At 69.5% G+C, this 57,671-nt stretch carries 46 protein-coding genes and 1 pseudogene (1 of these 47 cut by a window edge); 27 read left to right on the top strand and 20 right to left on the bottom strand.

Features of this window, described 5'->3' with window-relative positions; all coding sequences use genetic code 11:
• Positions 1–101: 101 nt before the first annotated feature.
• A complete protein-coding gene (locus INT51_RS14095; protein ID WP_193105956.1) occupies positions 102–281 on the top strand; it encodes a hypothetical protein in 180 nt (59 codons plus the stop codon).
• Positions 282–352: 71 nt separating this feature from the next.
• Here INT51_RS14095 and INT51_RS14090 read toward each other — a convergent pair whose 3' ends face one another.
• Positions 353–1,192, bottom strand: a complete 840-nt coding sequence (locus INT51_RS14090) for a carbohydrate ABC transporter permease (protein WP_193105980.1) — start codon at positions 1,190–1,192, stop codon at positions 353–355.
• Between the two features lie 151 nt (positions 1,193–1,343).
• Complete coding sequence (locus INT51_RS14085) at positions 1,344–2,207, bottom strand: carbohydrate ABC transporter permease (RefSeq protein ID WP_193105955.1); 864 nt, start codon at positions 2,205–2,207, stop codon at positions 1,344–1,346.
• 160 nt (positions 2,208–2,367) lie between these two features.
• Here INT51_RS14085 and INT51_RS14080 point away from each other — a divergent pair, with 160 nt between their 5' ends.
• Positions 2,368–4,542 (top strand): NAD(+) synthase, encoded by a 2,175-nt coding sequence (locus INT51_RS14080; RefSeq protein ID WP_193105954.1) that lies wholly within the window; start codon positions 2,368–2,370, stop codon positions 4,540–4,542.
• Between the two features lie 224 nt (positions 4,543–4,766).
• On the opposite strand, the gene INT51_RS14075 is transcribed toward INT51_RS14080, so the two are convergent.
• From INT51_RS14075 to INT51_RS14065, 3 genes are read right to left on the bottom strand one after another with little or no spacing between them, the layout of a single operon-like run.
• The gene (locus tag INT51_RS14075; protein ID WP_193105953.1) at positions 4,767–5,663 is read right to left on the bottom strand and encodes a carbohydrate ABC transporter permease; all 897 of its coding nucleotides are present in this window, start codon (positions 5,661–5,663) and stop codon (positions 4,767–4,769) included.
• Entirely contained in the window at positions 5,660–6,640 is a 981-nt protein-coding gene (locus tag INT51_RS14070) for a carbohydrate ABC transporter permease (protein WP_193105952.1), read from the bottom strand. Before INT51_RS14070 ends, INT51_RS14075 begins: the two co-directional genes overlap by 4 nt.
• A 3-nt stretch (positions 6,641–6,643) precedes the next feature.
• Positions 6,644–8,047 (bottom strand): sugar ABC transporter substrate-binding protein, encoded by a 1,404-nt coding sequence (locus tag INT51_RS14065; RefSeq protein ID WP_226832435.1) that lies wholly within the window; start codon positions 8,045–8,047, stop codon positions 6,644–6,646.
• A gap of 361 nt (positions 8,048–8,408) precedes the next feature.
• Here INT51_RS14065 and INT51_RS14060 point away from each other — a divergent pair, with 361 nt between their 5' ends.
• Together INT51_RS14060 and INT51_RS14055 are read left to right on the top strand one after the other, a co-directional pair.
• Positions 8,409–9,587: a sugar-binding transcriptional regulator gene (locus INT51_RS14060; RefSeq protein ID WP_193105951.1), complete on the top strand. Its 1,179-nt coding sequence runs from the start codon at positions 8,409–8,411 to the stop codon at positions 9,585–9,587.
• A gap of 259 nt (positions 9,588–9,846) precedes the next feature.
• A complete protein-coding gene (locus INT51_RS14055) occupies positions 9,847–11,370 on the top strand; it encodes a mannitol dehydrogenase family protein (RefSeq protein ID WP_193105950.1) in 1,524 nt (507 codons plus the stop codon).
• Between the two features lie 430 nt (positions 11,371–11,800).
• Here the strand turns inward: INT51_RS14055 and INT51_RS14050 are convergent, their stop codons facing one another.
• On the bottom strand, positions 11,801–12,982 hold the full coding sequence (locus INT51_RS14050; protein WP_193105949.1) for a hypothetical protein: 1,182 nt from the start codon (positions 12,980–12,982) through the stop codon (positions 11,801–11,803).
• A 695-nt stretch (positions 12,983–13,677) separates the two neighbouring features.
• On the opposite strand from INT51_RS14050, the gene INT51_RS14045 reads away from it, so the two are divergent.
• The 10 genes from INT51_RS14045 (at position 13,678) to INT51_RS14000 (ending at position 24,977) form a co-directional block, all read left to right on the top strand.
• A complete protein-coding gene (locus tag INT51_RS14045; RefSeq protein WP_193105948.1) occupies positions 13,678–15,045 on the top strand; it encodes an aspartate kinase in 1,368 nt (455 codons plus the stop codon).
• Entirely contained in the window at positions 15,042–16,199 is a 1,158-nt protein-coding gene (locus INT51_RS14040; RefSeq protein ID WP_193105947.1) for an aspartate-semialdehyde dehydrogenase, read from the top strand. Before INT51_RS14045 ends, INT51_RS14040 begins: the two co-directional genes overlap by 4 nt.
• Positions 16,196–17,143, top strand: coding sequence for a TetR/AcrR family transcriptional regulator (locus INT51_RS14035; RefSeq protein ID WP_193105946.1), 948 nt, complete (start codon positions 16,196–16,198; stop codon positions 17,141–17,143). Before INT51_RS14040 ends, INT51_RS14035 begins: the two co-directional genes overlap by 4 nt.
• Before the next feature lie 16 nt (positions 17,144–17,159).
• Positions 17,160–17,729, top strand: coding sequence for a PRC-barrel domain-containing protein (locus INT51_RS14030; protein ID WP_193105945.1), 570 nt, complete (start codon positions 17,160–17,162; stop codon positions 17,727–17,729).
• The gene (locus INT51_RS14025; protein ID WP_193105944.1) at positions 17,726–19,012 is read left to right on the top strand and encodes a glycosyltransferase family 4 protein; all 1,287 of its coding nucleotides are present in this window, start codon (positions 17,726–17,728) and stop codon (positions 19,010–19,012) included. Before INT51_RS14030 ends, INT51_RS14025 begins: the two co-directional genes overlap by 4 nt.
• 131 nt (positions 19,013–19,143) lie before the next feature.
• Complete coding sequence (locus INT51_RS14020) at positions 19,144–20,076, top strand: ABC transporter ATP-binding protein (RefSeq protein WP_193105943.1); 933 nt, start codon at positions 19,144–19,146, stop codon at positions 20,074–20,076.
• Positions 20,077–20,079: 3 nt separating this feature from the next.
• Positions 20,080–20,844 (top strand): ABC transporter permease, encoded by a 765-nt coding sequence (locus tag INT51_RS14015; RefSeq protein WP_226832433.1) that lies wholly within the window; start codon positions 20,080–20,082, stop codon positions 20,842–20,844.
• Positions 20,845–20,853: 9 nt separating this feature from the next.
• A complete protein-coding gene (locus INT51_RS14010; RefSeq protein ID WP_226832431.1) occupies positions 20,854–22,197 on the top strand; it encodes a sensor histidine kinase in 1,344 nt (447 codons plus the stop codon).
• The gene (locus tag INT51_RS14005) at positions 22,194–22,814 is read left to right on the top strand and encodes a response regulator transcription factor (protein ID WP_193105942.1); all 621 of its coding nucleotides are present in this window, start codon (positions 22,194–22,196) and stop codon (positions 22,812–22,814) included. Before INT51_RS14010 ends, INT51_RS14005 begins: the two co-directional genes overlap by 4 nt.
• Positions 22,815–22,934: 120 nt before the next feature.
• Positions 22,935–24,977, top strand: a complete 2,043-nt coding sequence (locus INT51_RS14000) for an acyltransferase family protein (protein WP_193105941.1) — start codon at positions 22,935–22,937, stop codon at positions 24,975–24,977.
• Between the two features lie 44 nt (positions 24,978–25,021).
• On the opposite strand, the gene INT51_RS13995 is transcribed toward INT51_RS14000, so the two are convergent.
• The 4 genes from INT51_RS13995 to INT51_RS13980 are packed head-to-tail and all read right to left on the bottom strand — an operon-like array spanning position 25,022 to position 30,119.
• Positions 25,022–25,876: a carbohydrate ABC transporter permease gene (locus INT51_RS13995; protein WP_226832429.1), complete on the bottom strand. Its 855-nt coding sequence runs from the start codon at positions 25,874–25,876 to the stop codon at positions 25,022–25,024.
• A complete protein-coding gene (locus INT51_RS13990; RefSeq protein ID WP_193105940.1) occupies positions 25,876–26,838 on the bottom strand; it encodes a carbohydrate ABC transporter permease in 963 nt (320 codons plus the stop codon). Before INT51_RS13990 ends, INT51_RS13995 begins: the two co-directional genes overlap by 1 nt.
• A 9-nt stretch (positions 26,839–26,847) precedes the next feature.
• Positions 26,848–28,170 carry an extracellular solute-binding protein gene (locus tag INT51_RS13985; protein WP_193105939.1) on the bottom strand — a complete coding sequence of 441 codons (1,323 nt, stop codon included), beginning with the start codon at positions 28,168–28,170 and terminating at the stop codon, positions 26,848–26,850.
• Positions 28,170–30,119, bottom strand: coding sequence for a glycoside hydrolase family 127 protein (locus INT51_RS13980; protein ID WP_193105938.1), 1,950 nt, complete (start codon positions 30,117–30,119; stop codon positions 28,170–28,172). Before INT51_RS13980 ends, INT51_RS13985 begins: the two co-directional genes overlap by 1 nt.
• Before the next feature lie 146 nt (positions 30,120–30,265).
• Between INT51_RS13980 and INT51_RS13975 the strand changes: the two genes are divergently transcribed.
• Positions 30,266–31,261: a LacI family DNA-binding transcriptional regulator gene (locus INT51_RS13975; RefSeq protein ID WP_193105937.1), complete on the top strand. Its 996-nt coding sequence runs from the start codon at positions 30,266–30,268 to the stop codon at positions 31,259–31,261.
• 171 nt (positions 31,262–31,432) lie between these two features.
• Positions 31,433–33,739: a UvrD-helicase domain-containing protein gene (locus tag INT51_RS22555; protein WP_193105936.1), complete on the top strand. Its 2,307-nt coding sequence runs from the start codon at positions 31,433–31,435 to the stop codon at positions 33,737–33,739.
• Between the two features lie 178 nt (positions 33,740–33,917).
• Here INT51_RS22555 and INT51_RS13965 read toward each other — a convergent pair whose 3' ends face one another.
• Together INT51_RS13965 and INT51_RS13960 are read right to left on the bottom strand one after the other, a co-directional pair.
• Complete coding sequence (locus INT51_RS13965) at positions 33,918–35,075, bottom strand: low temperature requirement protein A (protein ID WP_193105935.1); 1,158 nt, start codon at positions 35,073–35,075, stop codon at positions 33,918–33,920.
• A 57-nt stretch (positions 35,076–35,132) separates the two neighbouring features.
• Complete coding sequence (locus tag INT51_RS13960) at positions 35,133–35,888, bottom strand: SDR family oxidoreductase (protein WP_193105934.1); 756 nt, start codon at positions 35,886–35,888, stop codon at positions 35,133–35,135.
• Positions 35,889–35,952: 64 nt separating this feature from the next.
• On the opposite strand from INT51_RS13960, the gene INT51_RS13955 reads away from it, so the two are divergent.
• A complete protein-coding gene (locus INT51_RS13955) occupies positions 35,953–36,639 on the top strand; it encodes a TetR/AcrR family transcriptional regulator (protein ID WP_193105933.1) in 687 nt (228 codons plus the stop codon).
• 16 nt (positions 36,640–36,655) lie between these two features.
• Here the strand turns inward: INT51_RS13955 and INT51_RS13950 are convergent, their stop codons facing one another.
• The gene (locus INT51_RS13950) at positions 36,656–37,870 is read right to left on the bottom strand and encodes an adenosine deaminase (RefSeq protein WP_193105932.1); all 1,215 of its coding nucleotides are present in this window, start codon (positions 37,868–37,870) and stop codon (positions 36,656–36,658) included.
• 170 nt (positions 37,871–38,040) lie between these two features.
• Here INT51_RS13950 and INT51_RS13945 point away from each other — a divergent pair, with 170 nt between their 5' ends.
• The 6 genes from INT51_RS13945 (at position 38,041) to INT51_RS13920 (ending at position 45,490) form a co-directional block, all read left to right on the top strand.
• Complete coding sequence (locus INT51_RS13945; protein WP_193105931.1) at positions 38,041–39,591, top strand: alkaline phosphatase; 1,551 nt, start codon at positions 38,041–38,043, stop codon at positions 39,589–39,591.
• Between the two features lie 22 nt (positions 39,592–39,613).
• Positions 39,614–40,462 (top strand): polysaccharide lyase family protein, encoded by an 849-nt coding sequence (locus tag INT51_RS13940; RefSeq protein WP_193105930.1) that lies wholly within the window; start codon positions 39,614–39,616, stop codon positions 40,460–40,462.
• Positions 40,463–40,588: 126 nt separating this feature from the next.
• A complete protein-coding gene (rfbA, locus tag INT51_RS13935; protein ID WP_193105929.1) occupies positions 40,589–41,473 on the top strand; it encodes a glucose-1-phosphate thymidylyltransferase RfbA in 885 nt (294 codons plus the stop codon).
• Positions 41,474–41,623: 150 nt separating this feature from the next.
• Positions 41,624–41,959, top strand: coding sequence for a hypothetical protein (locus tag INT51_RS13930; protein WP_193105928.1), 336 nt, complete (start codon positions 41,624–41,626; stop codon positions 41,957–41,959).
• Complete coding sequence (locus INT51_RS13925; RefSeq protein WP_193105927.1) at positions 41,956–43,704, top strand: ATP-binding protein; 1,749 nt, start codon at positions 41,956–41,958, stop codon at positions 43,702–43,704. Before INT51_RS13930 ends, INT51_RS13925 begins: the two co-directional genes overlap by 4 nt.
• Positions 43,705–43,984: 280 nt before the next feature.
• Positions 43,985–45,490, top strand: coding sequence for a sodium:solute symporter (locus INT51_RS13920; RefSeq protein WP_193105926.1), 1,506 nt, complete (start codon positions 43,985–43,987; stop codon positions 45,488–45,490).
• 43 nt (positions 45,491–45,533) lie between these two features.
• Here INT51_RS13920 and INT51_RS13915 read toward each other — a convergent pair whose 3' ends face one another.
• From INT51_RS13915 to INT51_RS13895, 5 genes are all read right to left on the bottom strand, one after another.
• Entirely contained in the window at positions 45,534–46,253 is a 720-nt protein-coding gene (locus INT51_RS13915; protein WP_193105925.1) for a hypothetical protein, read from the bottom strand.
• A 183-nt stretch (positions 46,254–46,436) separates the two neighbouring features.
• Positions 46,437–48,065 carry an amidohydrolase gene (locus INT51_RS13910; protein WP_193105924.1) on the bottom strand — a complete coding sequence of 543 codons (1,629 nt, stop codon included), beginning with the start codon at positions 48,063–48,065 and terminating at the stop codon, positions 46,437–46,439.
• Between the two features lie 91 nt (positions 48,066–48,156).
• On the bottom strand, positions 48,157–49,701 hold the full coding sequence (locus INT51_RS13905; protein WP_193105923.1) for an ABC transporter permease: 1,545 nt from the start codon (positions 49,699–49,701) through the stop codon (positions 48,157–48,159).
• Complete coding sequence (locus tag INT51_RS13900; protein WP_193105922.1) at positions 49,698–50,597, bottom strand: ABC transporter ATP-binding protein; 900 nt, start codon at positions 50,595–50,597, stop codon at positions 49,698–49,700. Before INT51_RS13900 ends, INT51_RS13905 begins: the two co-directional genes overlap by 4 nt.
• Positions 50,594–51,238: a TetR/AcrR family transcriptional regulator gene (locus tag INT51_RS13895; RefSeq protein WP_193105921.1), complete on the bottom strand. Its 645-nt coding sequence runs from the start codon at positions 51,236–51,238 to the stop codon at positions 50,594–50,596. Before INT51_RS13895 ends, INT51_RS13900 begins: the two co-directional genes overlap by 4 nt.
• A gap of 119 nt (positions 51,239–51,357) precedes the next feature.
• On the opposite strand from INT51_RS13895, the gene INT51_RS13890 reads away from it, so the two are divergent.
• From INT51_RS13890 to INT51_RS13870, 4 genes and pseudogenes are all read left to right on the top strand, one after another.
• A complete protein-coding gene (locus tag INT51_RS13890; RefSeq protein ID WP_193105920.1) occupies positions 51,358–51,966 on the top strand; it encodes a TetR/AcrR family transcriptional regulator in 609 nt (202 codons plus the stop codon).
• Complete coding sequence (locus INT51_RS13885; protein WP_193105919.1) at positions 51,963–53,156, top strand: FAD-dependent monooxygenase; 1,194 nt, start codon at positions 51,963–51,965, stop codon at positions 53,154–53,156. The genes INT51_RS13890 and INT51_RS13885 overlap by 4 nt, the downstream gene beginning before the upstream one ends.
• 292 nt (positions 53,157–53,448) lie before the next feature.
• Positions 53,449–53,637: pseudogene (locus INT51_RS13875) on the top strand (IS3 family transposase); the annotation flags it as partial.
• A gap of 560 nt (positions 53,638–54,197) precedes the next feature.
• Positions 54,198–55,958, top strand: coding sequence for an amidohydrolase (locus INT51_RS13870; protein ID WP_304502195.1), 1,761 nt, complete (start codon positions 54,198–54,200; stop codon positions 55,956–55,958).
• Between the two features lie 148 nt (positions 55,959–56,106).
• Here INT51_RS13870 and INT51_RS13865 read toward each other — a convergent pair whose 3' ends face one another.
• Entirely contained in the window at positions 56,107–56,859 is a 753-nt protein-coding gene (locus INT51_RS13865) for a MerR family transcriptional regulator (protein ID WP_193105918.1), read from the bottom strand.
• Positions 56,846–57,671: the 3' portion of an MFS transporter gene (locus INT51_RS13860; protein WP_193105917.1), read on the bottom strand. The gene runs 395 nt beyond the window's last position; the window shows 826 of its 1,221 coding nt (coding positions 396–1,221); its start codon lies beyond the right edge, outside the window; its stop codon occupies positions 56,846–56,848. Before INT51_RS13860 ends, INT51_RS13865 begins: the two co-directional genes overlap by 14 nt.

The following is a 57,671-nucleotide window of genomic DNA, read 5'->3' as shown; positions in this document are numbered from 1 at the left end:
GCAGTGGACGAACTCATCGCTCCGCCGAGCGTTCGGTTTCGGGTGACCCGGATCGACCGGGGGTCGATGCCGCTGCTGGTGGGCCGAGAAGGATCGGGAACATGCCGAGGAAGATCGATCCTCAGCGACGCGGGAGGTGCATGCGGGACGCGCCGGAGCACCAGCAGGAGGACCTCGCCCTGACCGCTGGGGCCACCGCGGTGGCCCGCTGGGAAGACGTGTCCCGCGAGTCCGTGCGGCGCGGGCTCGCCCCAGCGATCCGCGCCGACGGTGCGCCCTGATGCGTGCCGCCGCTGCTCCCCAGGGACGGACCCTTACCGGTGCGGCCGGCCCACGGCACGGTGCCGGGACGTCAGCGCAGGGTCGTGTTGCCGACGGAGCGGGTGATCTGCTTCTGGAACGCGATCATGAGGATCACCAGCGGCAGCATCGCGAGCGTGGTGCCGGCCATGACCAGCGTCCAGTTGTTGTTGTACTGCGATTGCAGCGCCGAGGTCGCCACGGTGATCGTGCGCCACTCGGGGCCCGAGGTGATCACCATCGGCCACATGAAGTTGTTCCAGTGGGTGACCACGGTGATGAGCACGAGAGTGACGATGATCGGTCGGTTCAGCGGCACCACCAGGTGCCACAGCAGGCGCAGGGTGCCGGCGCCGTCGATCCGCATCGCGTCCATCAGCTCGGTCGGGATCCCGCGGAAGTTCTCCCGCAGCAGGAAGATTGCATACGGCGAGCCCAGCACGAACGGCAGCACCAGCGCCCAGAACGTGTTGCGCAGCCCGACCTCGCTCATCATCAGGTACAGCGGCACCACCACGACCACCTGCGGCACCATCAGCGTCGCGATGTACACCCAGAACAGCAGGTCACGGCCGGGGAAGCGGAGCTGGGCGAAGGCATAGGCGGCGAGCACCGAGAACACCATCTGCCCGACCAGGATCACGGCGACCATCTGCACCGTGACCACCACCGGGGTCAGGAATCCGTCTGGTCCGGCGGACGGAGCGAACAGGGCCGCGAAACTCTCCAGCACCGGCGGCGCGGGGATCGCCAGCGGGCCCTGCTGGGCGAACTGCTGGGACGAGGTGAAGGCGGTCATCACCGAGAACAGGAAAGGGCCCAGGGTGAGCACGGCGGCGAGGGCGAGCACCAGGTAGGTGCCCGCGTAGCCCGCCAGCGCACGCGCCTGCATCGAGGCGGGGCCGGAACGGCGGGCCCGGGAACCGGACGACCGGCCGGCGGAGGAGCCCCGGCGCGCGGAACGCGGCACGCCGGTGGACTCGGGGCCGCCCTGCGAGGGCGGCATCGCGGTGTCAGGGGTGGTCGGCATCGTCGGTCTCCTCTCAGCTCATGTCGTAGGTGATACGGCGGGCGAAGTAGCGCTGCTGGATCAGCGTGATCACCACCAGCAGGACGAACAGGATCACCGCGACGGCGCTCGCCCGCCCCAGGTTCGAGGTGGTGAAGGCCTCGTGGTAGACGAGGGAGGCGATGACCTCGGTGCGGTGCTGGGGGCCGCCGCCGGTCAGTGCGAAGACCATGTCGAAGACCTGGAAGCTGGCCACCACCTGGGTGACGGCCAGGAAGAACGTCGTCGGTCGCAGCAGCGGGATGGTCATATGACGCATCGACTGCCAGGGACCGGCGCCGTCCAGCCGCGCCGCCTCGTAGATCGAGGTGGGGATCTTCGACAGGCCGGCCTGGAAGAACAGCGAGATGTAGCCGACGTTCTGCCAGATCGCGACGAAGGCCACCGCAGGCAGTGCGAGGGAGGGATCGGTGAGCCACTCGATCCGCACGCCGAGGATCTGGTTCAGGGCGCCGACGGACGGTTGGAGGATCCACTTCCACACCACGCCGAGGGCCAGCGGGGCGCACACCCAGGGGATCACCACGATCACTCGCACCACCGCCGACCCCGGCAGCGCCTGCACCAGCCGCGTCGCCAGGACCAGGCCCAGCGCCAGGGAGACCGGCACCGAGATCAGGGTGAACAGGGCGGTGACCACCAGCGAGTTCACGAGCGCGCCGCTGGAGAGCAGGGACGCGTAGTTGTCCAGCCCGATGAAGTCGCGCGTTCCCAGCAGGTCCCAGCGGAACAGGGAGACGACGAAGGCGAGGATCACCGGCAGGATCAGGAATGCGGTCACCCCGATCAGACTGGGAGCGATCAGCAGCCACCCCAGCAGGGGCCGACGAGAGTTCATGCCGCCCCTTTCACGCGCCGTGCCCTGCGGAGATCCACCGGGTCAACGTATAGCAGGTGGGAGGGGTCGTGTGCCGCCCGGCCGGCACCGGGCGGCGCGTCCGGCCGACGGCGACGGCGATGGCGGCGGCGCGGCCCCGTGCTCCATTACGCTCGGGCCCATGAGTGCCGCTACGCCGACCGCCGACCCGCACGCCTCGATCTACGACCACGGCTTCGTGCGCGTGGCGGCGGTGACCGTCCCGGTCGCGCTCGCCGACCCCGCCACCAACGCCGAGCGCCACCTCGAACAGCTGCGCGACCTGCACGACCAGCAGGTGGGCCTCGCCGTGTTCCCGGAGCTGTCCCTGACCGGGTACTCGCTGGACGACCTGGTCATGCAGGAGCCGCTGCTGGACGCCGCCGAGCAGGCCGTCGCCACCCTCGTCGAGGCGAGCCGCGAGCTGCAGCCGATCATCGTGGTCGGCGCCCCGCTGCGCGCCCGCGACCGCAGCCGACTCTTCAACTGCGCCGTGATCATCCATCGCGGGGAGATCCTCGGCATCGCCCCGAAGCAGAACCTGCCCACCTACCGCGAGTTCTATGAGCGCCGCTGGTATGCGCCGGGTGACGATGCGAGCGACGAGATCGTGCGGATCGGCGGCGAGGACCACCTGCTGACCCCGCACGGGATCATCACCGTCGCCGACGTCCCGGGGCTGCGCCTGTTCGTGGAGATCTGCGAGGACATGTGGGTGCCGATCCCGCCGTCGGCCGAGGCCGCGCTCGCCGGCGCGACCGTCGTCGCCAACCTGTCCGGCTCGCCGATCACCGTCGGCCGCGCGGAGGATCGCAAGCTGATGGCGCGCTCCGCCTCGGCCCGCTGCCAGGCCGCGTACGTCTACGCCGCCGCCGGGGAGGGAGAGTCGACGACGGATCTGGCCTGGGACGGGCAGACGTTCGTGTACGAGTGCGGTGACCTGCTGGGGGAGTCCGAGCGCTTCCCGCAGGGTCCGCGTGCCACGATCGTCGATGTCGACCTGGATCGCATCGTCGGCGAGCGCCGGCGGCAGAGCACCTTCGACGACAACCGCCGCACCCACGCCGAGGAGCTCGAGAAGTACAGCTCCTGGGCGGAGGTCCAGATGTTCGAGCCCGAGACCTACGTGGTGTTCGGCGACGAGGTCGAGGAGTTCGCGCGCGATGATGACGACGAGACCGTCGAGGCCGAGGCGGCGCGCCCGGCGACCGGGCCGCTGCGCAGGCCGCTGCACCGCTTCCCCTTCGTCCCCGAGGATCCCGCCCGCCTCGCGCAGGACAGCTACGAGGCGTTCTCCATCCAGGTCGCGGGGCTGGTGCGTCGGCTGAGCGCCATCGGCGGCGACAAGGCCGGCGGCACGCGCCCGGTGATCGGGGTCAGCGGTGGTCTCGACTCCACGCATGCGCTGATCGTGTGCGCACGGGCGATGGACCTGCTGGGCCGTGATCGCTCCGAGATCCTCGCCTACACGATGCCCGGCTTCGCGACCACGGAGCACACCCGCTCCAACGCCGAGCTGCTCTCGAGAGCGATCGGCGCCAGCTTCGAGACGATCGACATCCGCCCGGCGTCCACGCAGATGCTCTCGGACATGGGCCATCCCTACGGCGCCGGCGAGGAGGTCTACGACGTCACCTTCGAGAACGTCCAGGCCGGGATGCGCTACGACTACCTGTTCCGCCTGGCGAACCACCACGGCGGCATCGTCGTGGGCACCGGCGACCTCTCCGAGCTGGCGCTGGGCTGGTGCACCTACGGCGTGGGCGACCAGATGTCCCACTACGGTGTCAATGCGGGCGTGCCGAAGACGCTGATCCAGCATCTGATCCGCTGGGTGATCGCGGAGGGTCTGTTCGACGAGGCCACCGCAGGGCTCCTGCAGGCGGTGCTGGACACCGAGATCTCCCCGGAGCTGATCCCCACCAAGCCGGGGGAGAAGGCGCAGTCCACGGAGGATTCGATCGGCCCCTATGCGCTGCACGACTTCACGCTCTACCACCAGCTGCGCCGCGGCTACGGCCCCGCGAAGATCGCCTACCTCGCCCATCAGGCCTGGGCCGACGAAGCTCGCGGCCAGTGGCCCGCGGGATACTCCGACGACGACAAGCGCGCCTACACCCGGGCCGAGATCAAGCACTGGCTGACCGTGTTCACCCGACGCTTCTTCTCCAACCAGTTCAAGCGCTCCGCGGCCCCGAACGCCCCGAAGGTCCTCTCGGGCGGCTCCCTCTCCCCGCGCGGCGACTGGCGGATGCCCTCGGACGTCACCTCCAAGGCCTGGCTCGCCGAGATCGAGGCCGAGGTCCCCGGCGACTGACCCGTCGGCAGGTCACCGCACGGCTGCTCGGCTGCCCGCTCGGCCGCCCGGCCGCCCGCTCGGCCGCCCGCTCGGCTGCCCGCCCGGCCGGGGCTCGCCGGCTCGAGTTTTGTGGCCTGAGGACCGATGCGCGAACTGGCATCGGTCCTCAGGCCACAAAACTCGGGGTGCGGGTGCGGGTGCGGGTGCGGGTGCGGGTGCGTGCGGTGCGGGGGATCGTCGGCTTACTTGACGGCGCCCATGGAGAGGCCGCGCACCAGCTGCTTCTGGGCGATCCAACCGGCCAGGACCACCGGCAGGGAGGCCAGCACGGACGCTGCGGACAGCCTCGCCAGGAACAGGCCTTCCGAGGTCATGGTCGACATGAGGAAGATCGGCACCGTCGCGGCGTTCGCGGCGGTGAGGTTCAGGGCGAAGAAGAACTCGTTCCACGCGAAGATCACGCAGATCAGCGCGGTGGCCGCGACGCCCGGGGCCACCATCGGCAGCAGCACCGTGCGCATCGTGCGCATCAGCGAGGCGCCGTCGATCGATGCTGCCTCGAGCACCTCCCCGGGCACCTCGAGGAAGAACGAGCGCATCATCCACACCGCGATCGGCAGGTTCATCGCCGTGTACAGCACTATCAGGGTGAGGATGTTGTCGAGGATGCGCAGCTGTCCGGCGATCACGTAGATCGGCATGATCACGGCGACCACCGGCAGCATCTTCGTGGAGATGAAGAAGAACAGCACATCCTGGGTGCGCTTGATGGGCCGGATGCTCACGGCATAGGCGGCGGGCACTGCCAGGACCAGCACCAGCAGAGTCGACGCCACGGTGGCGATCACCGAGTTCAGCAGGTACGAGCCCGCCCCGGAGGTGCCGATGATGGAGGCGTACTGCTCGAGCGTCGGGGTGAAGAAGAACGTGGGCGGGTTCGACGCCGCCTGGCTCTCCTGCTTGAAGCTGGTCAGCACCATCCACGCCACGGGGGCGAAGAAGATCAGCCCGGCAGCCCAGGCCAGCACGGTCAGCAGGTGCCGGCTGAGTCGGCCCTTGGGCCGACGCCGCTGGGCGGGAGGTGCGGCGGGCCGGGCGCCGACGGGAGTCCGAGGGGCGTCGGCGGTGGTGGCGCTCATGACTGCTCCTTGCTGTTGATGCCGGTGAAGATCAGGCGCAGCGCGAACGTGGCGATGACGATGGTGGCGATCACGGTGATCACGCCCATCGCGGCGGACTGCCCGATGTCGAAGCCGAGGAACGCGCGCTGGTAGATGTAGAACGGCAGGTTGGCGCTGGCGGTGCCGGGGCCGCCCGCGGTCATCAGGTAGATCTGGTCGAAGGTGTTGACGACGTAGATCGCGCCCAGCAGCACGGACAGCTCGAGGTAGAACCGCAGGTGCGGCAACGTGATGTGCAGGAACGTCTTGCCCGGCCCGGCGCCGTCCATCGAAGCGGCCTCGAGCACGTCACCGGTCTGGGACTGCAGGCCCGCCAGGAGCAGCAGCATCATGAACGGCGTCCACTGCCACACCAGCGCGATGATGATCGAGACCATCGGGAACTGGCTGGTCCAGTCCACCGGCGAGATCCCCACGGTGCCGATCAGCCAGTTGACCAGGCCGTAGGTGGGGTCGAACATCGAGATCGACCAGAGCATCGCCCCGGCCACCGGCATGATGAGGAACGGCGTGATCAGCAGGGTGCGGATGAAGCCGCGCCCGAAGAACTTCCGGTCCAGCAGCAGCGCGAGCCCCAGTCCCAGCAGGAGCGAGACGACCACGCAGCCCAGGGTGAACAGGATCGAGTTCAGTGCCGCGGTGCGGAACGTGGAGTCGACGAAGATGTCGAGATAGTTGCGCAGGCCCACGAACTGCTCGCCCTCGGGGCGCAGCAGGTTTCGCGAGCGCAGGGAGTACCAGATCGTCAGCAGGAAGGGGATCTGGGTGCAGATCACCACGAACAGGAACGCGGGCATCAGCGGGAGCCGACGGCGCCAGGCCTCGGCCTTGGAGTGCTCGCCGAGGTGCGGGGTGCGATCGCGGGGTCCGTCGGCCGACGGAGTGCGCGGCGCGTCCGCCCCCCGGCCGGCGGGTGTGTCGGTGGCGGTCGACATGTCTCAGCCCTCCCATCCGTAGGTGCGGGCGACCGATTCGGCGAAGCCCTGGGATTGCTCCAGCGCCTCGTCGACGCTCTTCTGACCGGCGATCGCAGCGGAGAACTGCTGGCCCACACGGGTGCCGAGGTCCTGGAACTCCGGGATGACGACGTTCTGGAGCCCGTCATAAGGCACCTCGACGGTCATCGAGTTCTCCTGGGTCGAGTTCTCCATCGAGTCCAGAGTGGGTCCCGCGTAGTGCTCGGAGAGCTCGGCGTACTCGGGGATCTCGTAGGTCGACAGTCGCGAGCCGGGCGGCAATGCCTCCCAACTGATCTCGTTGCCGACCAGCTGGAAGTAGTCGGGGTGGGTCATCCAGGCGATGAACTCCCAGGCCGCGTCCTTCTTCTGGCTGGTCTGGGGGATCGCCAGCGCCCAGGAGTACAGCCAGCCGGCGTACTCGGTCAGATTCGTGGGTCCCAAGGCGTACCCCGTCTTGCCGACCACGGTGGAGGAGGCCGGGTTCTCGACGCCGGAGACCATCGAGGAGGCGTCGAACCACATGGCGGCATTGCCCTGGCTGAAGTGAGTCAGGCACTCGCCGAAGCCGGAGGTCGCGGCACCGGGCTGGCCGTAGGTGCGCAGAGTGTCGACGTACATGGCCACCGCATCGTGCACCTCCTCCGAGTCCAGGCGGGGTGCCCAGTCCGTATCGAACCAGCTGCCTCCGAAGGTGTTGATGGCCGTGCACATCGGGGCGAGGTTCTCGCCCCAGCCGGCCAATCCCCGCAGGGCGATCCCGGACATCCCGGCGTCGGGGTCATGCAGGGTGGAGGCGAAGCCCCGCAGGTCGTCCCAGCTCGGGTGAGGGGGCATCTCCAGGCCGGCCGAATCGAACAGATCCTGCCGGTACACCAGGAACGCGCTCTCGCCGTAGAAGGGCACCGAGTACATGGAGCCGTCGACTGTCAGGGCGTCCTTGATCGTGGGCACGAAGTCGTCGGGCTGGTAGCCGTCGGTCTGCGCGATGTACGGCTCGAGGTCGGTCAGCCAGCCGTTGGGCGCCCACAGCGGGGTCTCGTAGTTGGAGATCATGACGACGTCGAACTCGCCGCCGCCGGAGGCGACCGACGCGGTGATCTTCGCGCGCGCCTCGTTCTCCGGCAGGGACACGAAGCGCACGTCGATATCGGGGTGATCGGCCGTGAAGTGGTCGATGAGGCTGATCGCGTCCTGCATCTGCGGGTTCGAGACGATCGCGACGACGATGGATTCCTTGCCGCCGGAGCCGGCACCGCAGCCGGCGAGCCCCGCGGCACCGAGCCCGGCGGTGAGGCCGGCGCCCAGGACCGTGCGACGGCGCGGACGCAACGGTGTCCCGGCTCGGTGTGACGGGTGGGGGCGGTGTGGAAGAGGGTGTTCCATGCGCTGTTCTCCTTTGAACGGCTCGTGGCTGGACGGTTCCCGCAGAAGGGTCCGCGAGGTATCCGGTGCGGGTCCGCCCGCTCGGGGTCGAGCGAGGCCCTGGCCGGGGCGCTCGGTACGGATCCTGGGGTCTCGAGGAACGGGTCCGGTGTCGTGGCCGCTGTAGAACGGGTGCCCGGCGAGCCCGTCGCGACTGGCCGACGGCGGTCCCGCTGGAGTGGGGTGCACGCGGCGACGTCGCCGGTGCTCTCATATGATCAATCTTCGTGCTCAGCTGAGAGTGAGCGTAGTCATATACTCTCAGTTGAGCAAGAGGCAGGGCGCAAGTGTGCGCGCCGGGAAGACATCGGAAGGAGCTGCGATGGCGCAGAAACGCACCACTGTGCACAACGACGCGCCGGTCAGCAGGCAGATCGGGCGGGCTTCGGCCGACGGGGACGGCACTCCCGCGACAGGCAGTCGCACCGAAGAGCCGGTCGGTGCCGCACGGGACTCGGGGGGAGCGGAGGCCACGGGATCTGCGAGGTCCGTGGAGGGTGCGGGGTCGGCGGAGGCCGCGAGCACTGCGGGGACTGCGATCGCCGCACTGCTCTCCTCCGAGGCTGACGAGGCACCTCCCGCGGCCGGGTCGCTCAAGGCCGTTCTGGCGACCGAATACTTCCTCGACGGGCTCTCCAAGGTCGAGATCGGTCGTCGGCACGCGCTGTCCCGGTTCCAGGTCGCGCGCTTGTTGGACGAGGCGCGCGACGAAGGCATCGTGCGCATCCAGATCGTCGACCCCAGCGCCGCCGGCCGCGACGCCGCACCGCTGGCCCAGAAGCTCGGCATCTCCTCGGTCACCGTCGCCACCGCGCGCCCGGGCGAGTCGATGCGCGCCGCGATCGCCCGGCAGGTCGCCCGCCTGCTGCCGACGAGACTTCGCGAGGGCGGGCGCCTCGGCGTCGCCTGGTCCCGCACCCTCATGCACCTGCCGGATTTCCTCGACGACCTGCCGGCGGCCGACATCGTCCAGCTCGTCGGCCCGCTCAGCGCTCCCGGCTACTCGACCGCGCAGTCCTCCGCCCTGGTCCACACCCTCGGAGCCCACACCGGCGGTCAGCTCTGGGCCCTCCCCACTCCGTTGATCGTGGATTCAGCTCAGGTCGCCGCGTCGCTGCGCTCGATGGAGGAAGTGCGCACAGCATTGGATGCGGCCGACACCCTCGACGTCGCCGTGGTCTCCATCGGGGCCTGGTCCGCCGGCGCCTCGACCCTGTGGGCCCGGCTCGGGGCCGACGAGCAGCGTCGCGCACAGGACGCCGGCATCGTCGCCGAGATCTGCGGCATCATGCTGGGCGGCACCGGCGCTGTATGGCACTCCTCGATGGAGGATCGCGTCATCGGTGTGCGCCCCGACCAGCTGCGCCGTGCCCGGGTGATCGCGGCGGCACCCGCCGTCGGCCGGCCCGAGGCGGTCATCGCTGCGGCCCGCTCCGGGATGGTGGACGACATCGTCCTGGCTCCCGAGCTCGCCGATCAGGTCGCCGCTCTGCTGGACTGAGGGGGCAGATGGGTCGCGCGTCGGCGGGTCGCGCTCGTCTCCGCGCGTTCGAGCGCCCCATCGCCGCCGGCTCGTCGGCTCGTCGGTCCACCGAACCGTCGACTCGTCGGCTCACCGGCTCACCGGCTCACCGATCCACTGGCCCGCCGGCCCACCAGCCCGTCGAGCTGCATTGATCAAGTGAGCGCCCACCCCTGCTCATCTGGCGGCTCAGTGTGTATCGTCTGAACCCACATCACTCGCCGACGAAGGATGAGCCATGACCGCCCTGAATTCTTCCGCCCTGTCCGACATCGCTGCGAATGGCCAGGTCGCCGTGCCCGAGTATCCGCTCGATGAGCGGAAGATCGGCATCGTCCACTTCGGCGTCGGCGGCTTCCACCGCGCCCATCAGGCCATGTTCCTGGATCGGCTCTTCAACGCCGGCCGCGACCGCGACTGGGCGATCTGCGGCGTCGGCCTCCTGCCGGGCGACTCCCGCATGCGCGACGCGCTCACCAGTCAGGACGGCCTGTACACGCTGGTCACCAAGGCGCCCGACGGGGAGCGCGACCCGCGCGTCATCGGCTCCATCGCCACCTACCTCTTCGCGCCCGACGACCCCGAGGCCGTGCTCGCGCAGATGACGGACCCGGCGGTGCGCATCGTCTCGCTGACGGTGACCGAGGGCGGCTACAACTACAACCCATCCACGGGCGAGTTCCAGTACGGGACCGAGGCTGTCGCCGCGGACCTCGCCACGGGCTTCGGCGAGGGCGAGGGAGCGCCGCGCACGATGTTCGGCTACGTGGTCGAGGCGCTGCGTCGTCGGCGAGCGGCCGGCACCGAGCCCTTCACCGTGATGTCCTGCGACAACGTTCGCGGCAACGGTGATCTGGCCAAGCGCATGATCCTCGCCTACGCGCGGCGCCGCGACGAGAGCGGTCTGCACGGCGATACGCCGATGGGCGATTGGATCGAGCAGCACGTCGCTTTCCCCAACTGCATGGTCGACCGCATCACGCCGGTGACGGCACCCGAGGACATCGAGATGATCGCTGCCGACTATGGCATCGAGGATGCCTGGCCCGTGGTCAGCGAGGACTTCGTGCAGTGGGTCCTGGAGGACGAGTTCCCCGCCGGTCGCCCCGCCTACGAGGAGGTCGGGGTGCAGATGGTCGAGGACGTCGAACCGTACGAGCTGATGAAGCTGCGCCTTCTGAACTGCTCCCACCAGGCCATCGCCTACTTCGGACTGCTGCTCGGGCAGACCTACGCCGACGAGGCCGCCGTTGACGAGCACCTCGCTCCGTTCACTCGCACCCTGTACATGGATCACGAGGGCACGCCAGCAGTCCCCGAGGTGCCGGGCATCGACCTGACGGCCTACAAGGACGAGCTCATGGCCCGCTTCGCCAATCAGAGCATCAAGGACACCCTGGCCCGGCTCGCCGCGGAATCCTCCGACCGCATCCCCACCTGGCTGGTCCCCGTGATCAGGGAGAACCTCGAGGCCGGCCGCGACGTCACCGCGAGCGCCGCGATCGTCGCCTCCTGGGCCCGCTACGCGGAGGGCACCGGGGAGAACGGCGAAGAGTGGCCGGTCGTGGATCGCCTCCACGACCGCGTCATGGCGGCGGCGGCAAAGCACGACTCGGATCCGCTCGCCTTCCTGCGCGACGAGGAGCTGTTCGGCGACCTGGTCGAGCACGACGCCTTCACCACGCCGTACCTCCACGCCCTCGAGGTCCTGCGCGCCGACGGGGCCCGCGCCCTGCTCCAGGAGCTCGTCACCCCCGCCTGACCTCCCCCTCCCGCCCCGTCGTCTCCCCGCCCCGGCCTCCCGCCCCGTCGTCTCCCCGCGCGGCTTCCCGGCCGGGCTTCCCCGCCAGTTCCGGCCCTCCACACCGAGCGATCCGGCGCCGACGGATGGCGAACGGCGGGTGGCGGGTGGCGGACCTAGTTTTGTGGTGCGAGGACCGATGTGGACGCCAGCACCGGTCCTGACGGTGCAAAACTGCACCGCGGGGCAGTGAGTACCGCACCGCGGGGAAGTGAGTACCGCACCGCGGGGCAGTGAGTACTGCACCGCGGGGAAGTGAGTACCGCACCGTGGGGCGGCAGGCGCGGCACATGCGGCCCGCCAGTCGGGCGACGACGGCCCGTGGACCGCGCGCTGGCGGCAGGGCGAGGGGCCAGTTGGGTGATTGGCGGGAGCGGGAGTGTTGATCGGTTCAGCCTGTCGCCGGTGGACGGAAGGAACGCCCCAGCAGTTCCTCGGCACGGCCGGACCAGTTGCTGCTCGAGGGCGCACGGGCTCCGGCGCGAGTGAACGTGCGCTGCAGGGCGTCCAGTGCTCGGAGTGGCTGCGTGATGTCCTGGCCCGTGAAGGTGCGGAGATCCCACCCCAGGGAGGCGAGCGAATCTTTTCGGGCCTGGTCGGCGCGCCATTGCGCTTTGGTGAGGCGGTGGTAGTCGCCGTCGTACTCCACGCCGATCTTGAATTCCGGGTACGCGAGATCGAGGTACCGCGTCTTCGTGGTGTCAGGATCGACCACGGGGTGGTTGATGACGGGCTCCGGGAAACCGGCGCGCATCAGCAGCAAACGGGTCCGGGTCTCGCCGGGGGAGTCGGTGTTCGGTCGCGCGTCGCGGAGAGCCTTCCTCAAGGCGGGGGCACCCCAATGCGCTGTGTACGAGCCGACCGCGCGCCAGATCGCCTCCAGGCTCGCGCCGAGCAGTGGGGGATCGCGGGAGATCAGTGAGTCCACGGCGATGACGAGATCGTCGTGCTCGAGGACGCTCGCGAGCTCAAGCAGCACGACGTACGGGTGCGACAGCTCGAGCTCCTGATACGTGAAGCTGGCACGCCGTGAGGTGCGGTGCACCAACACGTGCGGACCGGCAGAGCGTTGGGTACCCGGATCCAGACGGCAGTGCAGCAGCGGGGGCGTGGTCAGGGGGCGGACCGCGGTCGGCGGACCAGGGTGGAGCCCCGACGGGTCGACGGGGAGGCCGGACTCGACCCGGGCGTTCCCCACCTCGGAGAGGATGCTCGCCCCTGGTCCTCCAGCCTTGTCGCCCGGCGGGACAGGAAGGGTGCTCGGCACGATGCGCTTCTCGCCGAGCAGAAAGGAGGCGCTGGAGAGCACTCCCATTCCACGGTCCGACCACCACGGGATTGCGATGCCGAGGATCGCCGCAGCAGTCGTGTGGCTGATGATTGCGCCGGGGAGCACGTTTCTCTGCAGGACCCGGCACATGGTGTTGACGCTCGCAGGAGCAGCCGCGGGCGTCGCGAATCCTCGGAACACGGTGACCAGCCCCGGCCCGGCAAGACGCTGCGCAGAGACGCCGAGGGCGCGCCATTCGGTACGGGGGAGGAGTGCTCCGGGCGGGAGCGGGGTGGCTCGCATGTGGGCCGACGGTAGTTTCTCGGCGTCGCCGTCGAGGGCCCGTGGCGAGTGGTGGGGATGCAGGCGCGTTGTGGAGGAAAGATCCCACCCGTCGCGCCGGCTGTCGCATCGCCCACCCGCCTTCCCGCCTTCCCGCCTTCCCGCCGCTGGGTGCCGGGTGCCGGCCGCCGGGCATGGGTGGGGGCGCCGAGTTTTGTCCCGGCACGACCGATGTGCTCACCGACACCGGTCGTGCCGGGACAAAACTGGCTGGTGCCTGGTGCCTGGTGCCTGGTGCCTGGTGCCTGGTGCCTGGTGCCTGGTGGCGCCGAGCCGCCGGGCTGCCGGGCCGGCGGGCCGGCGGGGCGGGGCGTGGTGGCTGGCGGGCTGCGCGCGCCGCCGGGGGTGGGGGTGTCTGGGCGGCGGGGGCGCGGGGGCTGGGCTGGTGGGGGAAGGGCCGGGCCGGAGGCGGCGCGCCCCGGGCAGTGTTGGGTGGGCCACGTCTCGAAAGGGCTGTGACCTGGGGGTGCGTCTCGGTGTGTGAGGTCATGAGCGTCTGAGCGGGCGCCCTCGTAGACTGGCCCGTGGTTCTGTATGCCCGGCACCGGCAGGTACTGCTGCCCCGGGCACGGACCGTGGGGCTGCACACCAGCAGTCCCATCGCAGGAATGCCCGAAGCTGAAGCCGAAGCCCGCAACCGTGAAGGAACTCGTTCTATGAGCCTGGTCGTCCAGAAGTTCGGAGGATCCTCCGTCGCCGACGCCGACTCGATCAAGCGTGTCGCGCAGAGGATCTCCCTGTACTCGAAGGCGGGCCACAAGGTGGTCGTCGTCGTCTCCGCGATGGGGGACACCACCGACGAGCTCATCGACCTCGCCGAGCAGGTCACGCCCAATCCGCCGCCGCGCGAGCTGGACATGCTGGTCACTGCCGGTGAGCGGATCTCGATGGCGGTGCTGTCGATGGCGCTGAACGATGCCGGTGTCGAAGCGCGCGCCTACACCGGCTCGCAGGCCGGCCTGATCACCGACGAGGTGCACGGCAAGGCCCACATCCTGCGCGTCACCCCGGGACGCATCCAGGAGGCGCTCGACGAGGGCTCGGTCGCGATCGTGGCCGGCTTCCAGGGCGTCTCGCAGTCCACCAAGGACATCACCACCCTGGGTCGCGGCGGCTCGGACACCACTGCCGTGGCGCTCGCCGCAGCGCTGGGCGCCGACGTCTGCGAGATCTATTCCGACGTGGACGGCGTGTTCAGCGCGGATCCCCGGGTCGCCCCCGCCGCCCGTCGCGTCCCCTTCATCTCCTGCGAGGAGATGCTCGACCTGGCCGCCAACGGCGCCAAGATCCTGATGGTGCGCAGCGTGGAGTACGCCCGCCGCTACGGGGTGCCGCTGCACGTGCGCTCCTCGTACTCCGGGCTCCTGGGGACCATCGTCTCCGACGACCCCGACCGCGTCATCCCCGTCGACCCCGACGTCACCATCCGCACCGCGGACGTCGCCCGTCGCGACGCCGCCGACCCGACCAAGGAGCTCCCCATGGACGACCACTCGGACCCCGGCCTCGAGGCGCCGATCATCGCGGGCGTCGCGCATGACCGCAGCGAAGGCAAGATCACCGTTGTCGAGGTCCCGGACGTCCCGGGCCGTGCGGCACTCCTGTTCGACGTCGTCGCCGGCTCCGGCGCGAACATCGACATGATCGTGCAGAACTCCTCGACCGTCGACGACACGGTCGCGATCTCCCTGACCCTGCCCGAGGACGACGTCCCGGCGGCCCTGAAGGCCATCGAGCAGGCGCAGGAGGCGATCGGCTACTCCGAGGTGCGCTACAACGACCAGATCGGGAAGGTCAGCATCGTCGGCGCGGGCATGCGCTCCCACCCCGGCGTCTCGGCGCTGCTGTTCCGCTCGCTGGGCGAGGCCGGCATCAACATCGACATGATCTCCACCTCGGAGATCCGCATCTCGGTGGTCACGGAGCAGTCCCGGCTCGACGACGCGGTGCGCGTGATCCACAGCGCCTTCGGCCTGGATGCCGAGCAGACCGAGGCCGTCGTGTACGGAGGGACCGGACGATGAGCACCCAGAACCCCGAGAACAGCACCATCAGCGACAACAGCACCACCGGCGACCTCACCGCGACGGACTTCGACGTCACCACCACCCCCGGGTACTCGGCCGACGGGCCGGTCATCGCCGTGGTGGGCGCGACCGGTCAGGTGGGCCGGGTCCTGCTCGCCCTGCTCGCGGACCGCGCCGTGCCCCACCGCGAGGTGCGCGCCTTCGCATCGGCCCGCAGCGCCGGCTCGGCCGTGCAGTACGCCGGTCAGGCCCTGACCGTCGAGGACGCCACCACGGCGGACATCACGTCGGAGGGCAAGCGGGTCGACATCGCGATCTTCTCCGCAGGCGGGTCGACGTCGAAGGCCCTGGCCCCGCGGTTCACCGAGGCCGGCGCGACCGTCGTGGACAACTCCTCGGCGTACCGCCGCGACGGCGAGGTGCCGCTCGTGGTCTCCGAGGTGAACCCGCAGGCCATCAACGATCTGCCGCGCGGCATCATCGCGAACCCGAACTGCACGACGATGGCCGCGATGCCCGCGCTGAAGGCGCTGCACGACGAAGCGGGGCTGGCGCGGCTGAAGGTCGCCACCTATCAGGCCGTCTCCGGCTCCGGCGTGGCCGGGGTGGCGGAGCTCGCCGAGCAGGTCCGTGCGGGTGTCGACGAGGTGGAGAAGCTCGCGCTGGACGGGTCGGCCGTGGATCTCGGTGAGCCGTCCACCTACGTGAAGCCGATCGCGTTCAATGTGCTCGCGATGGCCGGGAGCCTGGTCGACGACGGCTCCGGCGAGACCGATGAGGAGCAGAAGCTCCGTCACGAGTCCCGCAAGATCCTCGGCCTGCCCGATCTGCCGGTCGCCGGCACCTGTGTGCGCGTGCCGGTGATGAGTGGTCACGCGGTCGCGATCCATGCCGAGTTCGATAGCGCGCTGAGCGCGGATCGTGCCCGTGAACTGCTGGAGGCTGCGCCGGGCGTCACCGTCGTCGACCTTCCCAACCCGCTGGAGGCGGCAGGCAAGGACGGCACGTTCGTGGGTCGCATCCGTCAGGATCAGTCTGTTCCGGACGGGAAGGGTCTCGTATTGTTCGCGGTAGCGGATAATCTGCGGAAGGGCGCTGCCCTGAATGCCATCCAGATCGCCGAACTGATCGCGAAGGAGAGCCGGATATGACGCTTGCCGCCTCGAGTGGTCCTCCGGGTGCGGGGACCGGGCCAGCCCCGTTGTCCTCGGTGTTCTCCGATCGGGCCGGAGACGAGTCCTTCGACGGAAACTCGGTGAACATGAGTGTGGATCCTTTGACGAGCGTCCTGCGTACGCTCGATTCGATTGCGGCCGCTGAGCTGGAGGTCGCCGACGATCTGCGCACCATCTTCGATGCCCCGGCCACCGCTGCGGCCCCGGCGTCGGCCGCCGCTGCGCTGGACCCGGAGGCTCCCGGGGTGCCGTCCGGGAGTGCTCCGGCGCCCGGCGTCACGGCCCCCGACGGTGCTCAGAACTCCGAGACCGCGACGATCGGGACCCGGGAGTCGACCACGCCGGGCCAGGCTCGCCGCGAAGCGATCCTCGACGGCGCCTCGGCCCTGTTCGCCGAGCGCGGTTACCACGGGGCGAGCCTGCGGGACATCTCGCGCCGCGTGGGTATCTCGCATCCGGGGATGCTCCACCATTTCGCCTCGAAGAACGTGCTGCTGGGCGCGGTCGTCGACCGGCTCGAGATGCATGCTCAAGGTCTGCTGGACTCGGTCGAGTCGCTGCAGGCGTCTCCGAAGGCGCTGCTCGCGGCGCTGGCCGGGCCGTGGAATCCCGCGCAGCACCCGATGGCGCTGATGGCCACCCTGTCGGCGGAGATCGTCAATCCCGACCATCCGGGGCGTTACCGCATCTCGCGGCTGCGTCTGGTGCACGAGCACGTGCTGGAGCAGGTCCTCACGGGCCTGGACGAGAAGGGCAAGCTGGTCGAGGGCGCGGATCCCGCGTTCATCTCCCGCACCATGTTCTCTCTCCTGCTGAGCCTGTCGGTGCGGGAGCATTCGGTGCGTGAGCTGCAGCAGAACGGCACGGCCGATCCCATCCGCGACGTGCGGGACTTCGTGCGCCTATGCGTCATCGACTGAGGTAGGGCGAGAGTGCGTGGCTGAGGCGATCGGGGGCGGTGCCTCCACTGACGCTCCCGACCCGGCCGATGCGGCCGACGCGAACGCGGGTGGTGCCGAGCCTGCGGAGTCGGCCGACCGATCTCGCTCCGCAGCTTCGGCCGACGCCGCACCCGGTATGCGCCGGGAGCGACTGCAGGCGCTGGCGGGTGCGAGTGTGCGCGGCAGCGATGACGAGTCCGTGGGCCGGGTGCGTGACATCTATCTGCACGACGCCTCCGGTGAACTCGCGGCGATCACGGTGGTGCGCCGTCAACTCAGCTCCCGCACGGTGCTGATACCGGCCGCGGCGATCGCTGTGCTGCCCGCAGAGCATCCGGCGGACGAGGCGGCGCGCGACGCGGTGCGCGAGACATCGGACCAGGCAGCGGACGAGGGCGAGGGTGATCTGACCTCCGAGCCCGGCCACCCGCAGGCCCTGTGGCTGCTGGTCGATGCCGAGACCGCTCTCGCCGGTATCCGCCCGCCCGGCACCAGCCACGCCACCCCGGAGATGCTGCGCGAGGCGGAGCTGGCCCTGGGGCTCCAGGAGGCATCCGCCGGATGAGGATCCTGCTGCTGACGCACTACTACGCCCCCGAGTTCGGCGCCCCTCAGCGGCGCTGGTCGGCACTGGTGGCCCGGTTCCTGGCGGCCGGGCACCGCGTCACCGTCGCTGCTCCCGTGCCGCACTACCCGATCGGGCGCCCCACCCGAGAGCAGCGTCGCGCCCACCGCGTGGGCAGCGTCGAGACCGGCCAGCACGGCGAGACCGTGCTGCGCACCGCGTATCTCCCGCACCGATCGGACATCGGCTCCCGCTCCGCGGATCATCTGGTGACGGCCGCGGATTCGCTGCGTCGTCTGCGCTGTCGCTTCTCGCGCCCCGGCACTCGCCCCGACGTGATCATCGCGACCGCGCCGGCGATCCCCACGCTCATGGTGGGCCGCACGCTCGCGACCTTCTGGGGCGTGCCCCTGGTGGTCGAGATGCGCGATGCCTGGCCGGATCTGGTCACCCACGTGGGCCCGGTCGGTGCGCTGCCCGCCGAGGCCGCCCACGCTCCGCAGCCCGGCCTCGCGCGTCGCAGTCTGCGCTGGGCGGTCGCCCTGGCCAAGGGACAGGTGCACGAGCAGGTCACCGCCTGGCAGAGCGGTGCCCACGCCGTGGTCACCACCACCGATCGCTTCGCGGACGTGCTGGAGGAGCGCGGGGTCACCGAGGTCGACGTGGTCCGCAACGGCACCGATCTGGCGACGGTCACCCCGCAGCGCGATCACCTCCCCGACGATCATCCCGAGCTGCGCTGCCTGTACCTGGGGAACATGGGGCGCTCGCAGGGTCTGGACACCGTGGTGCGCGCCGCCGCGCAGCTGCATCGAGAAGGCGTGGACCTGCGTGTCCGGCTCGTCGGCCACGGGGTCGAGGCGCCGGCCCTGGCGGCGCTGGCCCGTGAGCTCGACGCCCCGGTGGAGGTGCTGCCGCGCATCCCGCACATCGAGGTCGGTGCGCAGTACCGCTGGGCGGACACGGTCGTGGTGTCCCTGCGCGATTGGGCGCCGTTCAAGTGGACCGTCCCCTCGAAGCTCTACGAGATGCTCGCGACAGGTCGCCACATCACCGCTCTGCTGGACGGGGAAGCGGCCGACGTGGTGCGCGCGGCGGACGCCGGCCACGTACTGCCCCCGCAGGACGTCGCTGCGCTCACGGATCTGTGGCGCGAACTCGCCGCGCACCGCTCCCGGGCAGGCGTGCGGGCCAGCGGCCGCGCCTGGGTCGCCGACAACGCCGACGACGACGTCCTGGCGCGCCGTTACCTGGAGATCCTCGGCGGGGTGCTCCGGCGCTGACCTCGCCATCACGGGACTCCGGGCCCTCCGCGCGGTGCAGTGGATCCACCGAACGGTGGACATGCGAGTCAACCCCGGCGCAGTCGCTGCGGTCGATGTGGCGGGCCGCGATGCGTCCGTAGCGTCGAGGTATGACCGCCTTGGAAGTACGACATCTGCACAAGCGCTACGGGCGCCACGTCGCCGTCGACGACGTCTCCTTCACGGTGGAGGAAGGGGAGATCTTCGGCATCATCGGGCCCAACGGCGCGGGCAAGACGACGACCGTCGAGAGCATCGCCGGCTTGCGGACGCCTGACTCGGGATCCATTTCCGTGCTGGGTCTGGACCCGAGGAAGAATCGCGCGGAGGTGCGTGAGCGACTCGGCGTGCAGCTGCAGGAGAGCAGCTTCCAGGACGCGATCAAGGTCGCCGAGGCCCTCGAGCTCTACAGCTCCTTCTATCGGAACCCCGCCGACTGGCGCGAGCTCATGGAGCTCCTGGGTCTCACCGAGAAGCGCGACGTGCAGTACAGGGCTCTCTCCGGCGGGCAGAAGCAGCGGCTCTCGATCGCGCTCGCCCTGGTCGGAAATCCGCAGATCGCGATTCTGGACGAGCTCACGACGGGACTTGACCCACAGGCGAGGCGCGACACCTGGAGGCTCATCGAACGGGTTCGCGACACGGGCGTCACGATCCTCCTCGTCACGCATTTCATGGACGAGGCGGAGCGCCTCTGCGACCGGATCGCTGTCATCGACAGTGGCCGAGTTGCCGCAGTGGACTCGCCTGCAGGGCTGATCGCGCAGGCGAGCGAGGTGCAGCAGGTCCGGTTCCGCGTGAGCCGGCCGCTGGACAGGACCGCCCTGACGGAGCTTCCCGGGGTGACCGATGTCGAGGTCACCGAGGACCAGTGGCGGGTCACCGGCGGCGGACAGCTTCTGAGCAGCGTTGCGGGGGCTCTTGCCCGGGCCGAGGTCGTGGCGGAGGAACTCCGCGTCGACCACCGCACCCTCGACGACGCTTTCGTGGCCTTCACCGGCCGCGCCCCGGAGACCACCGAGCCCCTCCACGAGGAAGGCTGACTCATGCGTGCGCTGATGAACATGATCAAGGTCGAGGCGAAGCTCTTCCTCCGAGACCCTGCCACCGTCGGCTTCGGGGTGCTGTTCCCGACAGGTCTCCTGCTCGGTCTGGGCGCCATCCCCTCGCTCAGGGAGTCGTCGCCGGAGACCGGCGGGCTCCGGTCCATCGACGTCTGGGCACCCACCGCACTGGTGTTCGGGATGGTGATGATCGCCGTGCAGCACGTGCCGTCGGTGATCGCGACGTATCGGGAGCGCGGCATCCTGCGCAGGATGTCGACCACTCCTGTGCATCCGGGAAACGTCCTGCTCGCGCAGATGATCGTCGCGTTCGCCTCCGTGCTGGTCTCCGCGGCGCTGATGATCTTCGTGGCGTGGGCGGTGCTGGACATCGCGCCGCCCGAGCGGCCGGTGGCGTTCGCCGTCGCCTTCCTCGTCGGCTATGCGGCGGTGCTCGGGGTCAGCATGATCTCCGCGGCAGTGGTCCCCACGAGTGGCGCCGCGACACAGATCGGCACCCTGCTGTTCGTGGCGCTGATGTTCTTCGGCGGCGCCTTCCTGCCCCGCCTCCTCATGCCTGAGGTGCTCCAGCGGGTCGGAGAATTCGTGCCGCCCGGGCTGCAGGCTCTCACCGAGGCGTGGTCTGCGGAAGCGGGCGAGCTCACCGCTGGCGCCGAAGGGCAGCCCTTCTGGTTGCAGATCGCCATAATGGCAGGTATCGCGGTGACCACGAGTGCGATCGCCGCGAGACTCTTCCGCTGGGAGTAGGTGACGATGATGCGAGACGTCGGCACTGGTGCGCGCCAGATCTCCGGGTCGCGCGGCGCCGCCGTCGCCGAGGAGGCGGAGGACGCGAGTCGTTCCCGTTTGGCCTGGAAGGAGGACCAGCTGCGGGTCTGGGACCTTCTGCAGCTGTTCACCCCCTGGCTGCTGCTGGCGATCTCGACGACGATCTACTTCTCGTGGGTGCTTCCGGCTTCCGGAGAACGCTTCTGGCCCGAGGGCGCCTCCGTCCTCGGACTGGTCTCGGTCGCGGTGCTCTGGGTGCTGGGCGGCCATACCCTGCCTCTGAGGAGGAGATCGCTCCGGCCCGCGCCGTCGGTCATCTATGTCATCGGCCTGCTGGGGCTGTGCCTCACCCTCATGTCGTACTCCGACGTCTTCATCGTCTTCACCGTCTCCGGCTTCTTCCACGCGTACCTGCTCAGGCCGTGGCCGTTGGGGGTCCTCGGGGTCCTGGCCACCTCCGTGGCCCTCAACGGCTCGGCGATGCGCTGGTGGTCGGACCCGACCTCGGAGCTGCTCGTGGAGTTCCTCCTGATCGTCGTCGTGCAGACCGCGGCGATCGGGGTGGGCATCGTGCTCACGGCGCGCAGCGAGCCGGAGGAGCGCAAGCGGGAACAGCTCGTCGAGCGGCTGGAGGGGGCCCTGCACGAGAATGCCGGGCTGCACGCGCAGCTGGTCGCTCAGGCCCGGGAGTCCGGGGTCCAGGACGAGCGACAGCGACTGGCCGGCGACATCCACGACACCTTGGCCCAGGGGCTCGCCGGCATCATCACGCAGCTCCAGGCCGCGGAGAGTTCCGCAGGGCTGCAGGGCGAGCCGGACGAGCACGTCGCGCGGGCCCTTCGACTCGCGCGCAGCAGTCTGACCGAGGCCCGACGATCGGTGCGGGCGCTCGCGCCTCAGGAACTCGGCAGAGCCCACCTCCCCGACGCGCTCGGCACGCTGACCGAGCAATGGTCACAGGACGAGGGGAAGAGAGTGCAGCTCGACGTCACAGGCCCTCGGATGCCTCTGAGCCCGGCGATCGAGGTGTCGCTCTTCCGGGTCGCGCAGGAATCGCTGACCAACGTGGCCAAGCACGCGGAGGCCTCGCGCGTCGGGGTCACGCTGTCGTACACAGGCACCGAGGTGCTGCTGGACGTACGGGATGATGGACGCGGGTTCGCGAAGGGGGTCGGCACCGGCTTCGGCCTGACGAGCATGCGCCAGCGCATCCGAGGCGTCGGCGGGCACGTCGACGTGCAGAGCGCACGGGGTGACGGGACATCCGTCAGTGTGCGCGTGCCGGCGATCGCCCCCGGGGACGCGAGAGTGAAGGAGGAGACCGACCGATGATTCGACTGGTGATCGTCGACGACCATCCGATCGTGAGGGGCGGCCTTCGTGACACCTTCGCCGCCGTGGAGGACATCGTCGTGGTCGGCGAGGCGGGTGACGGCGCCGAGGGCATCGACCGTGTCATGGCGCGGACGGCGGATGTCGTGCTCATGGACCTTCGGATGCCCGGAATGGACGGCGTCTCCGCGACCGCGGCCCTGCGCGAGCTGGTCCCGGATGTCCGCGTGCTGATCCTGACCACTTTCGACAGTGAGAGAGACGTGCTGCCGGCAATCGAGGCGGGTGCGATCGGGTATCTGCTGAAGGATGCGCTGCCCGATGAGCTGATGCGAGCCGTCCGTGCCGCCGCGCGGGGGGAGTCGGTGCTCGCGCCGTCGGTGACGCAGCACCTCATGGGGCAGGTGCGCGGGCCCAGCGCCGGCTCGCTGACCGGTCGGGAGAAGGAGGTGCTGCAGCTGGTCGCGAATGGCAGCTCGAATCGAGAGGCCGCGACGGCGTTGTTCATCGGTGAAGCGAGCATCAAGACCCATCTGCAGCACATCTACGACAAGCTCGGCGTCCGAGATCGGGCCTCTGCCGTGGCCGAGGGCTACCGCCGCCGCCTGCTCACGTGAGGCCGGCTGCCTCCGCGGGCCCGCGGGAGATTCGTCGGCCTGTCGGCCCTCCTGGTCCCCGTCGGCCACTCGCCGCCCGCTAGAATCCACGGCCCGAGGACATCGACGGGAAGGAGACAGGTGACTGCCGTCGCCGAGGCCCCCTCCGGGGCCGCCACCGCGAAGAAGTCCGGTTTCCGACCTGACGTCCAGGGGCTCCGGGCGATCGCCGTCCTGTTCGTCGTGGTCTACCACGTCGGCGTGCCCTGGCTCTCCGGCGGTTTCGTCGGTGTCGACGTCTTCTTCGTCATCTCCGGATTCCTCATCACCACCCATCTCCTGGAGTCGCTGGCGACCCACGGGAGGATCTCCTTCGGGAGTTTCTACGCCAAGCGCGCCCGACGCATCCTGCCGGCATCCCTGCTGGTCGGCGTGCTGACCGTGCTGGCGTCCTGGATCTGGATGCCGCCGCTGCTGATGAGCGAGGTCGTCAAGGGCGCGGTGGCGGCCGCGACGTACGTGCCCAACCTGCTGTTCGCCGTGCAGGGGACGAACTATCTGGCAGAGACCAGCCCGTCCGTGTTCCAGCACTACTGGTCCCTGGGCATCGAGGAGCAGTTCTACCTGTTCTGGCCCGCGATCCTCGCCCTCGGCTTCTGGCTGTGCCGGCGCAGCGAGCGGCGGCTGCTGGTCCTCGTCGCGACGCTGACGGCCGCCTCGTTCCTGCTGTGCGTGGTCGGGATGGGCATCTCCCAGCCGTGGACGTTCTTCTCGCTGCCCACCAGGGCCTGGGAGCTCGGCGCGGGCGCTCTGGTCGCGTTCCTGATGCGCACCGACGCCCGCTGGCTGCGCGCCGCCGGCACCGGCGTGCTGGCCTGGATCGGCCTGGCGCTGCTGGTCGCGGTCGGGCTGCTGTACCAGGCGGAGACCCCGTTCCCCGGGTACACCGCGGCGCTGCCGGTGCTCGCGACGGCGCTGCTGATCATCGGCGGGGCTGCCCCGGGCCGGGCGCACGCCAACCGGCTGCTCTCCCTGGCGCCGTTCCAGCTGATCGGTGCGATCTCCTATTCGCTGTACCTGGTGCACTGGCCCTTGCTGGTCATCCCGCAGACCGCTGCCGGTGAGAATTCCCCGCTGCCGTTGTGGATCCGGCTCCTCCTGGGCCTGGCGGCGATTCCGCTGGCATGGCTGCTGTACCGCTTCGTGGAGCGTCCGGTCATCGCCTGGCCCGTGCTGCGCCAGCGCACCCCGATCTGGACCGGCGCAGCCGCCCTGCTCGCCTCGCTGGCGCTGATCGCGACCGCCGGCGGCACCTACTTCACGACCACGCAGGCGGACACGGCCACCGACCAGAAGGCCTCGCAGGAAGCGCCGACGAAGGGTCCGGCCGGCACCGACTTCGTGCCGGAGAATCTCACGCCCTCGCTCGAGGATGCCGAGTCGGACAACCCCGCCATCTACGACAACGATTGCCACCGGTCGGAGGCGAGCACCGACGCCAGCGGATGCCAGATCGGGGACAACCCGGACGCGCCCCTGGTGTTCCTGTTCGGTGACTCCCATGCGGCCAGTTGGTACCCGGCCCTGGCGCAGCTCGCCGAGGACGGCAAGATCCGTCTGGATACGAACACCAAGAGCTCCTGCTATTCCGCCGATCTGCCCGAACTGCTCGAGGGCGTGCCGTACACCGAGTGCAGCCAGTGGCGCCAGGGAGTGCTGGAGCGGATCAACAGCGAACAGCCCGATCTGGTGCTCCTGGCGAACTATGTCGACGCGCCCATCGAACTCGAGGGCGGCATGGACGACTTCGCGAACCGTTGGCAGGAGGGGATGGAGTCCACCATCGGCTCGATCTCCGACTCCGAGGTCGCGGTCCTGGCGGACGTTCCCAATCAGGGCAGCGCCCCGGCGATCTGCCTCTCGGAGAACCTCGAACAGGCCCAGGAGTGCGCGATCCCGAGATCCGAGGCGTTCGCGCCCGATCTGGTCGCGGCGAACCAGGCCGCGGCGGAGGCCGACGGTGCGACGTACATCGATCTGTCGGCCTACTTCTGCAATGAGACGTTCTGCCCGACGATCATCGGGGACACCCTGGTCTACCGCGACGGCCACCACCTCACCGCGCATTTCAGCCGGCAGATGGCAACGCCCCTGTGGGATGAGCTGAGCACCTCGGTGGAATGATCCGCACCGCCTCGCCGGCGGCCTGATCGTCACCGCGAGCTTCCTCAGCCTTTGACCGCTCCGGACGCCAGTCCCTGCACGTAGAACCGCTGCAGGCACACGTAGAGGATCACGCACGGGATCATCGCGATCACGGAGCCGGCGACCAGCTGGCCGAAGTCGACCTCGCCGTAGGTGCCGACCTGGATGTTCAGGAGGGCGATGGGCAGCGTGAAGTACTTCTCGGTGGTCAGGAACGTCAGAGCTCCCAGGAACTCGGTCCACGAGGTCAGGAAGGCGTACAGGGCGGCGCTGGCGATGCCGGGCACGATCATCGGCCGCAGCACGTTGACCAGCATCCGCACGGTGCCGGCGCCGTCGATGACCGCGGAGTCCTCGAGCGCCTGCGGGACGGTGTCGAAGGTGTTCTTCATGAGGAAGATGCCGAAGGGCAGGGCGAAGTTGGTGTAGAAGAGGATCAGCCCGATCAGGGAGTCCGTCAGGCCCACGGAGTTCATCAGCAGATACAGGGGTGTGAGGATCGCCTGGAACGGCACCATCATCGACAGCAGGATGAGGCTGAAGGCGAGGCGCGAGCCGCGGAAGCGGAACTTCGAGAACCCGTATCCGGCCACCGTCGCCACCAGCGCCGTCAGCGCCGCGGTGGAGAGCGAGACGATGATGCTGTTGAGGACCGGCCGCAGCATCGTCCCGTCCGAGGACAGGAAGAACGAGAAGTTCTTCCAGGTCAGATCGAACATCTCGGGGAAGCTCGGGGTTCCGAGGATCACCTCGTGCGGCTGGAAGGCCCGCAGGATCGACCAGAGCAGGGGAATCGTGAAGATCAGCGCGAAGAGCACGCCGAGGATCACGTAGGGGACCGCGCGGCGGTCCTTGGTCATCGACCGGGATCGGGTCATCACTGGTCACTCCCTCGGAGCAGAACGAACTGGGCCACGGTGATCAGGGCCGTGAAGACGACGAGGATCAGGGAGATCGCCGTCGCCGAGCCGAGCTGGAGCTCGACGAACGCCCGGTTGTAGATGTAGCCGACGATGGTCGTCGTGTCCGTGCCCGGGCCGCCCTTGGTGAGGATGAAGAACTGGTTGAATGCCAGGAACGATCCGATCACCGAGATGATCAGGGACATCCCGATCGCCGGGCGGATGATCGGGACGGTGATCGACAGCTCGCGGCGCAGCCAGCTCGCGCCGTCGATGTCCGCGGCCTCGTACACCTCTGCGGGGACTCCCTGCATCGCGGACAGCAGCAGGATCATGGTCAGGCCCGGCACCGCCCAGATCACCAGGGCCGAGAGCAGCGCCGTTCCCAGCACTCCGTCCAGCAGCCAGGCGGTGCTGCCGTCGCTCAGCCCGAGTGCTCTCAGGATCCGGTTGATCGCCCCGGAGTCGGGCTGGGCCTCGAGCACCAGCATGTAGCTCAAGGTCGTCAGGCCCACCACGAAGGGGATGAAGAAGATCGTGCGCAGCAGAGTGGATCCGGGGCGGTTGGCCCGGACGAGGACGGCCAGTCCGTAGCCGAGCAGCAGGATCGGGACCGTGACGATCGCGGTGTAGATCAGGGTGTAGCGCAGCGCCTTCCACATGCCGGGGTCGTTCAGCGCCTGCTGGTAGTTCTCCAGGCCGACGAAGCGGTACTCGCCGATCAGCGGCCAGTTGGTGACGGAGATGTACGCGGCGAACACGAGCGGGATCAGGGCGAAGAAGCTGACCAGCGCGACGGCGGGCGCGACCAGGAGCACGCCGGTCAGCGGGCGGTGGGTGAGGGACCGGGGGCGCCGGGAGCGAGGCGCCCGGGTCGGCCCTGTGCGGGGGCCGGATCCGGCGGGCCCCGGTCGCGCCTCGGCATCGAGTGCGGTCATGGCGGGCTCCTAGAGCTGGGTCTGCGTGAGGATGCGGTCGTACTCGGACTGCGCCTCGGCCATGGCGCCGGGAACGTCACCGTCGAACACAGCGCGGCGGATCATGGCGAGCCAGGGGCTGGAGGACTGGTTGTAGAGCAGGTTGTAGGCGAGGGTGGACGGCACATACCCCTCGTCGAGGTGCGTGACGGGCACGACCGCCTGTTCGTAGTCCTCGGCGAACTCGGCGTCGGCGCTGTCGGATCTGACGGGCATGTACCCGGTGGTCGGCAGGGACCGCTGGACGTCGAGCTCGAGGGCGTATCTCATGAACATCCAGGCACCGGAGGCGTTCGGAGCGCCGTTGAGGATGCACATGGTGTCCCCGCCGGAGAAGGTGGCGGTGCCCCCGTCAGGACCCGGCAGCAGGACGTTCTGCGAGATCGGACGGAAGCCCTCCTCGGCCTCCGCGACGGCGGGGCCGTACGCGCTGGGGAGGAAGACGACGTCGCCGGAGCGGTAATCGTGGCCCCACTGCGCGCCGTCCTCGACGAAGGAGCGTTGAGGGACCAGTTCGTCGACCCACAGCTGCCGGTGGAACTCGAGGACAGCTTCGACCACGTCGTTGCCGACGATGTTGCCTGACTGGTCCCCGAGATCCCCGGTGATCAGATCGGTGCCCGCCGCCCAGATCATGGGCTGGATCGTGAAGCCCATGGCGCCGGAGGCGTTGCCGGGGAACGCCCAGGCATGCACGTCCGGCAGCGCGGAGGCGAGTGACTGGCAGGTCGTCATCAGGGACTCGAGGCTTCCGGAGACCTCGGCCAGATCGAATCCGGCCGCGCCCAGCAGATCCGTGTTCGCGAACAGGGTCGAGTAGTCACCGATGAAGGGGATGCCGTAGAGCCGGTCCTCGTGCGTGACCAGCCCGATGTGCCCGGCGGAGAGGGAGTCTCGGAAGGGCAGGGCCTGCACCAGTTCGGTGACGTCGGCGAAGGCGTCGCGCACGGAGAACAGCGGGCAGTTGATGAGGTCGAAGTCGACGAGGTCGGGCACGGAGCCGCCGCGGATCGAGGTGGCGAGCTTGGTGACGTACTGCGCGTCGGGGATGGGGAGGACCGCCACCTGGAGGTCCTCGTGCAGCTCGTTGAACGAGGTGGCGATCGCGTGGATCGCCGTCTGCGTCGCGGCGCGGCACCAGACGGTCACCGTCCCCGTCGCCTCCTGACCGAACCCCTCCGCGGCGGTGTCGGTCGGGGGAAGGGTTCCCGCGCACGCCGCCAGGGCGGCGATCCCCGCGCCGGAGGCCCCGAGGGCGAGGCCTCCGTGCAGGAGCCGGCGTCGGCTGAGCATCAGTGCGCCTCCAGAGGCAGCCAGACGCGCATGGGCGCGACGGTGCGGTTGCCCCACGCGTAGTAGGGGATCGCCGTCCAGGTCGCGGCGGTTCGGGTGATCTCGGCGTCGGGGGTCCCGTGCACCGGGTACGGCCAGGCGGCCGCCGCGGCGGAGACCGCGACCGCGCTGCCGCTGAGCACCAGCGGGATCGCCCCGTCCAGCGCCGCGAGAGGGGATCCGGGAACCGGGGTGATGCTCGGGTCCACCGCCGCATCGTCGACCGACGCCGCGGCGACCTGGTCCTCCTGCTCGATCGCGTAGACCAGGGGGCCGCGCTCCAGGGCGACGCTGCCGCGGGAGGCGTCGAGCCGGTGATGGGCGCCGACGAAGCGCGCCGAGAGATCGAGTCGCAGCTCGATCACGTCTCCGACCTGGAACGTCACCTCGATCGTCGCGTAGTCGTCGCCCGGGGAGAGGGGAACGTCCGTGCCGCCGACGGTGAGCGTCGCGGCGCCGCGCGACCAGCCCGGGATCCGCAGGGACAGGCGCTGGGGTGCGTTCGGCGCGGCGTCCACGGTGAGGCGCACCAGGCCGTCGACGGGGAAGTCGGTGACGGTCGAGACCGTCAGGCGGCCGTCGCCCTCCCCGGTGGACCAGGTGCCGGTGGCGTACTGGTGGAGCTGGAGGCCGTCGGGCGTCGAGGTCGCCACGAGGTGGTCGAGGCTGGCGAAGGTCCGCATGATGTTCGGGGGGCAGCAGGCGCAGTCGAACCATCCGCGGCGGCCGTGCGCGATCGAGCGGCCCTCATCGGCCTTCGTGCCCTCGCGCAGCTGCAGCGAGTTCACGTAGAAGTACTCCGTGCCGGCCAGGGAGACGCCGGCGAGGAAGGCGTTGTAGAGCAGCCGTTCGACGGCGTCGGCGTAGATGCCCTTGCCGGTGGCCAGCAGCAGTCGCCATGCCCACTGGATCGCCCCGATGGCGGCGCAGGTCTCGGCGTAGCCGCGATCGGTGGTCATCTCGTAGGGGTCGCCGAAGGCTTCCCAGTCCCAGCGGGCTCCCATGCCGCCGGTGACGTAGGTCTTGGTGGCCATGAGGTCGGCGAACACGGACTCCGTGCGCGCCAGGAGCTCCGCGTCGTCGTCCTCGATGGCCTGGTCGGTGGCCCCGGCGAAGAGGTAGAGAGCACGTACTGCGTGCCCTTCGACCGAGTCGGTCTCGCGCACGGGGACGCCGGCGGAGAAGTACCCGGGCCCGGGGTGGAAGCCCGGGAAGGTCTCCTCGCGGCCGCGGACGTCGAGGAAGAACCTCGCGAGGTCCTTGATGTCCGAGCGCCCGGTGAGGCGATACAGCTCGAGCAGCGCCATCTCGATGACCGGATGGCCGCCGGTCGAGTGCCGGCCCTCCGGGCCGAAGAGGGTGCGCAGGTGATCGACGATGCGCAGCGCGACCTCCAGCAGCTGATCCTCGCCGGCGCTGCGGGACAGGGCCACCGCTGCCTGGATCAGGTGCCCGTAGCAGTACAGCTCGTGGTTCCAGGCCAGGTTCGAGTAGCGCTCGGTCGGGGAGTGGCGCAGCGTGTGCACGCTGTTGAGGTAGCCGTCCTCCTGCTGCGCGGAGGCGACCCACGCGGTGACCTCCCGGGCCATGTCGCGCAGTGCGCGGTCGTCCTCGCGGCCGAGTTCGAAGGCGACGGCCTCCAGCCACTTGTAGACGTCGGAGTCCTGGAAGATCATGCCGGAGGCCTCGCCCTGCTCCGCGCCGCCGACGAGGCGGAGATTGCGGAAGGTGCCGGAGGACTCGAGCTGCTCGTACCCGGAGCGCAGACCGGCGTCGCGATTGCGCTGCTGACGCGTGTGCCAGAAGCCCCCGGTGATCTGTGCGGATCCTGGGGTGAGCGGGCGCAGGGCGACCGCGGCGCCGGCGGTGGGGATCGCGGGGGAGGCGAGAGCGTTCGGGGCAGTGGTCATGGAGGAACCTCACAGGCGGCGTCGTTGCGGAAAGTGCGGAAACAGAGTTTCTGTGGCGATAATGGCATGGTCGCCGCCGCGCGACAACCCCCGCACCCGCCCGACTCGACGGCAATGCGGACCCTCGGGAGACCTCAGGAGGTCATGTGAACAACGGGCACAATGCGGCGCCCCGCATCGTCGATGTCGCCGCGCTCGCCGGGGTGTCTGTCAGCACCGCGTCCAAGGCGCTGAACGACACCGGCCAGCTGCGCGCCGACACCCGAGCCCGGGTCAAGGACGCCGCGGCGACGCTCGGTTTCGTGCTGGGGGCGAGCGGGCGGGGTCCGGCCGATACCCGGACCTACACCGTCGGCCTGCTGACCACGGACAGCTTCGGTCGCTTCACCATCCCGCTGCTGATGGGGGTCGAGGATGCCCTGGCCGCAGGGCGGATGGCGATCATCCTGTGCGATACCCGCGATGACGTCCTGCGTGAGCGCCACTACCTGCAGTCCCTGCAGGACCGGCGGGTCGACGGCCTGATCATCACCGGCCGCACCACGGATCCGCGCCCGTCGATCGGGGTGGACGTCCCCACGGTCTACGCGTTCTCTCCCTCGGATGATCCCGCGGACTTCACCGTCGTCGCGGACGAGGGGGAGGGGGCCCGGGTGGCTGCCTCGCATCTTGCCGCCCTGGGTTCTCGCCGCATCGCGCATGTGACCGGTCCGCAGCGGCACCACTCCGCCGCTGCCCGCGCGGAAGCGGTGGCCGACGAGCTGGGCGAGACGCTGGTGGGGCCCGCCCTGTTCGGTCACTGGTCCGAGGAGTGGGGGCGCTACGCCGTGGACATCGTGCTGGCCTCCCATCCCGACGTGGACGGGTTCTCCTGCGGTTCCGATCAGATCGCCCGGGGCGTCACCGATCGGCTGCGCGAGAAGGGCATCGACGTCCCCACGCAGGTCCGGGTGACCGGTTTCGACAACTGGGAGGTCATGGCGCTCGCCTCACGGCCCCCGCTGACCACGGTGGACATGGGCCTGGCCGACCTGGGCCGACTCGCCGGTCGCACGCTGCTCGCCCTGGTCGAGGGCGAGGAGCAGCCGCCGCGCCGTCAGGTGCTCACGCCGCGGCTCGAGGTGCGCGGCTCCACCCTGTGACCCGTCGCCGCTGACACGGTGCCGGGGTGCGGCGCAAGCAGGACGTCGCAGAACCCACAGAGCCCGCACTATTCATTGTGCGAACGGACGATTCCGGCATACGCTCCTCGCTCTCCTCCTTCGATACCGGGTGTTCCCGCGTGCCTCGGCGCGCAGAAACGGAGCTTCGTCGTGTCCGCATCAGAACAGATCGCCGCAGAACAGCACCACATCGACCGCGCCTACCGGAGCCTGGATGCCGAGATCGCTCAGCTCGACAGGCGCAGGACGGCTGCCCTGGCGCAGTCCGCCGGTGACTCGACAGCGCTGAACGAACGGGACGCGGAGGTGCGCCGGCTGGGGTCGCGGCTGACGGCCCTGATGCGCGCCGAGCCCAATCTCAGTTTCGGACGCATCGACCGCACCGATGGCCTGCGCGTGCATATCGGGCCCGCCGGCGTCCGCGACGGCGATGACCGCCTGGTGATCGACTGGCGCGCACCGGCGGCAGCGCCGTTCTACGCGGCCACCGCGCGCGAACCGCTCGGCCTGGCCCGCCGCCGGCACCTCACGCTCGACCAGCGGACCGTGGTGCGCGTCGACGACGACCTCTTCGGCGACGCCGACACCGCCGGCGCGGAAGGCACCGAGGATGCGGTCGGCGAGGGTGCGCTGCTGCGGGCCCTGAGTGCCTCGCGCGACGGCCGCATGCATGACGCGGTCGCGACCCTGCAGGCCGAGCAGGACGCGATCGTGCGCGCTCCGAAGGCCGGAGTGCTGGTGGTCCAGGGCGCCCCCGGCACCGGCAAGACCGTCGTCGCCCTGCACCGGGCCGCCTACCTGCTCTACAGCGCACCGGAGGTGCTGCGTCGCGGCGTGCTGATCATCGGCCCGAACACCCGCTTCCTGAACTACATCGGGGATGTGCTGCCGGCGCTCGGCGAGACCAACGTCGTCACCAGCACCATCGAAGGGCTCCTCCCGGGCCTGGAGGCGACCGCCCCGGCCGAACCGGAGACCGCACGGCTGCTGGGGGACGTCGCGATGGCCACGGCGATCAGCAGCTTCGTGACCGCGCTGCAAGGGGCGAGCGAGGAGGACGGGCACGTCATCAGCTGGGACGGCGACCAGATCTTCCTGCCGCGCGGGACCCTCGAGCTCTGCACGGATCGGGCCCGCAAGCACACCCAGCAGCACAACGTGGCCCGCGAGGTGTTCCGGGAGCTGATCCTGGATGAGCTGACCTCCCGCGTGGAACAGGCCGATTCCGACCTGCTCGCGGAGGTCGACACCGGATTCGAGGACCTGGTCGGCAAGCTCGATGCGGCGCTGGCCAAGAACTCCGATGCCCTGATGCCGATGAGCGAGGGCCACGACCCCGACGGCGAGCAGGCTCTCGAGCGGCGCCGCCTGCGCGCCGAGCTCGCGGCCGACGTCACGGTCCAGCGCGATCTCGAGGAGCTCTGGCCGCATCTCACGCCCGACGGGGCCGTCACCCGCCTGCTGCGGGACGGCTTGGATGCGCAGACCGCCCCGCACCTGGACGAGGAAGAGCGTCGGCTGCTCGCGCAGAGCGCCGAGGAACCGTGGACCGATGCCCACGTGGCCCTGCTGGACGAGGCCGCCGAGATCCTGGGCGAGGACGACAGCGACCAGGTCGCCACCGCGGAGCGCGCCCACCAGCAGCAGGTCGCCCATGCCCAGCGGGTGATCGCTTCGACCCCGGGCCTGGCCGGTCTGGTCTCGGCCCAGGACCTGGCCGAACGCAACACCGAATCTGACACTCGCGACCTCGCGACCCGCGCGCTGGCCGATCGCAGCTGGACCTACGGCCACGTGATCGTCGACGAGGCGCAGGAGCTCACGCCGATGCAGTGGCGGATGCTCGCCCGCCGCTGCCCGGTGCGCTCGATGACCGTGGTCGGCGACATCGCGCAGACCTCCGCCGAGCTCGCCAGCAGGACGTGGAGCGACCGCCTCGCGGCCCTGCGCACCACGCCGCGCCTGGAGGAGCTGACCATCTGCTACCGGTCCCCGCGCGAGCTGGTCGAGGCGGTCGAACCGCTGCTGCGCACGCTGCGCCCCGATGCGCGGGAGATCGATGCCGTGCGCTCCGCGGGGACGCGGCCGGTGATCGTCGACGGAGACCTCGACGACGCCGAGCAGGTGCTTCAGTGGGCGCGCGGCGAGCACGGTCCCGGCCAGCGCGTGATCATCACGCCCGCTCCGCAGCGACTGCTCGCGATGCTCGCCGATCAGGGCATCGAGGCGTCAGCGGAGGACCTGCGCGAGCCTCTCGTGGTGCTGCCGCCGGTCGCGGTCAAGGGCCTCGAGTTCGACCACGTCCTGGTCCACGACCCCGACCGGGTGGCCGACGAGGACGGGCTCGCGACCCTCTACGTCGCGCTCACCCGGGCCACGGGGACCCTCACCCTCATCCAGAGCGGGCCCCTCACCCTCGAACTCGGCGCCGCCTGGGAGCGACGCACGCTCGGCTGAGAAGGACGCTCATCGGTGGTGTGCGCCTGCCCGGTGGTGTCGATCCAGTCCAGCTGCGTGCTCCGGTGCAGACCGTGGACCAGCAGCACCGGACGGTCGCCGACCACACGGTGGAGAGCCGACTCTGGCAGGGTCGCCTGCTGACCACCCCAGTCGGCCGGATGTGCTGACGACGGAGTCAATCGTGCTGGCCCGCGCGGGTTCGAGTCACGGCGGTGAGTGCGGCGAGCGTCGCGGTCACGGCGAGCACGGAGACGCTCAGGACGATCACCGGAAGGCTGTCGCGGAGCAGCAGTGCGGAGGCGGTGATGAGCACGAGCACCACCGCGGCGATGAACCGCGAGCGTGCCGCACTCCCGAATCGCGAGCGGAGGAACATCAGGTTCCCCGCCAGGTAGACGAGAGGGCCGGCGGTGGTGACCAGGACGGTGGCGACCGTCAGATGGTCGTGGGTGAGCCGCAGTTCGATGGAGACGGCGACGAGGATCGCGCCGAGGACCATCAGGGCGTGCGCGTACGCATAGGCGGACCGTAGCGCGCCGGTCGAGGAGTCGCCGCCGTGAGTGTCGGGACCGGCGAGGGCGAAGTAGTTCCACCAGAGCACGAACAGGGATGCGAAGCCGACGATCAAGCTGAGGGCCAGGGACGGTGAGAGCTGCCCGTGAGAGACGATGCTTCCGCCCATGAGCAGGATGGACTCACCGAGGGCGATGATGAACACCAGGCGATTCCGCTCGGCCAGATGCTCGGCGTCGGGGTTCCAGAGATGCATGGGGGCTGCGCCGACACCGGGGATCCGATAGTGGGCGAGCGGGGCGGCGTAATCGACGAGCACTGCGATCAGCCAGAGCCACAGTCGCCATTCGACCGGCAGCGCCGCACCGAGGATCCAGAAGACGCCCGCCAGCAGGGTCCACAGCAGCAGCATGCGGTAGTTGGCCGCCACCTGATGGCCGCGGTAGGCGAGCATCATGAACACCGGGCGCAGGATGCCCATGAACAGGTAGCACCCGACGAACAGCCAAGCCCCGTCACCGAACGCAGTGGGGATGGCGATCGACATTCCGAGCGCGGCGAGCATGAGTACGCCGCTGAGCAGCTGTACCGGGGTCCGGCTCGGATCGAGCCAGTTCATCGCCCAGGCCGTGTAGTTCCATCCCCACCAGACCGCGGCGAACACCACGAGGGTCTGCGCAGCGCCCTCCCAGGAGAGGTGGTCGATGAGCAGGTGCGAGAGCTGGATGATGGCAAAGACGTAGACGAGATCGAAGAAGAGCTCGACGGGCCCGACTTCGGAACGGCGGTGCCCGGAACGGGCCAGGGGGATGGCGGTCATGCGGTGAACCTCGTGTCTGCCTGTCGTGCGGTCGTCCTGCTTGCGGTCCCGATGGGATCAGCGGGTGGTGTATCCGCCGTTGGCGAAGATCGTCTGCCCGGTGATCCACCAGCCCTCCGAGGCGAGGAAGCGGACGATCGGGGCGATGTCCTCGATCTTCGTGAGCTGCCCGCCCATGCCCTGGGACTTGTGGAACTCGACCCGCTCCGGTGTCTCCTGTCCGTAGAAGAATGGGGTGTCCATCGGGCCGGGTGCAATCGCGGTGACGGAGATGCCGCGATCGGCGAACTCCTTGGCTGCGGCCCGGGTGAAGTGCTCCACGGGTGACTTGCCTCCGGCGTAGGTGGAGTAGCCATCCGTGAAGGCCCCGAGCAGTGCGGTGACCATGGTGATGATCTTGCCGTCGTCGGCGAGGTTCTTGCCGGCTTCCTGGATGAAGAAATAGGCGGCCTTGGAGTTGATGTCGAACATCGAGTCGTACTCGTCCTCGGTGGTCTCCGCGATCGGCTTGCGCAGCACCTTGCCGGCCGTGTTCACCGCGACGTCGAGCGTCCCCAGGGCGGCTTCCGCCTCCGCGAACAGGCGGGTCACGTTCGCGGGAACGGTGAGGTCCCCTTGGAGCACGGTCGCCGTGACGCCCGTCGCCTCGACCGCAGCGAGGGTGCTCTCGGCGTCGGCGCGACTGGAATCGGAGTTGTAGTGGATCGCGACGTTCGCGCCGGCATCAGCAGCCTGCCGCGCGATCAGCCCGCCCAGATTCTTGGCTCCTCCTGCGATGAGGACGTTCTTCCCGTGGAGAGTGCGCTTGGCCATGACAACCCTTTCGATATGACGATATGCAACAGTGTATCTCTGCTACATCGGGTACTGTAGCACCATGACAGAGACTGCAGGAAGCGATACACGGGAGCGCCTGATCGCGGCGGCAGCCGATCTGATCGCTGCGTCGCCCGGTGAGGATTTCTCGTTGCGCGCCGTGTGCGATGCGGTCGGAGTGAAGATGCCGACCCTGTATCACTTCTTCGGGTCCAAGCAGGGGTTGGTCGACGCGGTCATCGAGCATGGGTTCGACCTGTACCTGGGCGAGAAGGCGGCGATGGAGCCGGCCAGGGATCCCCTTCAGGCGATCCGCTCCGGGTGGGATGCCCATGTCGCCTTCGGGCTGGCCAACCCCGGCTTCTACACGCTCATGTACGGCAAGGTCAGCCCTGGCCGTTCGCCGGAGGCGCAGTCACGCCCGAGCGAGATCCTTCTCGGTCTGACGGCACGAGCGGCCGAACAGAACCGTCTCGTGGTCTCCCCCGAGCAGGCGGCGGCGCACATTCTCGTGGCCAACATCGGCGTCACTCTGCGACAGATCGTCCTCGCGGCTCCGGACCCCGAGCTCTCCGCGGCAGTGCGGGAGGGAGTTGTCGCAGCGATCACCGGTACCGGCGAACAGTCGGACGACCCGCTCGCTGCGACCCTCGAGATCGCCGCTGCTCACCCCGACGTCCTCGGCAGCACCGAGACACAGCTCCTCATCGAATGGCTCACGGCGCTCTCCGCGCATCGGGAGCTGTAGCGACTCGGTAAGGCTTCTATCGTCCCTGCGCGGCGCGGAACGCGGGAAGCACGACCTCCTCGCGCAGCGCCTGGCGTGCTTCGGCCGGCGCGAAGCCCGCATCGAGACCGGTCAGCACCACCTGCTCGAGATCCTCGAGGCCCCAGTCGAAGGTCTCCGCGACCAGGGCCATCTCCCGTGAGGTGCTGGTGCGGCTCATCAGGCGATTGTCCGAGCTCAGAGCCACGGTGAAACCGAGTGCGTGCAGAGGCCCGGCGGCGTGAGCGGCGAGGTCCTGAGCGGCGCCGGTCTGCAGGTTCGAGCTGGGGCACACCTCCAGGCAGACTCGCTCGGAGCGCACCCGGGCGGCGATCGGCCCGAGGCGCGGGGGTGCGTCGTCCGCGTCGCCTGAAGGTGGGTCGATTCCGGCAGGAGCGCCGGCGCCGACGGGAGCCGCGTGGCCGGTCCGGGTGCTGGTCGCGGCGGTGACGTCCTCGAGGATCCGCACGCCGTGGCCGATCCGCTGCGCCCCGCAGTCCAGGGCATCGGCGATCGAGGTGGGCCCGTCGCCCTCCCCGGCGTGGATCGTCACGTGGATCCCGTGGCGGCGGGCGAGATCGAACTGGGCGCGGAATCGCGAAGCGGGGAAGCCCGCCTCGGGGCCGGCGAGGTCGATGCCCACCACGCCGGACCCGCGGCGCGCGAGGGCGAGCTCGACCAGATCGTCGGTGGGGTCGAGGTGGCGCAGGTAGGACAGCAGCTGACCGACGATGATCCTCGTCCCGGCGGCCTCCGCCGCGGCGACGCCCTCGTCGAGCCCGTCCTGGACCGCCTGCACCGCCTGGTCCAGGCGGATCCCGCCGGCGGTGTGCTGATGGGGCGCCCACCGGGTCTCGGCATAGACCACCCCGTCGGCGACCATGTCCTCCACGAATTCGCGAGCGATCCGCTGCAGGGCCGGAGCGGTCTGCATGAGGGCGACGGTGCGATCGAAGGTGGCGAGGTAGGCGGGCAGGGAGCCAGAATCCGCGGCGGCCTGGAACCAGTCCGCCACGTCCTGCGCGGTGGGGCTCACGGCCCCGCCGGGGACATCCACGTCGCCGGCGGCGTCGCGGGCCGGGGCCACCGGCGGTGGGGCGAGGCCGAACTCGGCGCACAGCTCGAGCACGGTGGCCGGTCGCAGCCCACCGTCGAGGTGGTCGTGCAGGGCGACTTTGGGCAGGGACCGCACGAGATCGGGGGAGAGATGCATCGGACCAGAATACGTCCGGTTGCCGGCGCCGCCGAGGTGACGGTGGGGCCGAGACAGCACGACAGCAGCGGGTCGAATCCTTTTACCGCAATGGTCGCCCCGTGTTCATGGGAGCGCTACCACGCCCCCCTAGGCTCGCCCGGAACCTGCCCACGACACCGGGAGACCCCATGCCGGCATCCGCCGCGCCAGCACCCCTCAGCCGCCGCCGTCTGCTCCAGGTCAGCGTTGCCTCCGCCGCCGTGATCGCGCTGGGAATCCACGCCCCCGAGGCGCACGCGGATCCGCCGCCGCAGCGTGAGGGCCTGTTCTCCCTCGGCGTCGCCAGCGGCGCGCCGCGACCGGACGGCGCCGTGCTGTGGACCCGCCTGGCGCCGGAGCCCCTGGCCGAGGACGGGCACGGCGGCATGGACCTCCATCCCCTCAGCGTGCGCTGGCACGTCGCCCGCGACGCCGAGTTCCGCCAGATCGTGGCACGGGGGCAGGCGCTCGCCCAGCCCGAGCTCGCCCACGCCGTCCATCCGCGGGTCGAGGGTCTCGAGCCCGCCACCGACTACTTCTACCGCTTCTCGGTGGGCCGGCAGACCAGCCCCGTCGGCCGCCTGCGCACCCTGCCCGCCGAGGGTGCGGACGCGGACTCCTTCAGCGTCGGGGTCGTCTCCTGCCAGGCCTGGTACCACGGGCATTTCACGGCCCACAAGCACCTCGCCGCCGAGGAGGATCTGGACCTGGTGGTCTTCGTCGGCGACTACATCTACGAGTACGGCATCACCGAGACGAACCTGTGGCGCCAGGGAGCCGAGGTCGGGCCCGCCCACGCCGTCGAGATCGAGACGCTCGAGCAGTACCGCCTGCGCTACGCCCTGTTCAAGTCCGATCCGCACCTGCAGGCCGTCCACGCCCGCGTGCCCGCCGTGGTCGTCTGGGACGACCACGAGGTGCAGAACAACTACAAGGGCGACGTCTCCGACACCGGGATCCCGGACGACCTGTTCGCCCACCGCATCGCCGTCGCGTACCGGGCGTTCTACGAGAACATGCCCCTGGACATCGAGGCCCTGCCCGAGGGGCCCGATACGGATATCACCACCGGCTTCGACGTCGGCTCCCTCGCCCGGTTCTCGATGCTGGACTCCCGGCAGTTCCGCGACCAGCTGCCGGTGGATGCCGAGGACCAGTACCGGGAGGAGCGCACGATCCTCGGGATGGAGCAGGAGGCCTGGGTGACCCAGCGCCTCGCGGAGTCCCCGGCGACCTGGAACGTGCTGGCCAACGGTGTCGTGGTCGCCGCGGTCACGGAGGGCCACACCGACATGTGGGACGGCTACCCGGCCGCTCGGCAGCGGCTGCTGGATGCGATGGCCACGAGCCAGAACCCGGTGATGCTCACCGGCGACATCCACAAGCACGTCGCCGCCGAGCTGCTCGCCGACTTCACCGATCCCGGCCGCGGGAACGTCGGCGTGGAGCTGGTCTGCACCTCCGTCGGCTCCGACGGCGACGGCGCGAAGACCAATCCGAACGCCGGGGTCTGGACCCAGCACGACTACATCAAGCTCTACGACGGCCGACGCGGCTACGTGCACGTGCGCCTGACCCCGCAGGAGATGGTCTCCAGCTTCTACGTCGTGGACTGGATCGAGGCCGATGACACCGCCCCGAAGCAGCTCACGGCCCGGTTCACCACACCGGCCGGCGACCCCCACCTGATCCCCTCCTGATCCCGGCCAGAGACGAGAATCCATGAGCCCGCGCCCCGAGACCGTCACCGGTCTGCACACCGAACCCGCCCTCGCCTCGACCGTCCTGACCTGGGATGCCCTGGGCTGGGATCCGCTGATCGACCACTACCGGATCTATGGCATCGCCGGGGACAGCGCCCCGAGCGGCGACCCGCGAGAAGATGACCTGCTCGCCAAGACCGTCTACCCGCGTTTCGTCCACGATGGGCTGGACCCGGCCGGCGAGGCCTGGACCTACAGGGTCCTCGCGGTCTCCGACGCCGGTCGGCGCGCCAAGCCCAGCGCACCGATCACGGGCACCTCACTGCCGTCGGTCACCGCGACCGGCCGCGAGATCGCCACGATCGGGGCCTTCGACGGCCGCACCCTGGAGCACCTGCTCGCCCCGAGCGGGTATGCGAGCATCCCCGAGCAGTACCCCGAGGCGCTCATCGAGTTCGTGCAGGGGGCCGACGATCCGGGCTCGGACTGGCCGTACCTGCTGCCGGGCCCGGGCGACGCCTGGGCCGGCAAGAAGGCCTACCGCGCGCGGTGGACCGTGACCCTGGAGGGCGCCCCCGCGCAGGATCACGACCTGGCGGTGTGGCTGGTGGACACCACTCGCCTGGGCGGGATCCTGCGGGTCAGCGCCAATGGCGAGGTCGTCACCGACATCGAGCTTCCCCGGGGTGCGACGCGCGGCTCCCGCGAGGGCGATGCGACTCTGCCGGGCTCGACGCTGCTGCGCTCCTTCCACGAGCCGGCGATCCCGGCCGGCCTCCTGCAGGCCGGGGAGAATGTCATCGAGCTGGAACTGGCCGAGGGCGGCTGGGTGGCCTGGGACGCCGTGGGGCTGTTCGCGCGCGAGTGAGAGCCTGAGGGGGACGGCGACTGCGTGGGTGACTGCCCGAGCGCAGCGGGGCGGGCGGGAGTGCCGGGCTGTAATGCGCCTGTCAGAAAAAGGTGCAAAACGGACAAAGTGTGACATGCTATGCGCATGCGCGGCATCATCATGGCGGGCGGTACCGGCTCGCGACTGCACCCCCTGACCATCGGTGTGTCCAAGCAGCTCATGCCCGTCTACGACAAGCCGATGATCTACTACCCGCTGAGCACCCTGATCCTCGCCGGGATCCGGGACATCCTGGTCGTCACCACGCCGGAGGGCCAGGTGGCCTTTCAGCGGGTCCTCGGCAACGGCGACCGCTTCGGCGTGCACCTGACCTACGTCGTGCAGCCCGAGCCGGACGGCCTCGCGCGCGCCTTCGTGCTCGGTGAAGAGTTCCTGGCCGGTGAGCCGGCCGCGCTCATCCTCGGCGACAACCTCTTCTACGGGCGCGGTATGGGCACTCAGCTGCGCCGCTTCCGCCACCTCGAGGGCGCCGCCGTGTTCGCCTGCTGGGTCAGGGATCCCAGCGACTACGGTGTGGTCGAGATCGGGGAGGACGGCACAGCGATCGCCCTGGAGGAGAAGCCGTCGCGCCCTCGCTCCAACTATGCGGTGCCCGGGCTGTACTTCTACGACGCCACCGTGGTGGAGCGCGCGAAGGCGCTGCAGCCCTCCGCCCGCGGAGAGCTCGAGATCACCGATCTGAACCGCTCCTATCTGGAGGACGGGATGCTGCACGTCGAGGTGCTCACCCGGGGCGCCGTCTGGCTGGACTCCGGCACCTTCGACGGCCTGGCCGCGGCCGGGGACCTGATCCGCACCGTGGAGCAGCGCCAGGGCCGGTCCATCGGCGCCCCGGAGGAGGTTGCCTGGCGCATGGGCTTCCTCGACGACGACGAACTGCGCGAGCGTGCCGAACCGCTCGTGAAATCCGGATACGGCCGGTACCTGCTGGACGTCCTCGCCCGCGAACGGGCGGACCGCCCCGTCTGAGCCCGCCTGTACGGGACGGGGACTGCCCGGGCGGAATCCCCGGCATTGCGGACGAACCGTGACGTACTGAGCCTTCCGCGCGGCATCTCTCTGGCGGGCGGTACTGGCTTGCGACCGCATCCCTCGACCATCAGGGTCTCCAAGCAGCTCATGCCCGCCTTCGAGGCGGTGCCGGCCGTGACAATCGACTGGTATCGCCGCCACGAGGCCTGGTGGCGCTCGCGCAATGCCGCCACCGAAGGGAGGTTCACGAAGGCCGACCTTCCGGGTGGCGCTGCCGTGGGCAGCTTCAGCGACCGTGGGCTGGTGCCGCTGCTGACCATGGAGCGTCGACTCCACGAGATGCACGGAGAAATCTCGTCATGTGGCACAGCGTCGCGTGTCCACACTTTTTGTCGCAAAAAGTATGCTGTGGCCGATCCAGGCCTAGAGCTATACTTTTTTGTGTTGGAAAGTATGGATGGCCGCCAGAAGGGGCTAGCATGACACTTTTCGGTATCGACGCGGTGGCAGACGCCGTGGAGGCGGCTCTCCGTGCGGTCGAGAGCGGGGAGAACCCGTCCGAACGGCGGCTCTTCGACTTCAAGGAAGAGGCCGGACGGCGGGGTGGGCACGGAGAGGTGCGTCCGGGATCCCCGCACAACGAGGCAGCAGCGAAGAAGCTTGCGGAGGAAGCTGCGTGCATGGCGAACACTCCAGGGGGCGGCGCGCTCATCGTGGGGATAGCGAACGACGGTACGCCGGTCGGAGCGGATCTCGATGCCGACTGGCTGCAGGTGCGTCTCTTCCAGCTGCTGCACCAGGCATACACGACGGTCATCTATCCCGCGGAAGTGCGTGGGACACGGGTTCTGATCATCCGCTGTCCACCCGCCGTCGAGCCAATCCGATGGCAGAACAGGATTACGTGGCGCGTCGGAGATCAGTGCCAGGATGTCGACCCGGCGACGTGGCATGAGCGGCGCTCGCGCGCGTGGGGCTATGACTGGTCAGCGCAGAGCAGCGGAATCCAGCCAGTTCAGGCCCGAGCACAAGCGGTGCAGATCGCCCGGGACTTCCTGCAGAACTCCGGTGTCCCGCGAGCAGAGGATCTCGCGGGATCCTCTGACGAGGACCTGTTGCGGCGCCTGGCGGTGATCAAGGATGACGGGACCCTCACCAACGCCGGGGCGCTGCTCTTCGCGGGGCGACGAGCAGCGGCATTGGACTACATCCGGCGCCCGGGTGCCGCAGCCGACAGCGAGGAACGACTCAATGAGCCAGGTCGCTCCGTGCTCGAAGAGCTCGCGGAGATCTTCACCTCGGTGCGGGCATACAACCCGGAAGTCCATGTCGAGCAGGGCCTGGTGATCAGTCGCGTCCGAGCTCTCCCCGAACGCGCCGTGCGCGAGGCGATCGTCAACGGCATAGCCCATCGGGAGTGGGTCGATGAGGGGCCGACGACGGTGGAGCACATCGGCAGAACGCTTCGGGTGACGAGCCCGGGAGGCTTCTACGGCGGAGTCCGCAGCGACAACATCATCAACCACCCTCCGGTCTCCCGGAACAAGGATCTCAGCCAGCTGCTGGCCACGTTGCGGATCGCTGAGCGGCAGGGCGTCGGCGTGGATCGCATGTTCGCCGACATGATCCGTTACGGCCATCCGCTGCCCGTGATCGAGGAGATCGACGGGGTCGCCGTGCGCACTGTGCTCGCGGGCGAGCGACCGGACCTCGGCTGGATCGAGTGGCTCGCAGGTATCTCGCCCGATCCGCGGCGCGACCTCCGGGTCCTCATGGTCCTGCATCGCTTGTCCGTCCAGAGGTGGACGGACCCGGCCGACCTCGCTCCCGTGCTGCAGCTGACGGTCGAGGAGTCCCGACAGGCCGTGGAGCGACTGGCGGATCACCACCGCGCCGGCCACCCGGTCTGTCATGAGATCGACGGCACGCCGTCCGCGGCTCCTGTGCCTTCCATCGCGATTGACGTCGCGACGTTCGACTCCCTCACGGCTCTGCGACGGGAAGCCGGGGCAGCAGGCAGGGTTCCTTCTCGCGAACAGGTGGCCCGTGATTATGCGCGAGCTCGGGGCAGGATCAGCACGACCGAGCTGGCCAGCATCCTCGGTGCGCAACGCACGAACGTCGGCACTGTTCTGCAGGAGCTCGAGCGGCAGGGAGAACTGGCACCATCGCGGGCGAACCGTCGCGGGGCCGGTTTCTACTACCGCTACGTGGGAGATGGCGACTGAACGTCTGCGCATGAGGGCAGTGACCTCTGAGTGGCCATGTTGATTCCCGGCTCCGACGGATCCGAAGAGGCTCAGCAGCAATGGGCGAGCAGTTCGTTGAGGATGCGCTGTTCGTGCTTGTTTACGTCGTCGTCGTCGTCGGCGGCGGACGCGTCGGAGTGGGCTTGCCCCGGCAGCCCACTTGTGAACCAATGGGCGGCTGTGACCCGGCGCCGTCGCCTCGACGGTCGTCGATATCTGGGCACGCACGGTCAGAGAGCGACCTCGAAGGAGAGCGGACATGCAGACCATCGACCTGCTGGTGATCGTGGCCTATCTGGTCGCCACCGCCTGGCTCGGACTGAAGCTGAGCGGACGCCAGACCGGCCTGAAGGGCTACTTCCTGGGCGGCCGTGACCTGCCGTGGTGGGCGGTGTGCCTGTCCATCGTCGCCACCGAGACCAGCGCCCTGACCGTCATCGGCATCCCGGTGATGAGCTACCTCGGCGACATCTCCTACCTGCAGCTCGGCCTCGGCTACATCCTGGGGCGCATCGTGATCGCGTTCTTCATGCTCCCGCGCTATTACGACGGCGAGATGCTCACCGCCTACGCCTACCTCGGCAAGCGGTTCGGCAGCAGCACCCAGATGACCGCGGGGGTGACCTTCCTGTTCACCCGGCTGCTGGCCGACGGGATCCGGGTGCTCGCCGCCGCGATCCCGCTGAAGGTCATCCTCGAGGGCCTGGGCGTGGACCTCGGCTACTTCGCCATCACCGTGATCCTCGCCGTGGTCACGATCGCGTACACCTTCATCGGCGGCATCACGGCCGTGGTCTGGGTCGACGTGATCCAGATGATGCTCTACGTCGTCGGCGGGATCGCCGCGATCCTCGTGGTCGCCTCCACCACCGGGCTGGGATGGCTGGGAGATGCCGCGGACGCCGGCAAGCTGCAGCTGTTCGTGATCGGCGAGAGCCAGCTCAGCGGCGAGAACTCCTTCCTCGCCTCCCTGCTGGGCGGCGCGGTCTTCGCGATGGCCTCCCACGGGTCCGACCAGATCATCGTCCAGCGCCTGCTGGCCTGCCGTTCGAAGGTCGAGGCGCAGAAAGCGATCATCGTCTCCGGCCTGGTGGTCGTGGTGCAGTTCGCGATCTTCCTGCTGGTGGGCCTCGCCCTGTGGGGCTACTACCGCCAGGCCACCCCGCAGGATCTGGGCCTGACCCGAGACGACGAGATCTTCCCGCTGTTCATCGTCGAAGCCCTGCCCCCGGGTCTGTCCGGGCTGCTGCTGGCCGGCATCCTCGCCGCCGCGATGTCCACCCTGTCCTCGTCCCTGTCGGCGCTGTCCTCCTCGACGGTCACCGACGTGGTCGGCAAGCTGCGCAAGGAGCCGATCACGGATGCGCAGGGGCTGCGGATCGGCCGTTGGGCGACGATCTGCTGGGGCCTGGCGTTCATCGCCCCGGCGACCATCTTCCGATCCGACGAGGGCAACATCGTGGTGCTCGCCCTGGGCGTCGCCGGCATCACCTACGGCGGGCTGCTCGGCGCGTTCCTGTTCGGCATCATCAACAAGCGAGCCCGCGCACTGGACGCCAACATCGCCTTCGTGGTCGCGGTCGCCGTGAACGCCTTCTTCTTCGTCATGGAGAAGTACGTCGTGGGCGAGGTGTGGGTCGCCTGGCAGTGGTACCCGCTGCTCGGTGTGATCGTCACCTTCGTGGTGGGCGGGCTGCTGTCCCTGCGGCACCCCGATCGCATCGAGCAGGCGCAGGAGGAGACTGCCGGAAGCAGCACCCGCTGACGGGGATCGTCGGCATCGAGACGGCCCGGTGCGACGGCGGGTCTCAGCGCAGCGAGAGCAGCTGCCGCAGCCAGGGCACGTGCTCGCCGATCAGGGCGATCGTGCCGTCGCCGAGCACCAGCAGCGCGATGACCGCCAGCACGGCGGCGAGTGCGCCCTGCAGCGGGCGTCGGCGCTCGACGAACCAGTCTGCGATGCGCCGCACCAGCCGGTCCTGCTTGCCGGCGGCCGAGATGATCGTGAGGGCCACCAGCGGAGCCTGGTAGACGAGGTGCCACAGCACGAGGAGGGCGATCCGCAGCGGGAGCGACTCCTCCTGGGCGGCCATGCCCACGGCGATGGTGAAGGCGGGGTCGGCCAGAGCGGTCGCGGAGAAGGCGAGGCCCGCGGCGAGCAGCGGCCACATCGCGAGCCGGGCGGGGGAGCTGCGCCGCTGGAGTCGCCCGTGCGGGAGGGGCGGTCGGCGCGCGGCGCGCCATTGGTGCAGGGCGAAGCCGGCGAGGGCGAGGCCGGCGACCACCTCGACGCTGCCGATCGCGTCGTTCGAGTGCAGAATCGGTCGCAACCAGGTGCCGAGCACGGTGAGCAGGGGATGCAGGAGCAGGGTCACGGGGATGATCACCGCCGTGTAGCCGGCGCAGAACGCGAGCAGGTGCCGGAAGCGACCGCCCCGCAGGAGGATGCCGGTGGCGATGACGCCGCCGAGCACGTCCATGGTGAGCACGGCCAGCCCGAGGAAGGCGAGAGCGCCGGCGAAGGTCATGATCGGAGACTACGAGGCACAGATGCGCCGCACAGCGCGGTTCGCGCCCCGTCCCGGCGGGGGTTATCCCGACCGTCGGCAGCAAAGCCCCGCGGGCGCAGTGCCCCCACGAGGTCCGGACGTGGTCGAGCCCGAGGCGGCCGCTCAGCACACCGTGGCGGGGCGACCTCGGCCCGCCGCTCCTCACGCCTCGAAGACGACCTCGCCGTCCTTGATCGTGGTGAGCACTTCGATGTCCCGCAGATCCTGCGGGGCGGTGGCCAGCGGGTCCGCCGACAGGACCACCAGATCGGCGCGCATGCCTTCGCGGATCAGGCCCTTGGAGTCCTCCTCGCCGTACTGGTAGGCGGCTTCGGAGGTCACGGCGCGCAGCGCTTCCCAGGGGGTGATGCGCTGCTCGGGGCCGATCTCCTGGCCGGTGCGGCTGAGGCGGTTCACGGCCGCCCAGATGCTCAGCAGCATGTCCGGTGGGGTGACGGGCGAATCCTGGTGCAGGGTGACGCGCACACCGCGATCCAGCGCGGAGCGGGCGGGGGAGACCCGGCGGCCGCGATCGGGCCCGAAGTTCGTCAGGTGCACGTCGCCCCAGAACCAGGTGTGCACGGAGAAGATGGAGGCGATCATGCCCAGCGGTGCCATCCGCTCCAGCTGGTCATCGCGCACGGTCTGGGCATGGATCATCACTGGTCGGGCCTCCAGCAGCGCTGGGTGCTCGGCGCCGACGCGCTCGGCGGTGCTCACCCACAGTTCGGCGGCCGCGTCACCGTTGCAGTGCACGATCAGCTGGCGCCCCTGCGCCGCGACCGCCCGGGTGAACTCCTCGACCTCGTCCGGCGTGTGGATCGGGTAGGCGCAGCCAGGGTCCTCATCGCCGGGGATCGGGGCGTAGGGCTCGCTCATCCAGGCCGAGCGGGCCTGCGGGGAGCCGTCGAGGATCATCTTGTATCCGCCCAGGCGCAGGTGGCCCACGTAGTCGCCCGCGAACTCCGCGTACTCCTGGTACGGGCCGGAACCGAGCTGGACGAGGGGGTAGACGACCAGATCCACCCCGATGCCGCCGGCCCGCGCGGCAGTGGCGAGAGCGGCGATACCGCTGGGATCGGCAGCGCCCTCCTGCGCGGTGGTGATGCCGTGGCGCAGGTAGTCGGTGACGGCGAGCTGCACAGCCTGCGCGGGGTCTGCCGCACCGCCGGGGAGCAGGCCGCCGCTGCCGCTGGGGTCGAGGACTCCGGCGAACGCCGCCATCGCGGGATGCTCCTCGACGTAACCGTCGGGCGTGCCGTCGGCGCTGCGCCCGAAGCGCCCGCCGTCGGGGTCGGGGGTCCGGGCGGTCAGAGAAGCACCGTCGACGAGGAACGAGTTGCCGACGGCCACGTGCATGCTGCGGTGCAGGGCGAAGACGGGCAGGTCGGTGGCGACCTCGTCGAGGTCGTACCGGGTGGGATGACGGCCCTCGGCCAGCAGGTTCGGGTCGTACTTCGCACCGATCAGCGCGGAGCGGTCCTCGGGGTCGCGCTGGGCCAGCCGCTCGCGGAACGCGGCGACGACGTCGGCGATGCTGCTGGCGTGCTCGAGGTCCACCAGCGCGGCGAGAGCCCCATGGTGCAGCAGGTGGCCGTGGGAGTCGATGAACGAGGGCATCAGGGTGCGGCCGGCGAGATCCACCTCGGTGGCGCCGGCGCCGAGCTGCGCGCGCGCCCCGTCGAGAGCGCCGACGACAGCGATCACCCCGTCGCGGACGACCACCGCCTCGGGGGCATCGTCCTGATCGACCATCGTCAGGATGCGGCCGGAATGGTAGAGCGTCTCCACGGTGAGGGTCCTTCGAGTCGTCGGCTGGGTGCTGCCGATCGTGTCACGGGGCAGGTCGGCACCGAAGGTCAGGCCGGGGAGTGGTCGGTGTTCAGCCGACGTCACGCCGCCTGATGCCGAGCAGGCCGATGGCCGTCAGGCACACCGCGATCGCGGTCAGCGCCAGCAGCGGGCCGGCTGCGAGCTCCGCGCCCAGAAGGACCCGGGGGACATGGCTGAACGGGGACAGGGACAGGAGCGAGTAGTCGAGCCGGCCGAATTCGACCCCGAGCTCGAGAAGCAGGAAGGCCGCCAGCAGCGCCCAGGTGAGGGGCGCGGCCAGGCGCGGTGCCCAACCCCACAGCGCGATCGCGACCGCGGCGATCGACCACACGGCCGGTAGCCAGACCAGCGCCGCCACCATGGTCGCGCCCGGATCCTCCGAGGCCAGGGCCATGCCCGCCCCGCCGAGAGCCACCAGCAGGACCGGGCCGCCCACGGCGAACGCGGTATGGGCCGACGCCCACCGGACGCGGCCGGGAGCGTATGCCAGCAGCAGCTCCGCCAGCCCGCGCCGTTCCTCCCCGTACCCGCGCAGGACAGCCAGGATCGCGAAACCGGACGCCGCCTGGCTCAGGATCAGCAGCAGGAAGCTGAACAGCGCGTCGGCGCCCGTGAAGACACCGCCGAACTGCTCCGCGGACGCCCCTCCCGCCGCGAGTCCGATCAGCACGCCCAACGCCGTGTAGGCCACCGCCCAGGCCAGCAGAGTGCCCCGGTGCTCACGCCAGGCCAGGGCGAGAATGCTCCGCAGCCGCGCGGGCGCCCTCTCCCGACCCGGCGACTCGGGCAGCAGCCCCGCCGTGATGTCGCGGCGTGAGAGCACCCCGTAGGCGAGGCACATGCACGCCGCGATGACCAGGAGGAACAGTCCGAGCACCCACCATCGGTCTCCGGTGAAAGCCCGGGTCAGGCGAGCCCAGCCGAACGGGGAGAGCCAGGGCAGCCAGGACAGGCTCCCGCCCTGCACGTCGCCGATCGCACGCAGGGCGTACAGCCCGACGAGCACACCGAAGGTCAGCCCCCGGGCGGCCCCGGCGCTCGCGACGAGCTGCCCGGCCAGGGCGGCGATCGCTGCCATCGAGAAGCCGATCGCCGCAGAGGAGAGTCCGAGCACGATGCTGCCGCCGGGCGCCAGCCCGATCCCGATCAGGGCCAGTGCGAGAAGGCTCCCGGCGACCAGATCGGCGATGGCCACCACTGCCAGGACCGCCGTCAGGTGCGCGAAGCGTCCTACGCCGGTGGAGCCGAGGAGCTCGAGCCGGCCGCTCTCCTCCTCGGCGCGGGTATGGCGCAGCACGGTCAGCAGGTTGGCGAAGGAGAACACCAGGGCACTGGACAATCCTGCGCCCCACGCCACGACCCCGCCCAGGGTCGGCGCGTAGATCTGCCCGCGCATCGCGACCGTCGCCGTGTTCGTCATCGAGGTCTCGGCATAGGACCGCAGCGCCTCGGTCGTCGGGTAGAGGCTCTCCGTCGGGGAGGCGAGGCTCACCGGGATCAATACCGCGACGGCGATCCAGAGGGGCAGGATCCATCGGTCACGCCGCAGGACGAATCGAGCGAGTGAGACAGTGCCCAGGAACGGCCCGCTCATGCGGCGTCCGTCCTCTCGTGCTCGTAGTGGCGCAGGAACAGCTCCTCCATGGTGGGAGGGCGGCTGGCGAGACTGCGGACGCCGGCCTCGACCAGCGCACCGAGGACGTCGTTCAGTGCGGCCTCATCGACCTGGAGCTGCACCGCCGTTCCGGCGACGCGCAGATCGTGGACCCCGGTGATCGCCTCGAGCCCGTTCGGAGGGCTCTGCACCTCGGCGGTGACCGAGAAGCGGGTGAGGTGGCGGAGCTCGTCGAGGGTGCCGCTCTCCACCGTCGTCCCCCGCCGGATGATGGTCACCCGATCACACAGGGCCTCGACCTCGGCCAGGACGTGGCTCGACAGCAGCACGGTGCCGCCCCGGCGACTGTGCTCGGCGACGACCTCGCGGAAGACCTCCTCCATCAGGGGGTCCAGGCCGGTGGTCGGTTCGTCGAGGATCAGCAGGTCGACGTCGGAGGCGAACGCGGCGATCAGCGCCACCTTCTGCCGATTGCCCTTCGAGTAGGCCCGGCCCTTCTTGCGCGGGTCGAGGTCGAAGCGGTCGATGAGCCGCTCTCGCCGCGCCTCGTCCAGGCCGCCGCGCAGCCTGCCCAGGAGGTCGATCGTCTCCCCACCGGAGAGGTTCGGCCATAGGGCGACATCGCCGGGCACGTAGGCCAATCGGCGGTGCAGCTCGCCCGCGTCGTTCCACGGGTCGCCGCCCAGCAGCTGCAGGTGACCGGAGTCCGGGCGCATCTGCCCGAGCAGCATCCGGAGGGTGGTGGTCTTGCCGGCGCCGTTGGGCCCGAGGAAGCCGTGCACCTCACCGGAGTCCACGGAGAGGTTCAGGCCGTCGAGGGCTGTGGTGCGCCCGAAGCTCTTGCGTGCATCGCGCACATCGACCGCAACGGTCATGGTGTGCCTCCCTGTCGACGCTCATCATGGTGATCTCGCGCGCCGTCGAGGCCTTCGCGCGCGCTGTGGTGGGACGCCGGGCCGAGCAGCTCCGGATCCACGATCTGCAGAAGCGCCGCCGCGATGCGCCGCATCGACTCCGGGGTCAGCGCCGGGGCCTCGAATGCGCGGGCGATGTGCTCGTTCAGCGTGAAGACGCCGAGCCGCATCGCGACGAGCACCGCGGCCACGCCCCGAGGATCCTCCGAGTCGCCGCGCTCGACGAGACGTTCCTCGGCGGCTGCGACGAAGCCGTCGAACAGCGGCGTCATGGCCGGTGAGCCGTCCGCGAGCGCACGTCCCAGGTACCGCAGGACGGCGGGCGCCCTCCCGTAGAGCTCGCCCGTGACGGCCGGATCGGCCAGCTGGTCGAGGTCCGTGGAACGCGCGATCTGCTCCTGGATGAACTCCGCGACGTAGGCGTCGCAGGCGGCCCGCAGTCCCTCCTTGCTGCCGAAGTGATGCTGGACCACGCCCAGCGAGGTGTTCGCCCGTGCGGCGATCCCGCGCAGGGTCGTCGCGCGGTACCCGGAGCTCGCGAACTGCTCCAGGGCGGTGTGGCGGATCCTGGCGCGGGACGTCAGATCGTCAGCGGGTTCCATGACACCGCTCCAATACAGGTGACTTATTCATGGGTCATGTGTACCACGTTGCCCCTTGTGTGCGGAAGGAGGCGGCCGATCTCTTGACGGGGGAGATTGCGGCGATCACTATTGGGCATATGCCCAATGCGAACGCCCAATCCAGTGCCTCTCCGTTGACGACCAGCACCGAGCGCGGCCGAGCGGCCCGTGCCCGTCTGCTGGAAGCCGCCGCGGAGCTGATCGCGGAGATCGGCTGGAACGCGGTGACCACACGGCGTCTCGCCGACCACGCGGGGATCCGCTCGGGCCTGGTGCACTACCACTTCGAGTCCGTCCAGGCACTGCTGCGGCAGGCGGCGATGTCGCGCATCGGCGGGGTCCTCGAGGAGGCCGGCACGCGGCTCGGCGACGGGACGGACCCGGCCGAGCAGATCCTGGCTCTGCTCGATGCTTTCGACGGTGCCGACAGCGCGTCACTCCTGGTGGTCGAGACCTACCTCGCCGCCACCCGCGACCCGGTTCTCGGGGAGCAGCTGGCCGAGGAGATGGCTCGCTTCCGCAGCACGCTGGAATCGGCCCTGGCTCGCGCCGGGAACCCTGCTCCCGATGCCACGGCCCTGGTGACCCTCGCCGCGCTGGACGGGATCGCGCTCCAGAGGGGCCTGGACCCCGACCTGCCCACCTCCGCCGCTCTCGCGCTACTGCGGAAGATCATCCACCCTGACCAGGAAGGTACGCACCCATGAGAGCCCTGATCTGCGGAGCCGGCATCGCCGGGCTGACCCTCGCCGGCCGCCTGAATCACCACGGGTGGGACGTCACGCTCGTCGAACGCGCTTCCGGACCGCGCCGTCATGGCTACATGATCGACTTCTCCGGCCCGGGGTTCGACGCCGTCACCGCCATGGGTCTGGAGCCGCAGCTGCGGCAGCTGGCGAGCCCGGTGCGCGCTTTCCGGTACATCGACGATCGGGGGCGCACGACGGTCAGTCTGGACTACGACCTCTTCGTGAAGGCTCTCGACGGCCAGATCGTGAGCATCATGCGCCCGGCCCTGGAGGAGATGCTGCGGGAGGCGCTCGGCCCTGGCGTGGATCTGCGCTACGGGCTCACCATCGATCAGATCACCGAGGACACCGCGGTGCTCTCGGACGGAACGGTGATGGAGGCCGATCTGATCGTCGGCGCAGACGGCATCCACTCACGGGTCCGCTCCCAGGCGTTCGGTCCCGAGGCGGAGTTCCTGCATGATCTCCAGATGCACACCAGTGCGTTCGTGTTCGAGGACCACGACGTCTTCGAGGCGGTCCGGGGGCAGTTCGTGCTCACGGAGTCCCTCGATCGCCAGCTGGGACTGTACGGACTCGGTGAAGGGAAGGTCGCCGCGTTCACGGTGCACCGCACGGACGAGGAGATCTCGCCGGACGCCGCCCGCGACGAGGTGCGCCGAGAGTTCACCGGCCTCGGGGAGCTTGCGGACCGGGCCCTGGCCCGATGCCCTCCCTCGCGCGAGATGTACTACGACCAGGTCGCACAGATCATCCAGCCTCGCTGGACCACATCCCGCGTTTCCCTGGTGGGCGACGCGGCCCATGCGGTGTCGCTGGTCGCCGGGCAGGGCGCGTCGCTGGGAATTGCCGGAGCGTTCCTCCTGGCGGAGGTGCTCGCGACGGATGCCCCGGTGCCGGAGGCCCTGGCAGAGTACGAGCGCCGCTGGCGCCCGGTGGTGACAGGAGTTCAGGACGCGACCCGGAATCGGGTGATCGAGGTGTTCCTGCCGAGATCGGCCCGGACCCTCCTGCTGCGGCGCTGGGGCTTCCGCGCGATGAGGCTTCCCGGTCTGCACCGGGTGATGACCGGGTCCCTCTTCCCGAAGGGGTCGCGCTCGATCACCGAGCTGAGCGACATCGGGCGCGAGCAGCTGCGCAGCACCTGAGCGCAGTGACCGCGACGTGACTGCGGCCCTGCTGGAGACCTCAGCGCGTCGCGGAGTCCACGTGGGCAGAGGAATCGCGTTCGGCCGTCTCGCGCAGCGGCCACGTTCGTGCGCCGAAGGTGCGGGTGACCAGCATGATCACGAGTGCGCGGCGATCAGCGCCACCTTCATCCGATTGCTCGTCGAGTAGGCCTGCCGCGTAACCTGCCGACCGCATGGCCTTCAGGTTCCCCAGCGGCCAGATTCTTGTGGTTCGCTCCCGCCCCCTGTGGGCTGGTCTGGACGAGTCTTGGTCAACCACAAGCGGGTCGCCCGCGTGATGCGCGAGGCCGGGTTCAGCGGCTACGTCACGAAGCGCAGGCACCGCACGACAGTGCCGGAGACAGCCGACCAGGTCGTCCCCGACCTGCTGGGCCGGGACTTCACCGCCGAGGCGCCGAACCAGCGCCACGTCGGAGACATCACCTACCTGCCGCTGTCCTCGGCCAAGAGGCGTTCGTGGCCGCGGAATAGGTAGCGGTCGCCATCACCACGTTCAACCGCATCTCCATCCTCAGCGGGCACCCGGTCCGGCCGCGCGATGTCGCAGGGAAGCTAGCTCGATAACCGGTCTCGAGCGCGTTCCGCGCGCTCTGCCTGACGATCTATGCCCCCACGGTGGCGGACCAGGGAGCAGAGGCGGGCCCCTCGCATCCGCGGCATCGCTCCGTCCGGATCCCCGGACCAGACAGTCCAGCCGCCGGTGAGCCCCAGGCCTCGCGGGCGATCGCTGTGGGACACGAACCCTCCGGTGCCTGACATGTGGCCGGTCTGGCTGCTTGACCCTGTTCCCACCACACGGTGTCAGCTGACGGCGAGCCGGGCTTCAGTGCCGGTTCAGGAGGGCGACGGGAGAGAGTCGTCGGCATCGACGTGGAAGGACCTGTGCGCTTCACCGGCGACCTGACTATCGCGATCCTCCCGTTCGCTTTCACTCCGAATCCATGTCTTGTGGCGTGCCCCATATTTCGATCGAACGAGGATAAAATGACTGGAGAAATAGTGTCCGCCGACCAGGGGCGATCGACGCAGCTACCCCCAGGCGCGGATTCGATCATTATCAATGCGAAGATTTTCACCAATAATCGCGGGCAGGCCGAAGCGTCCGCTCTGGCCGTCAAGAACGGCCGCATCTACTCGGTCGGTTCCGATGCGGAAATCCTGGACCTGAAGAACTCCGAGACACAGGTCATCGACGCGCATGGCCGCACTCTTGTTCCGGGCATCATCGATGCGCACACTCACGTACTCAATGAAAGTGGCTTTAACTACATCGTGAGGTGGGACGGTGTGCCCACCCTGAGGATCGCGCTGGCCATGCTGCGCGAGCAGGCGGAGCGGACACCTGAGGGGCAATGGGTCAAAACGATCGGGGGCTGGTCCCCATACCAGTTCGAGGAGAACCGGTTCCCCACGATGGACGAGCTGCGTGCGGCCGTGCCCAACCATTCACTGATCGTGCAGTACGCCTACAACCGAGCCTTCCTGAACGAGAAGGCGATGGAAGAACTCGGTGTGGGCACCGAAAAGTTCCCCGCTCTGCCCGGAACCGAGTTCGAGAAGGACGATCAGGGAAACTACACCGGCGTGGTTCACGGGTATACGTTCACCTTCGTCGCCGTGGAGACCATGGTCCCGCAGCTTTCCTTCGATGAAGAAGTCAGTTCGCTGGTCCAGACCGTCCACGCTCTGAACCGTTTCGGCATCACCTCGGCCGTCGACGCCGGCAGCAGGGGGTACCCCGGCCCTCAGGCCACCGTGGATGTCCTCGCTCGCGACAACCGCCTCAACGTGCGGATGCCCTTCGTCGACATGCAGTTCGGCGACGGCACCCCGATGAACATGGTGGACGCGCAGATCGAAGCGATCACCCGAACAGCACCTATCAGTCCCGGTCAGAACTTGCATCCGACGCTGGATCACGGCCATGCGTACCGTGGCGCCGGCGAATTACTGCAGTTGGAAGTGCACGACCACGAGAATTTCGATCGGCCCGCGGTCATCATCGATCCCGGCCAGATGCGGCGGCACGTCAAGGAGAACGTCGTCAAGCTGGTCCGGCGTCGCATTCCCTTCCGCATGCACATCAGCTACAACGAGAACATCACGCCGTTCCTCGACGCCTTGGAGGAGATGAACGAGGAGACGCCGCTCGACGGTCTGAGGTGGAGTATCGAGCACGCCGAGACCATCACTCCCAAGAACATCGCCAGGGTGGAGAACCTCGGTGGTGGAATCGCCTTGGACTCGAAGATGGCGCTGCACGGCGACGGGTTCATCAAGACACATGGCCGCGAGAAAGCCCTGGAAACTCCGCGGCTGCGCCAGCTGGTCGACAGCGGAATCCCGCTCGCCATGACCACCGACGCTTTTCGGGCCGCCACCTTCAATCCCTGGGTCGGTGTCAGCTGGATGGTTTCCGGAAAGTCGGTCTCCGGGTCCAATGTACTCTCCCTGGGCAACCGCCTGTCCCGCGTCGAGGCGTTGAAGCTTTTTACCAGCGGCCCAGCATGGTTCATGAACACGGAATCCGAAATGGGTAAGATCGCCCCGGGAAATCTGGCGGATTTCGTGCTGTTGGACAGGGACTACTTTACTGTTCCCGAAGAGCAGATAAAGGACATCTCCGCTGTTCTGACAGTCATGGACGGGAGGGTGGTTTTCGGGGCGCAGGAGTACAGTCCTCTCGCGCCGCCGCTGCCCGATATCCTGCCCGCCTGGTCGCCCGTCAAGCACTTCGGTGGTTACTACTGGGCCGGGTAGATCAGCACTCGCGGCATCTCGGCGCGCTCGGTCTCGTGACGACGATCGTCGACTCGTTCTCTAGGGATGCTCAACGCCGCCGAGCCAGCCATCAGCTCGGCTTGACGAACATAGAAGGATCCCTAGTACTCCTGACGTCGCGTCGCTCTCACGCGTCGTGCGAGTCAGGCCGATCCTGTTCGAGGTGCTGCTGGAGGGCGCGCACGGCGCGGTGCTGCACCGGGCGGAGGCCGTGGGCGCCCAATTGGTCCAGCAGCTCGGCGCCGAGGGGGTCGAGGGACGACGTGCCCTCCGCGGTCCCCATGAGCGGTCGGATCTGCTCGACCCATTCCTCGATCAGTGCCTCGACCTCGTGGTCCGGGGTGTCGGCATCCAGGGCGTAGAAGCGCTCGGTCAGCGCGGCGGCGGCCCCTCTCATGCCCTCCGAGACGTCGAGCAGGGCGGCCAACCCTGTCACTCCCTTCTCCCCGAGGAGATGAGCGATCAGGATGAGCTGTTCGTGCTCGAACCGGGCCATGTCCTCGGGCACGCCCGGTCCGGGCTCGGCATGCCAGGCGGAGAGCTCCGGCGGCAGGTCAGGAGGGGCCCCGGTGCTGCGCAGCACGCCGATGCTGGCGCGACGGGCGGTGAGCCGTTCGATCTCGGCCGCGGCCTGGCGATCGAGCTGGTCGAGCAGCTCCTCGGCCGCCGTGGGATCGTCCAGCACCTCGGGGAGCGCGGACAGGGGGACCCCCAGCGCCGTCAGCCGCGTGATGCGCAGGACGCGCACGAGATGGCCGACGTCGTACTGCCGGTAGTCCCCGGACGTTCGCGGCGGCTCGGCCAACAACCCGATCTGGTGGTAGTGGCGCAGCGTGCGCACGGTGACGCCGGCCAGGTCGGCGAGTTCACTGCTGAGCATCGGGTATCTCCTTCGGGTCCAGGTCGCGCAGCGCACGCGAACCGATCACGGCCAGCAGGACCACGATCCACACCCCCGAGACACTGGCTCCCGCCAGCAGCGGCGAGCCGAGCTCCGCGAGCACACCTGCCAGCGCGATTCCTGCCGGCGCGGCAACTGTCAGCAGGGCCGTCTTGACGCTGAGCACTCGTCCGAGGAGAGCAGCAGGGGTGTGCTGGACCTGCAGGACACTGGTGACCGCGCCGACCACGGCGTTGCCGATTCCCAGGGCCGCCGCCCCGGCGAACACTACCGCCGGGGACAGGAGCGAGGCCATCAGAACGAATCCCACGGAGGTGACGACGAAGCCCGCCGACAGCCATGCGCGTGATGACAACCGGGCTCCGACGGCGCTGTAGACCGTCGCTCCGACCAGCATCCCGGCTGCGAGGGCGGTGAGGACGAGGCCCAGCAGCTCGGGGCGGGCGATGAGGTTGAAGTACACCGGCATCACCAGGCCCTGCAGCCCGCCGAGAGCGACGGCAAGACCCAGGACCAGGATGGTCGTGCCCAGTAGGAACCGGCTTCTTCCCACGACCAGCAGACCGTCGACGAGCTCCCGCATCAAGGGCCGACGCGTGACCTGGGAGGAGTCGACCTCCCCGAGGCGGCGCGGCAGCATCCGGGTCAGCACCGCTGCGAGCGCGGAGGTCGCCGCCGTGATCCACAGGACGGCCATGGCGTCGACGGCGGCCAGCAGCACGCCGGCGGCAGCGGGACCGATCACCAGGGCGATGGAGGTCAACGTCTGGCGCACGCCCACCACGCGCCGC

It is taken from the genome of Brachybacterium sp. FME24 (genome assembly GCF_014897705.1).
GTDB lineage: Bacteria > Actinomycetota > Actinomycetes > Actinomycetales > Dermabacteraceae > Brachybacterium.
Note: the sequence above shows the minus strand (reverse complement) of the source record. Positions and strands in the feature narration are given on the sequence as shown.

Bases quoted from the DNA above. Each gene is read 5' to 3' on its own strand.
- INT51_RS14015 (WP_226832433.1), top strand. From the start codon at position 20,080: ATGCGTGCGCTGATGAACATGATCAAGGTCGAGGCGAAGCTCTTCCTC.
- INT51_RS14075 (WP_193105953.1), bottom strand. From the start codon at position 5,663: ATGAGCGCCACCACCGCCGACGCCCCTCGGACTCCCGTCGGCGCCCGG.
- INT51_RS14070 (WP_193105952.1), bottom strand. From the start codon at position 6,640: ATGTCGACCGCCACCGACACACCCGCCGGCCGGGGGGCGGACGCGCCG.
- INT51_RS14085 (WP_193105955.1), bottom strand. From the start codon at position 2,207: ATGAACTCTCGTCGGCCCCTGCTGGGGTGGCTGCTGATCGCTCCCAGT.
- INT51_RS14090 (WP_193105980.1), bottom strand. From the start codon at position 1,192: ATGCAGGCGCGTGCGCTGGCGGGCTACGCGGGCACCTACCTGGTGCTC.
- INT51_RS13955 (WP_193105933.1), top strand. From the start codon at position 35,953: ATGACAGAGACTGCAGGAAGCGATACACGGGAGCGCCTGATCGCGGCG.
- INT51_RS13950 (WP_193105932.1), bottom strand. From the start codon at position 37,870: ATGCATCTCTCCCCCGATCTCGTGCGGTCCCTGCCCAAAGTCGCCCTG.
- INT51_RS13980 (WP_193105938.1), bottom strand. From the start codon at position 30,119: ATGACCACTGCCCCGAACGCTCTCGCCTCCCCCGCGATCCCCACCGCC.
- INT51_RS14020 (WP_193105943.1), top strand. From the start codon at position 19,144: ATGACCGCCTTGGAAGTACGACATCTGCACAAGCGCTACGGGCGCCAC.
- INT51_RS14055 (WP_193105950.1), top strand. From the start codon at position 9,847: ATGACCGCCCTGAATTCTTCCGCCCTGTCCGACATCGCTGCGAATGGC.
- INT51_RS14045 (WP_193105948.1), top strand. From the start codon at position 13,678: ATGAGCCTGGTCGTCCAGAAGTTCGGAGGATCCTCCGTCGCCGACGCC.
- INT51_RS13995 (WP_226832429.1), bottom strand. From the start codon at position 25,876: ATGACCCGATCCCGGTCGATGACCAAGGACCGCCGCGCGGTCCCCTAC.
- INT51_RS13945 (WP_193105931.1), top strand. From the start codon at position 38,041: ATGCCGGCATCCGCCGCGCCAGCACCCCTCAGCCGCCGCCGTCTGCTC.
- INT51_RS13965 (WP_193105935.1), bottom strand. From the start codon at position 35,075: ATGACCGCCATCCCCCTGGCCCGTTCCGGGCACCGCCGTTCCGAAGTC.
- INT51_RS14050 (WP_193105949.1), bottom strand. From the start codon at position 12,982: ATGCGAGCCACCCCGCTCCCGCCCGGAGCACTCCTCCCCCGTACCGAA.
- INT51_RS14010 (WP_226832431.1), top strand. From the start codon at position 20,854: ATGCGAGACGTCGGCACTGGTGCGCGCCAGATCTCCGGGTCGCGCGGC.
- INT51_RS14095 (WP_193105956.1), top strand. From the start codon at position 102: ATGCCGAGGAAGATCGATCCTCAGCGACGCGGGAGGTGCATGCGGGAC.
- INT51_RS13885 (WP_193105919.1), top strand. From the start codon at position 51,963: ATGAGAGCCCTGATCTGCGGAGCCGGCATCGCCGGGCTGACCCTCGCC.
- INT51_RS13865 (WP_193105918.1), bottom strand. From the start codon at position 56,859: ATGCTCAGCAGTGAACTCGCCGACCTGGCCGGCGTCACCGTGCGCACG.
- INT51_RS14040 (WP_193105947.1), top strand. From the start codon at position 15,042: ATGAGCACCCAGAACCCCGAGAACAGCACCATCAGCGACAACAGCACC.
- INT51_RS13920 (WP_193105926.1), top strand. From the start codon at position 43,985: ATGCAGACCATCGACCTGCTGGTGATCGTGGCCTATCTGGTCGCCACC.
- rfbA (WP_193105929.1), top strand. From the start codon at position 40,589: ATGCGCGGCATCATCATGGCGGGCGGTACCGGCTCGCGACTGCACCCC.
- INT51_RS13960 (WP_193105934.1), bottom strand. From the start codon at position 35,888: ATGGCCAAGCGCACTCTCCACGGGAAGAACGTCCTCATCGCAGGAGGA.
- INT51_RS13990 (WP_193105940.1), bottom strand. From the start codon at position 26,838: ATGACCGCACTCGATGCCGAGGCGCGACCGGGGCCCGCCGGATCCGGC.
- INT51_RS13985 (WP_193105939.1), bottom strand. From the start codon at position 28,170: ATGCTCAGCCGACGCCGGCTCCTGCACGGAGGCCTCGCCCTCGGGGCC.
- INT51_RS14025 (WP_193105944.1), top strand. From the start codon at position 17,726: ATGAGGATCCTGCTGCTGACGCACTACTACGCCCCCGAGTTCGGCGCC.
- INT51_RS13890 (WP_193105920.1), top strand. From the start codon at position 51,358: ATGCCCAATGCGAACGCCCAATCCAGTGCCTCTCCGTTGACGACCAGC.
- INT51_RS13905 (WP_193105923.1), bottom strand. From the start codon at position 49,701: ATGAGCGGGCCGTTCCTGGGCACTGTCTCACTCGCTCGATTCGTCCTG.
- INT51_RS13895 (WP_193105921.1), bottom strand. From the start codon at position 51,238: ATGGAACCCGCTGACGATCTGACGTCCCGCGCCAGGATCCGCCACACC.
- INT51_RS13900 (WP_193105922.1), bottom strand. From the start codon at position 50,597: ATGACCGTTGCGGTCGATGTGCGCGATGCACGCAAGAGCTTCGGGCGC.
- INT51_RS14065 (WP_226832435.1), bottom strand. From the start codon at position 8,047: ATGGAACACCCTCTTCCACACCGCCCCCACCCGTCACACCGAGCCGGG.
- INT51_RS14060 (WP_193105951.1), top strand. From the start codon at position 8,409: ATGGCGCAGAAACGCACCACTGTGCACAACGACGCGCCGGTCAGCAGG.
- INT51_RS13930 (WP_193105928.1), top strand. From the start codon at position 41,624: ATGCCCGCCTTCGAGGCGGTGCCGGCCGTGACAATCGACTGGTATCGC.
- INT51_RS14005 (WP_193105942.1), top strand. From the start codon at position 22,194: ATGATTCGACTGGTGATCGTCGACGACCATCCGATCGTGAGGGGCGGC.
- INT51_RS13925 (WP_193105927.1), top strand. From the start codon at position 41,956: ATGACACTTTTCGGTATCGACGCGGTGGCAGACGCCGTGGAGGCGGCT.
- INT51_RS13940 (WP_193105930.1), top strand. From the start codon at position 39,614: ATGAGCCCGCGCCCCGAGACCGTCACCGGTCTGCACACCGAACCCGCC.
- INT51_RS14080 (WP_193105954.1), top strand. From the start codon at position 2,368: ATGAGTGCCGCTACGCCGACCGCCGACCCGCACGCCTCGATCTACGAC.
- INT51_RS13915 (WP_193105925.1), bottom strand. From the start codon at position 46,253: ATGACCTTCGCCGGCGCTCTCGCCTTCCTCGGGCTGGCCGTGCTCACC.
- INT51_RS14035 (WP_193105946.1), top strand. From the start codon at position 16,196: ATGACGCTTGCCGCCTCGAGTGGTCCTCCGGGTGCGGGGACCGGGCCA.